The organism is Kitasatospora sp. NPDC023120, from assembly GCF_055560835.1.
In genome coordinates, this window is record NZ_JBVHHY010000001.1 from 1 (window position 1) to 56,023 (window position 56,023).

At 73.3% G+C, this 56,023-nt stretch carries 54 protein-coding genes, 1 tRNA gene and 3 pseudogenes (1 of these 58 cut by a window edge); 29 read left to right on the forward strand and 29 right to left on the reverse strand.

Features of this window, described 5'->3' with window-relative positions; all coding sequences use genetic code 11:
* Positions 1-88 precede the first annotated feature (88 nt).
* Entirely contained in the window at positions 89-1,096 is a 1,008-nt protein-coding gene (locus tag ACZ3TI_RS00005) for an ATP-binding protein (protein ID WP_465721602.1), read from the reverse strand.
* Between the two features lie 222 nt (positions 1,097-1,318).
* Here ACZ3TI_RS00005 and ACZ3TI_RS00010 point away from each other — a divergent pair, with 222 nt between their 5' ends.
* Positions 1,319-2,209, forward strand: coding sequence for a Fic family protein (locus tag ACZ3TI_RS00010; protein ID WP_465721605.1), 891 nt, complete (start codon positions 1,319-1,321; stop codon positions 2,207-2,209).
* Between the two features lie 401 nt (positions 2,210-2,610).
* Here the strand turns inward: ACZ3TI_RS00010 and ACZ3TI_RS00015 are convergent, their stop codons facing one another.
* Entirely contained in the window at positions 2,611-3,408 is a 798-nt protein-coding gene (locus tag ACZ3TI_RS00015) for an HAD family hydrolase (RefSeq protein ID WP_465722486.1), read from the reverse strand.
* An 826-nt stretch (positions 3,409-4,234) separates the two neighbouring features.
* Between ACZ3TI_RS00015 and ssd the strand changes: the two genes are divergently transcribed.
* The 8 genes from ssd (at position 4,235) to ACZ3TI_RS00055 (ending at position 10,014) form a co-directional block, all read left to right on the forward strand.
* Positions 4,235-5,359, forward strand: coding sequence for a septum site-determining protein Ssd (gene ssd, locus ACZ3TI_RS00020; protein ID WP_465721610.1), 1,125 nt, complete (start codon positions 4,235-4,237; stop codon positions 5,357-5,359).
* 83 nt (positions 5,360-5,442) lie between these two features.
* Entirely contained in the window at positions 5,443-6,723 is a 1,281-nt protein-coding gene (locus ACZ3TI_RS00025) for a TadA family conjugal transfer-associated ATPase (protein ID WP_465721615.1), read from the forward strand.
* Entirely contained in the window at positions 6,720-6,878 is a 159-nt protein-coding gene (locus tag ACZ3TI_RS00030) for a hypothetical protein (RefSeq protein WP_465721616.1), read from the forward strand. The genes ACZ3TI_RS00025 and ACZ3TI_RS00030 overlap by 4 nt, the downstream gene beginning before the upstream one ends.
* Before the next feature lie 6 nt (positions 6,879-6,884).
* Positions 6,885-7,970: a type II secretion system F family protein gene (locus ACZ3TI_RS00035; protein WP_465721618.1), complete on the forward strand. Its 1,086-nt coding sequence runs from the start codon at positions 6,885-6,887 to the stop codon at positions 7,968-7,970.
* Positions 7,970-8,749, forward strand: coding sequence for a type II secretion system F family protein (locus ACZ3TI_RS00040; RefSeq protein WP_465721620.1), 780 nt, complete (start codon positions 7,970-7,972; stop codon positions 8,747-8,749). The genes ACZ3TI_RS00035 and ACZ3TI_RS00040 overlap by 1 nt, the downstream gene beginning before the upstream one ends.
* A 50-nt stretch (positions 8,750-8,799) precedes the next feature.
* Positions 8,800-9,072 (forward strand): DUF4244 domain-containing protein, encoded by a 273-nt coding sequence (locus tag ACZ3TI_RS00045; RefSeq protein ID WP_465721622.1) that lies wholly within the window; start codon positions 8,800-8,802, stop codon positions 9,070-9,072.
* Positions 9,062-9,478, forward strand: a complete 417-nt coding sequence (locus ACZ3TI_RS00050) for a TadE family type IV pilus minor pilin (RefSeq protein ID WP_465721624.1) — start codon at positions 9,062-9,064, stop codon at positions 9,476-9,478. Before ACZ3TI_RS00045 ends, ACZ3TI_RS00050 begins: the two co-directional genes overlap by 11 nt.
* Positions 9,466-10,014 (forward strand): Rv3654c family TadE-like protein, encoded by a 549-nt coding sequence (locus tag ACZ3TI_RS00055; protein ID WP_465721626.1) that lies wholly within the window; start codon positions 9,466-9,468, stop codon positions 10,012-10,014. The genes ACZ3TI_RS00050 and ACZ3TI_RS00055 overlap by 13 nt, the downstream gene beginning before the upstream one ends.
* Here ACZ3TI_RS00055 and ACZ3TI_RS00060 read toward each other — a convergent pair.
* Positions 10,009-12,450 (reverse strand): DEAD/DEAH box helicase, encoded by a 2,442-nt coding sequence (locus ACZ3TI_RS00060; RefSeq protein WP_465721628.1) that lies wholly within the window; start codon positions 12,448-12,450, stop codon positions 10,009-10,011. The two genes, ACZ3TI_RS00055 and ACZ3TI_RS00060, sit on opposite strands and share 6 nt — an antisense overlap.
* 223 nt (positions 12,451-12,673) lie before the next feature.
* Here ACZ3TI_RS00060 and bldG point away from each other — a divergent pair, with 223 nt between their 5' ends.
* From bldG to ACZ3TI_RS00125, 13 genes are all read left to right on the forward strand, one after another.
* Positions 12,674-13,015 carry an anti-sigma factor antagonist BldG gene (bldG, locus tag ACZ3TI_RS00065; RefSeq protein ID WP_049659132.1) on the forward strand — a complete coding sequence of 114 codons (342 nt, stop codon included), beginning with the start codon at positions 12,674-12,676 and terminating at the stop codon, positions 13,013-13,015.
* 160 nt (positions 13,016-13,175) lie between these two features.
* Positions 13,176-13,595, forward strand: a complete 420-nt coding sequence (locus tag ACZ3TI_RS00070; protein ID WP_465721630.1) for an ATP-binding protein — start codon at positions 13,176-13,178, stop codon at positions 13,593-13,595.
* Positions 13,596-13,827: 232 nt separating this feature from the next.
* A complete protein-coding gene (locus ACZ3TI_RS00075) occupies positions 13,828-14,196 on the forward strand; it encodes a cyclophilin-like fold protein (RefSeq protein WP_465721632.1) in 369 nt (122 codons plus the stop codon).
* 146 nt (positions 14,197-14,342) lie between these two features.
* Positions 14,343-15,110 carry a hypothetical protein gene (locus ACZ3TI_RS00080; RefSeq protein WP_465721634.1) on the forward strand — a complete coding sequence of 256 codons (768 nt, stop codon included), beginning with the start codon at positions 14,343-14,345 and terminating at the stop codon, positions 15,108-15,110.
* Positions 15,111-15,400: 290 nt separating this feature from the next.
* On the forward strand, positions 15,401-16,933 hold the full coding sequence (locus ACZ3TI_RS00085; protein WP_465721636.1) for a DUF7059 domain-containing protein: 1,533 nt from the start codon (positions 15,401-15,403) through the stop codon (positions 16,931-16,933).
* Between the two features lie 201 nt (positions 16,934-17,134).
* Entirely contained in the window at positions 17,135-17,593 is a 459-nt protein-coding gene (locus ACZ3TI_RS00090; RefSeq protein WP_465721638.1) for a hypothetical protein, read from the forward strand.
* A gap of 464 nt (positions 17,594-18,057) precedes the next feature.
* Entirely contained in the window at positions 18,058-20,928 is a 2,871-nt protein-coding gene (gene topA / locus ACZ3TI_RS00095; protein ID WP_465721640.1) for a type I DNA topoisomerase, read from the forward strand.
* A 190-nt stretch (positions 20,929-21,118) separates the two neighbouring features.
* Positions 21,119-24,640 carry a dTMP kinase gene (tmk, locus tag ACZ3TI_RS00100; protein WP_465721642.1) on the forward strand — a complete coding sequence of 1,174 codons (3,522 nt, stop codon included), beginning with the start codon at positions 21,119-21,121 and terminating at the stop codon, positions 24,638-24,640.
* A 201-nt stretch (positions 24,641-24,841) separates the two neighbouring features.
* Entirely contained in the window at positions 24,842-26,053 is a 1,212-nt protein-coding gene (locus ACZ3TI_RS00105) for a DNA polymerase III subunit delta' (protein ID WP_465722487.1), read from the forward strand.
* Positions 26,054-26,300: 247 nt separating this feature from the next.
* A complete protein-coding gene (locus tag ACZ3TI_RS00110) occupies positions 26,301-27,461 on the forward strand; it encodes an alpha/beta hydrolase (protein ID WP_465721644.1) in 1,161 nt (386 codons plus the stop codon).
* A gap of 185 nt (positions 27,462-27,646) precedes the next feature.
* The gene (locus ACZ3TI_RS00115; protein WP_465721646.1) at positions 27,647-29,281 is read left to right on the forward strand and encodes an alpha/beta hydrolase; all 1,635 of its coding nucleotides are present in this window, start codon (positions 27,647-27,649) and stop codon (positions 29,279-29,281) included.
* A 105-nt stretch (positions 29,282-29,386) separates the two neighbouring features.
* On the forward strand, positions 29,387-30,037 hold the full coding sequence (gene leuE / locus ACZ3TI_RS00120; RefSeq protein WP_465721648.1) for a leucine efflux protein LeuE: 651 nt from the start codon (positions 29,387-29,389) through the stop codon (positions 30,035-30,037).
* Positions 30,038-30,117: 80 nt separating this feature from the next.
* A tRNA-Thr gene (locus ACZ3TI_RS00125) sits at positions 30,118-30,191 on the forward strand.
* Positions 30,192-30,238: 47 nt separating this feature from the next.
* On the opposite strand, the gene ACZ3TI_RS00130 is transcribed toward ACZ3TI_RS00125, so the two are convergent.
* From ACZ3TI_RS00130 to ACZ3TI_RS00210, 17 genes are all read right to left on the reverse strand, one after another.
* Positions 30,239-31,597, reverse strand: a complete 1,359-nt coding sequence (locus ACZ3TI_RS00130) for a tyrosine-type recombinase/integrase (protein ID WP_465722488.1) — start codon at positions 31,595-31,597, stop codon at positions 30,239-30,241.
* Positions 31,598-31,703: 106 nt separating this feature from the next.
* Positions 31,704-31,904 carry a helix-turn-helix domain-containing protein gene (locus ACZ3TI_RS00135; RefSeq protein WP_465721650.1) on the reverse strand — a complete coding sequence of 67 codons (201 nt, stop codon included), beginning with the start codon at positions 31,902-31,904 and terminating at the stop codon, positions 31,704-31,706.
* Between the two features lie 445 nt (positions 31,905-32,349).
* On the reverse strand, positions 32,350-33,825 hold the full coding sequence (locus ACZ3TI_RS00140; protein ID WP_465721652.1) for an ATP-binding protein: 1,476 nt from the start codon (positions 33,823-33,825) through the stop codon (positions 32,350-32,352).
* A 2-nt stretch (positions 33,826-33,827) separates the two neighbouring features.
* Positions 33,828-34,682, reverse strand: coding sequence for a bifunctional DNA primase/polymerase (locus tag ACZ3TI_RS00145; protein WP_465721654.1), 855 nt, complete (start codon positions 34,680-34,682; stop codon positions 33,828-33,830).
* 89 nt (positions 34,683-34,771) lie between these two features.
* A complete protein-coding gene (locus ACZ3TI_RS00150) occupies positions 34,772-35,521 on the reverse strand; it encodes a DNA methylase (protein WP_465721656.1) in 750 nt (249 codons plus the stop codon).
* Positions 35,522-35,531: 10 nt separating this feature from the next.
* Entirely contained in the window at positions 35,532-35,813 is a 282-nt protein-coding gene (locus tag ACZ3TI_RS00155; RefSeq protein WP_465721658.1) for a hypothetical protein, read from the reverse strand.
* Entirely contained in the window at positions 35,810-36,022 is a 213-nt protein-coding gene (locus tag ACZ3TI_RS00160; RefSeq protein WP_465721660.1) for a hypothetical protein, read from the reverse strand. The genes ACZ3TI_RS00155 and ACZ3TI_RS00160 overlap by 4 nt, the downstream gene beginning before the upstream one ends.
* Positions 36,023-36,035: 13 nt before the next feature.
* Positions 36,036-36,221, reverse strand: coding sequence for a hypothetical protein (locus tag ACZ3TI_RS00165; RefSeq protein ID WP_465721662.1), 186 nt, complete (start codon positions 36,219-36,221; stop codon positions 36,036-36,038).
* Positions 36,222-36,467: 246 nt separating this feature from the next.
* Entirely contained in the window at positions 36,468-38,675 is a 2,208-nt protein-coding gene (locus tag ACZ3TI_RS00170; RefSeq protein ID WP_465721664.1) for a hypothetical protein, read from the reverse strand.
* A 109-nt stretch (positions 38,676-38,784) separates the two neighbouring features.
* A complete protein-coding gene (locus ACZ3TI_RS00175; protein ID WP_465721666.1) occupies positions 38,785-40,509 on the reverse strand; it encodes a DUF5585 domain-containing protein in 1,725 nt (574 codons plus the stop codon).
* A gap of 98 nt (positions 40,510-40,607) precedes the next feature.
* On the reverse strand, positions 40,608-40,871 hold the full coding sequence (locus tag ACZ3TI_RS00180) for a hypothetical protein (protein WP_465721668.1): 264 nt from the start codon (positions 40,869-40,871) through the stop codon (positions 40,608-40,610).
* A gap of 23 nt (positions 40,872-40,894) precedes the next feature.
* The gene (locus ACZ3TI_RS00185; protein ID WP_465721670.1) at positions 40,895-41,323 is read right to left on the reverse strand and encodes a hypothetical protein; all 429 of its coding nucleotides are present in this window, start codon (positions 41,321-41,323) and stop codon (positions 40,895-40,897) included.
* A 53-nt stretch (positions 41,324-41,376) separates the two neighbouring features.
* The gene (locus tag ACZ3TI_RS00190) at positions 41,377-41,682 is read right to left on the reverse strand and encodes an RRQRL motif-containing zinc-binding protein (protein ID WP_465722489.1); all 306 of its coding nucleotides are present in this window, start codon (positions 41,680-41,682) and stop codon (positions 41,377-41,379) included.
* 65 nt (positions 41,683-41,747) lie between these two features.
* The gene (locus ACZ3TI_RS00195) at positions 41,748-42,110 is read right to left on the reverse strand and encodes a hypothetical protein (RefSeq protein WP_465721672.1); all 363 of its coding nucleotides are present in this window, start codon (positions 42,108-42,110) and stop codon (positions 41,748-41,750) included.
* The gene (locus tag ACZ3TI_RS00200) at positions 42,107-43,123 is read right to left on the reverse strand and encodes a DUF2637 domain-containing protein (RefSeq protein WP_465721674.1); all 1,017 of its coding nucleotides are present in this window, start codon (positions 43,121-43,123) and stop codon (positions 42,107-42,109) included. Before ACZ3TI_RS00200 ends, ACZ3TI_RS00195 begins: the two co-directional genes overlap by 4 nt.
* Positions 43,124-43,196: 73 nt before the next feature.
* The gene (locus ACZ3TI_RS00205) at positions 43,197-43,577 is read right to left on the reverse strand and encodes a WhiB family transcriptional regulator (protein ID WP_465721676.1); all 381 of its coding nucleotides are present in this window, start codon (positions 43,575-43,577) and stop codon (positions 43,197-43,199) included.
* Positions 43,577-43,825 carry a hypothetical protein gene (locus tag ACZ3TI_RS00210; RefSeq protein WP_465721678.1) on the reverse strand — a complete coding sequence of 83 codons (249 nt, stop codon included), beginning with the start codon at positions 43,823-43,825 and terminating at the stop codon, positions 43,577-43,579. The genes ACZ3TI_RS00205 and ACZ3TI_RS00210 overlap by 1 nt, the downstream gene beginning before the upstream one ends.
* A gap of 710 nt (positions 43,826-44,535) precedes the next feature.
* On the opposite strand from ACZ3TI_RS00210, the gene ACZ3TI_RS00215 reads away from it, so the two are divergent.
* Positions 44,536-45,306: a helix-turn-helix domain-containing protein gene (locus ACZ3TI_RS00215; RefSeq protein WP_465721680.1), complete on the forward strand. Its 771-nt coding sequence runs from the start codon at positions 44,536-44,538 to the stop codon at positions 45,304-45,306.
* Positions 45,303-45,776 (forward strand): NUDIX hydrolase, encoded by a 474-nt coding sequence (locus ACZ3TI_RS00220; protein WP_465721682.1) that lies wholly within the window; start codon positions 45,303-45,305, stop codon positions 45,774-45,776. The genes ACZ3TI_RS00215 and ACZ3TI_RS00220 overlap by 4 nt, the downstream gene beginning before the upstream one ends.
* Here the strand turns inward: ACZ3TI_RS00220 and ACZ3TI_RS00225 are convergent.
* Positions 45,773-46,324, reverse strand: a complete 552-nt coding sequence (locus tag ACZ3TI_RS00225; protein ID WP_465721684.1) for an HD domain-containing protein — start codon at positions 46,322-46,324, stop codon at positions 45,773-45,775. The two genes, ACZ3TI_RS00220 and ACZ3TI_RS00225, sit on opposite strands and share 4 nt — an antisense overlap.
* 6 nt (positions 46,325-46,330) lie before the next feature.
* Positions 46,331-46,765 carry a GntR family transcriptional regulator gene (locus tag ACZ3TI_RS00230; RefSeq protein WP_350744690.1) on the reverse strand — a complete coding sequence of 145 codons (435 nt, stop codon included), beginning with the start codon at positions 46,763-46,765 and terminating at the stop codon, positions 46,331-46,333.
* Between the two features lie 574 nt (positions 46,766-47,339).
* Here ACZ3TI_RS00230 and ACZ3TI_RS00235 point away from each other — a divergent pair.
* The 5 genes and pseudogenes from ACZ3TI_RS00235 to ACZ3TI_RS00255 form a co-directional block, all read left to right on the forward strand.
* Positions 47,340-47,615: pseudogene (locus ACZ3TI_RS00235) on the forward strand (alkaline phosphatase family protein); the annotation flags it as partial.
* A 93-nt stretch (positions 47,616-47,708) separates the two neighbouring features.
* Positions 47,709-48,035 (forward strand): annotated as a pseudogene (locus ACZ3TI_RS00240) (transposase); the annotation flags it as partial.
* A 135-nt stretch (positions 48,036-48,170) separates the two neighbouring features.
* Entirely contained in the window at positions 48,171-48,869 is a 699-nt protein-coding gene (locus ACZ3TI_RS00245) for a dual OB domain-containing protein (protein ID WP_465721686.1), read from the forward strand.
* The gene (locus tag ACZ3TI_RS00250) at positions 48,866-49,480 is read left to right on the forward strand and encodes a DUF488 domain-containing protein (RefSeq protein WP_465721688.1); all 615 of its coding nucleotides are present in this window, start codon (positions 48,866-48,868) and stop codon (positions 49,478-49,480) included. The genes ACZ3TI_RS00245 and ACZ3TI_RS00250 overlap by 4 nt, the downstream gene beginning before the upstream one ends.
* Complete coding sequence (locus tag ACZ3TI_RS00255) at positions 49,477-49,914, forward strand: DUF488 domain-containing protein (protein WP_465721690.1); 438 nt, start codon at positions 49,477-49,479, stop codon at positions 49,912-49,914. Before ACZ3TI_RS00250 ends, ACZ3TI_RS00255 begins: the two co-directional genes overlap by 4 nt.
* A 261-nt stretch (positions 49,915-50,175) precedes the next feature.
* On the opposite strand, the gene ACZ3TI_RS00260 is transcribed toward ACZ3TI_RS00255, so the two are convergent.
* The 7 genes and pseudogenes from ACZ3TI_RS00260 to ACZ3TI_RS00290 all read right to left on the reverse strand — a co-directional run.
* A complete protein-coding gene (locus ACZ3TI_RS00260; protein WP_465721693.1) occupies positions 50,176-52,017 on the reverse strand; it encodes a TIGR02680 family protein in 1,842 nt (613 codons plus the stop codon).
* A pseudogene (locus tag ACZ3TI_RS00265) lies at positions 52,014-52,565 on the reverse strand (TIGR02678 family protein); the annotation flags it as partial. The gene ACZ3TI_RS00260 and the pseudogene ACZ3TI_RS00265, both read right to left, overlap by 4 nt.
* Positions 52,540-52,731 (reverse strand): DUF2398 family protein, encoded by a 192-nt coding sequence (locus tag ACZ3TI_RS00270; protein ID WP_465722490.1) that lies wholly within the window; start codon positions 52,729-52,731, stop codon positions 52,540-52,542. The gene ACZ3TI_RS00270 and the pseudogene ACZ3TI_RS00265, both read right to left, overlap by 26 nt.
* A gap of 43 nt (positions 52,732-52,774) precedes the next feature.
* Complete coding sequence (locus ACZ3TI_RS00275) at positions 52,775-54,418, reverse strand: ABC transporter permease (protein ID WP_465721695.1); 1,644 nt, start codon at positions 54,416-54,418, stop codon at positions 52,775-52,777.
* Positions 54,412-55,308 (reverse strand): ABC transporter ATP-binding protein, encoded by an 897-nt coding sequence (locus tag ACZ3TI_RS00280; protein WP_465721698.1) that lies wholly within the window; start codon positions 55,306-55,308, stop codon positions 54,412-54,414. Before ACZ3TI_RS00280 ends, ACZ3TI_RS00275 begins: the two co-directional genes overlap by 7 nt.
* 126 nt (positions 55,309-55,434) lie before the next feature.
* Positions 55,435-56,022, reverse strand: a complete 588-nt coding sequence (locus tag ACZ3TI_RS00285) for a TrmH family RNA methyltransferase (protein WP_465721700.1) — start codon at positions 56,020-56,022, stop codon at positions 55,435-55,437.
* Positions 56,019-56,023, reverse strand: partial view of a class I SAM-dependent methyltransferase gene (locus tag ACZ3TI_RS00290; protein ID WP_465721703.1) — the final stretch only. The gene runs 640 nt beyond the window's last position; 5 of the gene's 645 nt are visible here — the last part of the coding sequence; the start codon falls outside the window, past its right edge — the gene reads right to left on this strand; the stop codon is at positions 56,019-56,021. Before ACZ3TI_RS00290 ends, ACZ3TI_RS00285 begins: the two co-directional genes overlap by 4 nt.

A 56,023-nucleotide genomic window follows, 5' to 3' on the forward strand; every position in this document is an offset into this window, starting at 1 on the left:
CACCAGAGCTCATACGGCTCGGGCGATAGCAGTGCTCACCTGCTGGCGGCTACGGACCGTAGTCTCCCTCACGGCCCGACGAGTCCCATTAGGCGTGGGCGCCCGCCGGGGTCGGCCGCTCGCCGCCGTCCGCGAACGCGCCCAGGATGAAGCCCTCGTCCACCTGGGTCGCCAGGTCGATGCCGACCTTGGCGTTCGCCCAACTCTCCGCGTTGCGGCGGTGGAAGAGCACGGCCTGCTCGGTGTACCGGCGTGCGTCCCGTCGTCCGTACGCTGCGTCCGCCTCGGCCCGCAGCTGCTCCAGTACGCCCCGGTTGGCGGGCTCCAGGGACTTCAGCGGCGGCTCGGCGCCCTGCTCCAGGCGGCGCACCCAGTCCGACTGCCCGAAGGTGGTGAGCAGGTCGTCGCCGACCTCGCGGCGCAGGAACGCCAGGTCGTCCGGGCTCTGCACCTTGTTGCCGACCACCCTCAGCTGCACGCCGAAGTCGCGGGCGTAGTCCCGGTACTGGCGGTAGACGGAGACGCCCTTGCGGGTCGGCTCGGCCACCAGGAAGGTCAGGTCGAAGCGGGTGAACAGGCCGGAGGCGAAGGAGTCCGAGCCCGCCGTCATGTCGGTGACCAAGTACTCGTCGGGGCCGTCCAGCAGGTGGTTGAGCAGCAGCTCCACCGCGCCGACCTTGGAGTGGTAGCAGGCCACCCCGAGGTCCTCCTCGGTGAACGCACCGGTCGCCAGCAGTCGGACCGAGCCCTCGTCCAGTGCGATCGGACGCGCGCAGGCGGCGTAGACCGGGTTCTCCTCGACGATCCGCAGCAGCCGCGAACCGCGGCCCGGCGGCGTGGTCTTGATCATCTCCTCGGCCGAGCGGATCAGCGGGTTGCCGCCGCGCAGGTACTCCTTGATCTCCGGCAGGTGCCCGCCCAGCGAGGGCAGCTCGGCGGCCTGGGCGTCCGTCAACCCCAGGGCGGGGCCCAGGTGCTGGTTGATGTCGGCGTCCACGGCGATGACCGGCCGGCCGGCGGCGGCCAGGTGGCGGATGAACAGTGCGGACAGCGTGGTCTTCCCGCTGCCGCCCTTGCCGACGAAGGCGATCTTCATCTGGGGACTCCGGCTCTCGCTCAGGGCCCTCGCTCCGGGCCCGCCTGCCCAGGGGTCGCGTGCGACGGGGGCGCCCCTAGTTGGAAATCGTTATCGTCTCCGATAGCGGCCATGCTAGCGGGGGTTTCGGCCGCGCCGGTGGAGGGAAGTGAGGATTGCCTCTAACGGGTGATGCGGGGTTGCTGTTCCGGGAGGGGCGGCCGGTTCATTACTCTCGGGTAGGTGAGCACTGGAACAGATCCCCTCGCCCCGCTGGCCCAGCTCCCCGGGGTGCCCGACGCGGTGGCCGAGGTGCGCAAGGCCGTCGACCGGCTCTACGGCCACCGGGTGATGCGCCGCCGCGCGGCCGAGGTCACCTCCGAGTCCGCCCTGCGCGGCGCCCGCGCCTCGGCTGCCCTGGCCGGAGCCGACTGGCCGCTGGAGGAGGTCCGCCGCCGCACCGACTTCGGCGCGGACGACCAGGCCCGCACGGTCGGCGCGGCCCTGCGGATCGCCGCCGAGGCCGGCCAGCTGCTCAGCATCTGGCGGCACTCGCCGCTGCAGGTGCTGGCCCGGCTGCACCTGCTCGCGGTCGGCGACGGCGACCCGGCCGCCGGGCGCCCGCGCCGGACGGGGGAGGACGCCGAGGCGCTCTTCCCGCTGGAGCTGGAGCCCGTGGAGAGCGTCGAGGTCGACGCCGTGGACGGGCCGCTGCCCGAGCTGCCTCCCGCCCCGGGCGCGGAGGAGGTCGCGGCCCGGCTCGACCAGCTCTCCCGGCTGTTGGTGGCGCGCGCGGAGGGCCAGGGCGTGGGCACGCCGGCCCTCGTGGTGGCCTCGGTGGTGCACGGGGAGCTGCTCGCGCTGCGGCCGTTCGGCTCGTACAACGGCGTGATCGCCCGGGCCGCCCAGCGGATCGTGCTGATCGCCGAGGGCCTCGACCCGAAGGCGATCTGCCCGGCCGAGGTGGGGCTGGCGGAGCTCGGCACCGCCACCTACCGCCGGGCCCTCGCGGGCTACCTGGCGGGCACGCCCGAGGGGATGGCGGCCTGGATCGCGCACTGCGGCGCGGCGTTGCGGCTCGGCGTGCGCGAGAGCACGGCGGTCTGCGAGGCGATGCAGCGCGGAATGGCCTGAGCGGCGGGCCCGGACGCGCGGAAGGGCCCCGCGAAGGGGCCCGAAAACACGGAGATGCGGCGGCACCTGATCCTGCTGGGTGCCGCCGCTGGTACGGATACCGGGTGACCATGCATGCACCGGAAGTGCCGATCAGACGGGGATCCTGCCCGTTCGTCTGGTCCGGCGGCCCGACAGCGGGTCGGCTGCATGTGGGTGCTCGGATATCTGTACACGCGGTCCGTGGGGCCTGAACTGCGTTGTCGGTTTGACCTCTTCGGTCCTGACCGGGTCTCGCGGGCCGTGCTTCATTTGTATCGCGTTTCGGGCGAAAGGGGAACCCGAAACGAGAAGTCTGTGCCGATTGCCCCTTTTGTCCAGAAGCAGGCCCGACGCGGGGTTCCGGACCCGGACCCGGACCCTCAGGCGAGGGGGCGCCGTCGCCGGGCCAGGTACCAGATCACCCCGGCGGTGACGACGGCCGTCCCGACCGCCACCGCGGTCAGCACCGAACCGCTCGGAGCGGAGAACTCCGGCAGCCGCCGCCGCAGTTCCACCGGCTTGTCGAAGACCAGGACCGGCCACTCCCGGGCCTGCGCCTCCTTGCGCAGCGCGCGGTCGGGGTTGACGGCCGAGGGATGGCCGACCGCCTCCAGCAGCGGCAGGTCGGTCGAGGAGTCGCTGTAGGCGTAGGACGCGGCCAGGTCGTAGCCCTCGGTCGCGGCCAACTCCCGGATGGCGGCGGCCTTGTTCTCGGCGTAGGCGTAGTACTCGATCTCGCCGGTGTAGCAGCCGTCCTCGACGTGGAGCCGGGTGGCGATCACGTGGTCGGCGCCGAGCAGCGCGCCGATCGGCTCGACCACCTCGGAGCCGGAGCTGCTCACGATCACCACGTCCCGGCCGGCCGCGTGGTGCTGTTCGATCAGCGAGGCGGCCTCGTCGTAGATGATCGGGTCGATCAGGTTGTGCAGGGTCTCGGCGACGATCTCGCGGACCTGCTGGACGTTCCAGCCCCGGGTGAGCGCGGAGAGGTACTGGCGCATCTTCTCCATCTGGTCGTGGTCCGCGCCGCCGACCAGGAAGACGAACTGGGCGTACGCACTGCGCAGTACGGCCCGACGGTTGATCAGGCCGCCCTGGTAGAAGGGGCGACTGAAGGCCAGCGCGCTCGATTTGGCGATGATGGTCTTGTCGAGGTCGAAGAAGGCAGCCGTGCGCAGTGCGCCCGACCGGGGGAGGGCGGGTGCGTGGAGCTCTTCGGGCCCGGTGGTGTCGCCCTGGGACTCGTCGGCGTGGTCGTCGGCGTTCTCGGTGGTGTCCACGGGAACCGAGGATAGAGGGAGCCACAAAACACCCCGCCATTCGGTGTACTCGTGGGCGTGCGGGTTTGTGTTTCTGGCCGCTCGGGTACACCATGGAAGTCACGGATCGTTCGCGACCGTGCTAACCCGGTCCGGCTCCTCCCCCCCGAGTCGGGCTGTGGATAGACGACCCCCGCTCTCCCCCCCGGCGGGGGTCGTCGCACGTCCGGGGCCATTTTCAGGCCTTGAAGGCCCTCCGTGGCGCATGGCCCGCCCGCCGCGCCGGCGGTGTGCAGGGGGTGTCGGCAGCTTGGGCCCTCGATCATCTTTGGTCACTCTGCGTTGCTGTTTGCTCCTGGCTGTCGAGAAACGAACGGCTGGTTCCGATCGTCGGCGCGGGGCCGCTCGGAAGGGGTGCCGGAAGGCGGTCGGGAAGCCTTCGAGAGATCGGCCGATCACGCTGCGATGGACCACCGGTTCATCTCCGTGACCCCCTTTCGTCAATTCTTCGCCGATTAGCCCCCCGCCCGGGTGAACGTTTTCATCCACAGCCCACGAGTTATCCACAGGCAATCGGAACGTGGATGACGGAATCCAGATCTCCCCCCACCGTGATGGTCGGCGGCGGTCGCCGGGCAGGGCTCGTCCCCCTTCCTCTTCCCGAGGTCTGTCGGGCGGCCGTCCGTCGGAACCGTCCGACGTGCGCCCCGGCCGCCCTGGCCGACGGCGCGGAGGGGAGACCACCATGTCGACGCCGATCGCCGACCACGTCACCGCCGAGGGCCCCGGCGCCGCCGGGCCGCTCGTCGTCACCGAGGACGAGGGCCTGGCCGAGCACCTGCTGCGGCTCTGCGCGGCGGCGGGCACCGAACCGAGGCTGGTCCGGGGCGCGCCGCCGACGCGGGAGCTCTGGGACGGGGCCTCGCTGGTCCTGGTCGGGGACGACCAGGCCGTCCGCTGCTCCGAGTTGGGCCGGCGCGGCGGGGTGCTGCTGCTCGGCCTGGACCTCGACGACCCCGGAGTGTGGGTCAGAGCCGTCCGGCTCGGTGCCGAGCACGTGCTGTTCCTGCCCGACGCCGAAGCCTGGCTGCTCGACCGGATCGCCGACGCGGCCGAGGGCGGCGGACCCCCGGCGGTCACCGTCGCGGTGCTCGGCGGCCGGGGCGGGGCCGGGGCCTCGACCCTGGCCTGCGCCCTGGCGGTCACGTCCGCGCGGACGGGTCGGCGGACCATGCTCATCGACGGCGATCCGCTGGGCGGGGGCCTCGACGTCCTGCTCGGCGGCGAACTGGCCCGCGGGCTGCGCTGGCCCGACCTGGCCGGCTCGCGCGGGCGGGTCAGCGGGGCCGAGCTGGCCCGGGCGCTGCCGGCGCTCAAACGGCTCTCCGCCCTGGCCTGCCTGTCCTGGGACCGCGGCGACACCCTGACGGTGCCGCCAGAGGCCATGCGCAGCGTGCTGGCCGCCTCCCGGCGGCGCGGCGGGCTGGTGGTGGTCGACGTGCCCCGCCACCTCGACGCGGCAGCCGGGCAGGCGCTGGAACAGTCCGACCTGGCACTGCTGGTGGTGCCGGCCGAGCTGCGCGCGGTGGCCGCCGCCGACCGGGTCGCGGCGGCGGCCCGGATGCGGCTCGGCGACGTGCGGGCCGTGGTGCGGCCGGTACGGGCCGGCGGGCTCCCGGCCCACCGGATCGCCCGCGGGCTGCGGCTGCCACTGGCAGGGGAGTTGGAGCCGGAGCCGGGCCTGGCCCAGGACGTCGACAAGGGCATCCCGCCCGGGATCCGGGAGAGCGGCCCGCTCGCGCGCTTCAGCGCGACCTTCCTGAACGAGGTACTGCCGCCGGTGTCGGCGGTCGGAGGAGGTGTGTACTGATGGTCCGTCTGCGCAGAACGGGGCTTCGGGGCGCGGAGCCCGGCCCGGGCACCGGTACGCGGGAGCACCGGAAGCTCCGGAGCGTGCCGCCGCCCGGCGGACCGCCGCAGGCCGAGCACGAGCCCTGCCCGTACGGCCGGACGGCCCGCGAACAGCGGGCGGCGGCCCTGGTGGACGCCGTACGGCTGCGGCTGGCCGAGTCGGGGGCGGCCCCGACGGCGGGCTCGGTCGCGGCCGCGCTGCGGGCCACCCGCCCACCGCTCGGCGGGGACGAGGTCCTGGACACCGTGCGCTCGCTGCGCGCCGAACTGGTGGGTGCGGGCCCGCTGGACCGGCTGCTGGCGGCGCCCAACGTCACGGACGTCCTGGTGAACGGTCCGGACGAGGTGTGGGTCGACCGTGGCGGCGGTCTGCACCGGGCCACCGGAGTCCGGTTCGCCGACGCCGAGGCGGTGCGGCGGCTGGCCCACCGGCTGGCCACCGCGGCCGGGCGGCGGCTGGACGACGCCCGTCCCTGGGTGGACGCCCGACTGCCGGACGGCACCCGGCTGCACGCCGTGCTGCCCCCGATCGCGGCCGGCTGCACGCACATCTCGCTGCGGGTCTGCCGGCCCCGGCCGTTCACGCTCGACGAGCTGGTCGCGGGCGGGGCGCTGCCGCCGGAGGGCGCCGACCTGCTGGCCGGCATCGTCCGGGCACGGCTGTCGCTGCTCGTCTCCGGTGGGACGGGCTCGGGCAAGACCACGCTGCTCGCGGCGTTGCTCGGGCTGGTCGGGCCGCAGGAGCGGATCGTGGTCGCCGAGGACTCCGCCGAACTGCGGCCCGCCCATCCTCACGTGGTCCGGCTGCAGAGCCGCCCGCCCAACCAGGAAGGGCTGGGCGAGTTCACCCTCCGGGACCTCGTCCGCCAGGCGCTGCGGATGCGCCCGGACCGGTTGGTGATCGGCGAGGTGCGCGGGGCCGAGGTGTCGGACCTGCTGGCCGCGCTGAACACCGGGCACGAGGGCGGCTGCGGCACCGTCCACGCCAACACGGCGGCGGACGTGCCGGTCCGGCTGGAGGCCCTGGGCTCGCTCGCCGGGCTCGACCGTCCGGCGCTGCACAGCCAACTGCGGGCCGCGCTCGAGGTGGTGGTGCACCTGGTCCGGGATCCGGGCTCGGGTCGGCGCCGGGTGGCGGAGATCCACACGCTGTCCGGGGACCGCGACGGGCTGGCCGTGACCACCCCCGCGGTGGCCTTCCCGGAGACGGGCGGCCTGGTCCACGGAGCGGGCTGGGAGCGGCTGGTCGGGCTGCTGGCGGCGCGCGGGGTGGTGCTCGGCGCGGGGCCCGGGTCCGGGTCCGGACCTGCGGGGCCGTCGTGACGGCGGCGGTGCCGGGGGTCGCGTCGGCGGCCGCGCTGGCGGGCGGGCCGACGGGCGTGTGGCTGCGGGCGGTGGAGCTCGCCTTCGCGCTGCTCCTCGGCGGGTGTGCCACGGGCGCCCTGGCGCTGCTCGGGGTCTGGAAGAGGAAGGAGTGATGGCGGATGGCAGCGGAGGTCGACAACGTGACGCAGAGTCAGTTCGCGCTCTGCTGGGTGGCGGTGCTCTGCCTGGTGGCCGTCGCCGGGTGGCGGGCGCTGCAGGAGCAGCTGCCGGGTGGGCGGCGCTCCAGGCTGCTGCTCGCGGGTAGCGGGCCTCCCGTGCGGTGGCCGGTCCGGGAGCGGGCGCTGCGGGATCGGGCGGAGCAGGGTCGGGCGGTGTGGGATCGGGGGCAGCGGGGCCGGATCCGGCTGCCGGAGGTGCTGACGCCCGAACTGCTGGTCCTGCCGGTGGGGTTGGCCGCCGGGCAGGTCACCGCCTCGCCGGTTCCGGTGCTCGCGGCGGCCCTGGCCGTCCTGCCGCTGCGCCGGTGGCGGTTGCGGCGGTGCCTGGCAGCGGAGGCCCGGCAGCGGGCCGCCGCCGTGGTGGAGCTCTGTGCCGGGCTGGCCGGGGAGTTGCGTGGCGGGGCGACGCCGGAGCAGGCACTGCACCTGGTCACGATCCGGCTCGCCGCGGACCCGGACGGGCGGCGCAGGCTCGGTGAGGAGCCGGTGGCGCGGCTCGCGGCGGGCCGCTACGGCGGGGACGTACCCGCCGCCTTCCACCTGCTCGCCGAACTGCCGGGCGGGAGCGGGGCGGCGGCGATCGCGGCCTGTTGGCGGGTCGCCGCCGACAGCGGGGCGGGGCTGGCCGCCGCGCTGGACCGGGTGGCGGAGGCGCTGCGCGGCGAGCGGGCGCTGGCCGAGGAGATCGCCGGGGAGCTGGCCGGACCGCGGACGACGATCGCCGTCCTGGCCGCGCTGCCGGGCGCCGGGCTGCTCCTCGGTGGGGCGCTCGGGGCCCGTCCACTGGCCGTCCTGCTCCACACGCCCGCCGGGCTGGGCTGCCTGGCGGCAGGGGCGGCTCTGGAGGGGCTGGGTGTGCTCTGGACGGCGCGCATCGTCCGTTCGGCGGCCAGGGGCGCGCTGGAACCCGCTGGAGGCCGTCCTCGAACCCCCGTCCGCGGGGAGCCGCCCGCTCTCCGGGCGGTCGGTCGGGGCTGCGGGCTGTCGCGGCGGAGGACGCTCGGCGTGCGGGCGGAGGTCGGGTGATGCGGGGCGTCGAGTGGGCGGCGGTCGGACTGCCGGTCGTGGCGGCCGCCGCGGTGCGGGCACGGGCGTTGGTACGTGGCCGGGCGAGGCGCCGGCGGGCCTTCGCCGAGGTCCGTGGGCGAGCGGAGACCCGGAAGCGGGCGGGGCCGACGGGCCCGGGCATCGGGAGACGACGGCAGGCGGCCACGGCGGTCGGCGCCGGGCTCGCGGTGGCACTGTTGCTCGGTGGCGGCACCGGGCTGGTCGCCGGGGTGCTGGCGGCGGTGGGCGTCCGCCGGTGGTCGGCCAGGGCGCGATCGCCGGCGGAACGCCGGGCAGCCCTGGAGGAGGAGCTACTGACCAGGCAACTCCCGCTGAGCGCCGAACTGTTGGCAGCCTGCCTCGGTGCGGCGGCGCTGCCCTCCGAGGCGGTCTCCGCGGTGGGCCGGAGCGTGGGCGCGCCGATGGGGCCACGGCTGACGGCGATCGGAGCCGAACTGGCCCTCGGCGCACCGCCCGAGCTGTGCTGGAGCCGACTGGGGGAGCGGCACCCGTCGCTGGCGCCGCTGGCGGACTGCCTGGTGCGGACGAGCCTCGGCGGAACGCCGGTCGCGGGCCCGCTGGTCGGGCTGGCCCAGGGGCAGCGGACGGCGGCCGCCCGCGCGGCCCACATCAGGGTCCGCCGAGCCGCGGTGCTCGCCACGGCGCCGCTGGGGCTCTGCTTCCTCCCGGCCTTCGTCCTGATCGGCGTGGTGCCGGTGGTCATCGGCCTCACCAGCGGTTTCGCGCAGGCGATGTGACCGGCAGTCGGAACTGTCGAAGTGCGGACATCGAGAGACAGGAGAGATCCATGAACGCAGTGATCGCGATCAGGCCCGCCGACGGGCGCCCGCTCCGGCGGCTGCTCGGGGCGTGGCGGCGGAGGAGCCGCTGGGCGGCCTGCCGGGCACGAGGGGCGGCCCGTCGCCGGGGTCGGTCGGACGCCGGGATGACCACGGCCGAGTACGCGGTCGGGACCTTGGGCGCGTGCGCCCTCGCGGCCGGGCTGTACAAGGTGGTGACCAGCGAGGCCATCACCGGCGCGCTGACCGACATGCTCCAACGGGCGCTCCATGCGGCGTAGGGCCCGGTCGCCACGGCTGGGCAGGCGCGGTGACGGCGGTTTCGTCACGGCGGAGACGGCGGTGGTCCTGCCGGCGCTCGTCCTGCTCGCGGCGATGCTGATCTGGGGTGTGCTCGCGGCGGCCGCGCAGATCCGCTGCGTGGACGCCGCCCGGGTCGGTGCGAGGGCGGCCGCGCGCGGGGAGGCGGACGCCGTCGACCTCGCCCGCGCCGCGGCCCCGCCGGGCGCGCGGGTCCGGGTGGACCTGGCGGCCGACACGGTGCGGGTGGACGTGGACGCACCGTGTGCGGCACCGGGCAGGCTCGGTGGTCTGCTCGCGGTACGGGTCGGCGCGGCGGCCGTGGCGGCACGGGAGGACGTGCTCGTGGGAGTCGCGGAAGGAGGCGACAGCGCATGGCCGAGCTGACCGGCCGGACCGGCACGGTCGTCCGCACCGGGCTGCGGACGGCGGCGGAGCGGGTGCTCCGGGCCCGGACGGGACCAGGGTCTGCCCGGCGACAGACCCTGGCGGCCGCGGCCGGCGGGCGAGGGTCGGACGCCGGCTCGGCGACGGTCTGGCTGCTCGCCCTGGCGATGCTGGGCACGGCGGTGTTCGCCGCGACGATCGCGGTCGGCGCGGTGGTGGCCGCCCGTCACCGGGCCGAGTCGGCAGCCGACCTCGCGGCCCTCGCGGCGGCGGACCGGCTGCTGCTGGACCCGGACGGCGGCTGCGGCCGGGCTGCGGGGATCGTCGCCGCACAGGGCGCCGGACTGGTCTCCTGCGCGGTGGACCGGTCGGCGGACGCCGTCGAGGTGGTGGCCGAGGTGAGGGTCGGCGGGCTCCCGCTGCGCCTGCCGGTCGGTCCGGCGCGGGCGAGGGCCCGGGCCGGCCCCGCCCGTGCCCCGGTCACCGCCGCCGAGGACGGCCTCGGCAGCGCCCCGAGCGGTGCGGCGGCGTCATGAACCGGCGGCTTCTCCATCCGTCGCATCGCCGTCGGCTGCCGCCCCGGCGCCCGGCGCTCCGGAGTCTGCCGCCCCGGCGCCCGGCGCTCCGGAGTCTGCCGCCCCGGCGCCCGGCGCTCCGGCGCCCGGCGCTCCGGCGAGCAGGACGTCCAGGAGCCGGACGGCCGCCGCCTTGTCCAGCGGGTCGTTCCCGTTGCCGCACTTGGGTGACTGGACGCAGGACGGGCAGCCGCGCTCGCACTCGCAGGCGGCGATCGCCGAGCGCGTGGCCGTCAGCCACTCGACCGCCCGCTGGAAGCCGCGTTCGGCGAAGCCGGCCCCGCCCGGGTGGCCGTCGTAGACGAACACGGTCGGCAGCCCGGTGTCCGGGTGCAGCGGGACGGAGACGCCGCCGATGTCCCACCGGTCGCAGGTGGCGAACAGCGGCAGCAGGCCGATCGAGGCGTGCTCGGCGGCGTGGGCGGCGCCGGGCAGCTGGTCGGGCGGGATGTCCGCGTCGAGCAGCTGGTCCTCGGTGACGGTCCACCAGACCGCTCGGGTGCGCAGTGTGCGGGGCGGCAGGTCCAGCTTGGTCTCGCCCATGATCTCCCCGGTGGAGATCCGCTTCCGGAGGTAGCCGACCACCTGGTTGACCACCTCCACCGAGCCGAAGGTGAGCCGGCCCTCGCCCCAGTCCACGGTGGTGGCGGTGTCGAGTACGGAGACGGAGGTGATGTCGCGGGCGGCCGTGGTGTAGGGCGGATCGGCCGGTTCGACCAGGGCGACCGAGCTCTCCAGGTCGAGCTCCCGGACCAGGTAGGTGCGGCCCTGGTGGAGGTGGACGGCCCCGGTGTGGACGCTGCTGTGCGAGGCGGCGGCGTCCACCGTGCCGAGCAGGCGGCCGGTGTCGGCCTCGACGATCTGGACCGGGCTGCCGCCGCTGCCGCGCAGGTCCACGGCGTCCGCCGCCCTTTCTCGGCGGGTCCAGTACCAGCCGTCGCCGCGCCGCCGCAGCAGGCCGCGCCGTTCCAGGACGGGCAGCAGCGGTGCGGTGGAGGGCCCGAACAGCTCCAGGTCGGCGTCGGTGAGCGGGAGTTCGGCGGCGGCGGCGCACAGGTGCGGGGCGAGCACGTGCGGGTTGTCGGGGTCGAGCACGGTGGCCTCGACGGGCGCCGCGAACAGCGCCTCGGGGTGGTGCACCAGGTAGGTGTCCAGCGGGTCGTCCCGGGCGATCAGGACGGCCAGCGCGCCCTGGGCCTCGCGGCCCGCCCGGCCCGCCTGCTGCCAGAGCGAGGCCCGGGTGCCCGGGTAGCCGGCCATCAGGACGGCGTCGAGGCCGGAGATGTCGACGCCGAGTTCGAGGGCGGAGGTGGAGGCGAGGCCGAGCAGTCGGCCGGTGTGCAGGGCGCGTTCCAGGGCCCGGCGTTCGTCGGCCAGGTAGCCGCCGCGGTAGGCGGCGACCCGGTCGGCGAGCGGTCGGGGGAGCTGGTCCTGGGTCTGGAGGGCGACGAGCTCGGCCGCGCGGCGGGAGCGGACGAAGACGACGGTGCGGGTCTCCCGCTCGACCAGGTCGGTGAGCAGGTGCGCCGCCTCGGCGGTGGCGGTGCGGCGGACGGGTGCGCCGTGCTCGCCGACGTTCTCGGTCAGCGGCGGTTCCCAGAGGCCGAAGACCATCGGCCCGCGCGGCGAGGCGTCCTCGGTGACGGCCACCGAGGGCAGGCCGGTGAGGCGTTCGGCGGTCGTGGCCGGGTCGGCGGTGGTGGCGGAGGCCAGCAGAAAGGTGGGTGAGGAACCGTAGCGGGCGCAGACGCGGCGCAGGCGGCGCAGCACCTGGGCGACGTGCGAGCCGAACACGCCCCGGTAGCTGTGGCACTCGTCGACGACCACGTAGCGCAGGGCCTTGAGGAAGGAGGACCAGCGGGCGTGTCCGGGCAGGATGCCCCGGTGCAGCATGTCCGGGTTGGTGAGCACGTAGGAGGCGTACTGGCGGACCCACTCGCGCTCCTCGGGCGGGGTGTCGCCGTCGTACAGGGCGGCGCGGACCCTCGGCGGGGCGAGTTCGGCGGCCCGGCGGCGCTGGTCGGCGGCGAGGGCCTTGGTCGGTGCCAGGTAGAGCGCGGTGGCGCCACGGCCGTTGCGGGCCTCGGTGCCGTCCAGCAGGTCGCTGAGCACCGGGGCCAGGTAGCCCAGCGACTTGCCCGAGGCGGTGCCTGTGGCGATCACCACAGTCTGACCGGTTTTCGCCAGGTTCATCGCTTCTGCCTGGTGCGCCCAGGGCAGTTCCACCCCGACCGCGAGCGCCGCGGCCACGATCTCCGGACGGATCGACCCGGGCCACGGTGAATAACGTGCAGGCCGGGCGGGAAGGTGCTCCGTATGGGTGAGCCGGTCGGACCGTCCCCGGACCGTGGTCAGGGTCGTGAGCAGTGCCTCGGGCGGGCTGTGTCGGGGCGGCATGAGGACCCAGTGTGTCACCGGCGTGACGGAGAATCGTCGTAAGCCATCGTGCGGGCATGGTCGCAGGTGGTTGAATGTGGCCGTGACGGCCGTACGGCCGTGGGTCGCAGCGCTGAGGCTTGCCACGCGTTGGCTGGGCGCGCCCGGGCTCGCGACCATGCGGTGGCGGCCGTCCCGGCCGAGGATCGCACATGACGTAGCAAGGCAAGGTGCTGGAGGTTCCGTGGACCTGTCCCTGTCGACCCGTTCAGTCGGCGACCGCACGGTCGTCGAGGTTGGCGGCGAGATCGATGTGTACACCGCCCCGAAGCTGCGGGAGCAGCTGGTCGAGCTCGTCAACGACGGCAAGTACCACCTCGTCGTCGACATGGAAGGCGTCGACTTCCTCGACTCGACCGGCCTGGGTGTGCTGGTGGGCGGTCTGAAGCGGGTGCGCGCCCACGAGGGCTCGCTGCGCCTCGTCTGCAACCAGGAGCGCATCCTGAAGATCTTCCGCATCACCGGCCTGACCAAGGTCTTCCCGATCCACACCTCGGTGGACGACGCGGTCAACGCGACCGACTGACGCGGCCGGGCCGGTCCTCGTGGCCGGCCCGCCCCGTTTCCTCGCGTCCGGAGTGCCTGGGCCCGTGCGGCCCGGCACGTCCCGGCCGCCTCTGGGCCGGTCCCGCCGGCCCGCAGGGGCCGTACTTCCGGCCCCGGTCGGAGCACCCCGAGGGGGAGAGATGGCAACCGTCGAACTTCGATTCAGCGCGCTTCCCGAGCACGTGCGGACGGCCCGGTTGGTCGCCGCGGCCGTCGCCAGACGGGCCGGGGTCGACGAGTCGGTGCTCGACGAGGTACGGCTCGCGGTCGGTGAGGCGTGCTCCCGCGCGGTGGGCCTGCACCAGCGGGGCGGCATCGGCGGCACGGTCAGGGTCGCGCTGACCGATCAGGAGAAGCGTTTCCTCATCGAGGTCGAGGACGAGGCCGGCCCCACCGCCGTCCCGGCCTCCGGCGCCGCCGAGGGCGGCGAGCCGGACGACGACACCCTGGGCCTCGCCGTGATCACCGGCCTGGTCGAGGACCTGGAGGTCACCAACGGCTCGGACGGTGGCCTGATCCGGATGAGCTGGCCGGTCTCGGTCGCCTCCGTCGCGGTCTGAGCGGACCGAACGACCCGGACGACCCGGACGGACCGAACGACCCGAGCGGATGCGCGAGCCGGGTCTGAGCGACCCGAGTCACCACGTCCGCGCGCGAACCGGGCGGCCCGGGCAGCCCGGAGCGGTCCGATCCGCGGGCATGCGTTGACAAACTGTTGAGCGTGGCGGTTCGCTGCTTCCGGCACGACCGGGTCCGATCACTGATCGGACCTCGTCGCGAAAGAGGAAGTCCATGCGGATCCGCATTCTGTGGCCGGCCGGGCAGGCGACCGCCACGCTGACGGCCACCCCCACCGCCGAGAAGCTCTGGGCCGAGCTGCCGATCAGCTCGTCGGCGAGCACCTGGGGCGAGGAGGTCTACTTCGGCACGCCCGTCAGCGTGCCGCGCGAGGACGGTGCCCGACAGGTCGTGGAGCCGGGCACGGTCGCCTACTGGACCGACGGCGACAGCCTCGCGCTGCCGTACGGGCCCACGCCGATCTCGCGCGACGGCGAGTGCCGGCTGGCCAGTCCCTGCAACATCCTGGGCGCGCTGGACGGGGACGCCGCGGTGCTGCGCACCGTCCGGCCGGGCGATCCCATCCGGGTCGAGCGGGCCTGAACCGCACCCGGGGGCGGGAAGTCCCGGGGAAGCGCCGGGGGAAGTCCAGCCGTGGGAAGTCCCGGGCGGGAACCGGGAACCGGAGGGCGGACACCGGCCGTGTAGGTTCGACGACCGATGACGACCGAACCGAAAGGCTCCTCCCGGTGAACAAGCGACTGCTGGCCGTACCCGCCCTCGGCGTGCTGCTGGCGTTCGGCGCCGTCGGCTGCGGCGGCGACGACAACAGCAAGCAGCTGGAGTCCTGGGCGTCGAACGTCTGCGGCGCCGCCAAGGACCCGATCGCCCAGGCCCAGGCCGCGCTCGCCGACACCGGCCAGGTGAAGACCGGCGAGGCCCCGGCCGACCTGCAGAAGCGGCTCTCCACCGACATCGGGCGGCTGGCCAAGACCAACCAGGACATCGCGGCCGCCATCGATGCGGCCGGTGCGCCCAAGGTGCAGGACGGCGCGGCCCTGCAGAAGGACACCGTCGACGAGCTGAAGAAGGCGGCCGACGGCTACCAGGACGTCCAGAAGAAGCTGGACGCGCTGCCCAACACCGACCAGGCGAAGTTCGCCGACGGGCTGCGCAGCGTCGCCGACCAGGTGCAGCAGCTGGCCTCGCTCTCCACCCAGGCGCAGGCGAAGCTGCAGCGCGGCGAACTCGGCGCCGCGATGGCCAAGCAGGGAGGTTGCAAGCCGTCGCCGACCACCGCCCCGACCGGGGGTGCGAGCACGGGCGCGACCCCGGGTGTGAGCGGCACCCCGGCGCCCGCCGGTGCGGGGGCGACCCCGGCCCCCGGCATGACCGGCACCCCGGGCGCCCCCGCCACCACCCCCGCGCCCGGCGCGACCGACACCGCGAGCCCCGCCGCCGGCGCCACCACGCCGTCCGCACCGGCCGCCACCACCCCGGCTCCGGCCGCGAGCTGATCGGGGCCGGACGCGGGGTCGGACGCGGGGCGGGCCTGCAGGCGAAGGGCGTCAGGCGTCAAGAGGGGGAGACGGAGCAGGAGCGCAGCCGGGGTCGTTCGCAAGAACGGCACCGGCTGCGGTGTGCCGTGGACCGGCGGTGGGGGGCGTACGACCAGCGTGCAGAGGCCTGACGGGGCGCGCGGATGGGCTCGGGCTCCCGATGGGGTGTGCCCGGCGACCGGTCCGGACGCCGGGCCCGACAACGGGCGGTGGGGGGCCGACGGGGATCGACGAGGGACAATGGCGGGGTGATCAGTAGCCCCGTTCTCGACCCGACCCGCCTCGCCAAGCTGCGCGAGGCGCTGCTCGCCGCCTCGTTCACCGCCGACGGGTGCCTGGACCTGCTCGGGCCCACCGGCTATTCGGCGCTGGCCCGCAGCGAGGCGGTTCCGGCGCTGCGCGCGACGCGCGGCGGCAGTCCGCTGGAGACGCTGGTGCGGCTGTTCCTGCTGCAGCAGCCGGTGCCGTACCAGGCGGCCGCCGCCGCGCTGCCGGTGGAGGACTGTCTGGCGGACGGCTGGCTGCGCCCCGACGGGGACCTGGTGCGCGCCACCGTGGACGTCCGCCCGTACGCCAACGAGGTGGCCGGGATGCCCAGTTCGGACGCCTGGGTGGTCTCCGACCTGGGCTGTGCGGTGGGCGGCGCGGGCGGCATCGGCTCCGGCGAGACCGCGCACGGGGTGGCCCGCAAGGACCTGGTGCTGGGCGTCGGCGGCGCCTCCACCACGCTGGCCAACATCACCGTGCGCCGCCCGGTCCGGGCCGCGCTGGACCTCGGCGCGGGCTCCGGGGTGCAGGCGCTGCACGCGGCCCGACACGCCGGCACCGTCACCGCCACCGACCTGAACCCCCGCGCGCTGCGCTTCACCGAGCTGACCCTGGCGCTGTCCGGTTTCGACCGCATCGAGGTGCTCCCCGGCAGTCTCTTCGAGCCGGTCGGGGAGCGGAAGTTCGACCTGATCGTCTCCAACCCGCCGTTCGTCATCTCGCCGGCCGGCCGGTTCACCTACCGCGACGGCGGCATGGCCGGGGACGACCTGTGCCGCAGCCTGGTCCGCTCGGCCGCCGACCACCTGGAGCCCGGCGGCTACTGCCAGCTGCTCGCCAACTGGCAGCACGTCAAGGGCGAGGACTGGCACGAGCGGCTGGCCGGCTGGGTCGCGGGCACGGGTCTGGACGCCTGGGTCGTCCAGCGCGAGGTCCAGGACGTGGCCCAGTACGCCGAGTTGTGGCTGCGCGACGGCGGCGACCACCGCGGTCCCGGCGGCGACTACCAGGCCCGCTACGGCGAGTGGCTGGACGCCTTCGAGGCGGGACGGGTCGAGGGCATCGGCATGGGGTGGATCACCCTGCGGGCGAGCGGCGCCGAGCGCCCGACCGTCCGGGTCGAGGAGTGGCCGCACCCGGTGGAGCAGCCGCTCGGCCCGCACATCGAGGCCTGGTTCGACCGGCAGGACTTCCTGCGCTCGCACGACGACGCGGGCCTGCTCGCGGCCCGCTACGTGCTGGCGGACGAGGTGGTCCAGGAGCAGGTCGGCTCGCCCGGCGCGGAGGACCCCGAGCACGTGATCCTGCGTCACAACCGCGGCATGCGGCGGGCCACCAAGGTGGACACGGTGGGCGCCGGCTTCGTCGGCGTCTGCGACGGGACGCTGTCGGCGGGCGAGATCGTGGACGCGATCGCGCAGCTGCTCGGCGAGGACCGGGTGGTCCTGCGGGACCGGGTGCCGGAGTCGCTGCGGCTGCTGACCGAGCAGGGGTTCATCGACCCGGTCCGCTGACGGCCTGGCCCGCCGTGCCCGGTCCTGAAGGCCCGGTCCGTTGCTCCTGGTCGGGCCCGGTCCGCTGAGCCCGTCCGGTTCACCCTCCCGTACCCCCTGGTTCGTCCGGTGGTCTCCGAACGGCTGCCCCCCGTTGGCCCTCCGCTGTGAGGCTCTGTCCACAGGCTGTGGACAGAGCCGGGGAGTCGGGGCGGGGGCAGGGTGGAGACGACGACGGCGACGGTGGGCGGGCTGGTGCTCGCCATCTTCGGTGGCGTGCTGCTGCTCTGGAGCGCCGCCGAAGTGCGCCTTCGCCACCGGGTGCGCCGACGGGGGGTGTCGGCGGTGGCCACGGTGGTCGCCGAGGACGACGCGCACGGCCGGCTGGACAGCGCGCCGCTGCTCTCCTTCTCGGTGCCGCCCTCGGTCGGCGGCTCCGGCGCGTGCGGGATAGCGGGGCTCGTGCTCGCCCGTCCGCGCGGGCACACCCCGCTGCGCCGTCCGGACCGTTTCGCGCCCGGGGTGTCGGTGCGGATCTGCTACGACCCGCAGCGTCCGGGCCGGGTGGTGCTGGCGGCCGGGGAGATCAGCCGGGCGGCCGTCGCGGACCTGCTGTGGAGCGCCCTCGGGGCGGCCTGCCTGGCTGCGGGCGCCGGACTCCTGGCCACGGTCGTCGGCTGAGCGGCCCGCCCGGGCCCACGCACACGCCCGGGCCCACGCACACGCCCGGGCCCACGCACACGCCCGGGCCCACCCCCAGGCCCACGCACACGCCCGGGCCCACCCCCAGGCCCACGCGCACCCGCGGGCACGACCCCGAGCGCACCCCCTGCGGGCCCCGCCGGTCCGTCGATTTTCCGTTGACAGATCTTGAAATCCGTCATTCCATCCTCCGGAACCTGCCGAAGGCCCCCCTCCACGGGGCGCGAACCTCCGTCATCGGGTTACCGTTCGAGTGGCGTCGGTGAGCCCGGCAAGTGAAAACGCGGGATCCGTCCGTTTGACAAGGGTGGCCGGGGTACGGTCACACTCCGCTGGTGGGGTGTCGTGAAGCGGCGACCCCGGGACGGTGGAGGGGTCGGGCGGAGCGCAGCCCGTGCTGCCGCGCCGACCAGCCACATAAGGACCGGGAGAGAAGAGCGAAGGTGTCCCCGAGCAGCGAGACCGCGCACGGACAGCGACTCGTCATTGTCGAGTCGCCGGCCAAGGCGAAGACGATCAAGGGCTACCTGGGCCCCGGCTACATCGTCGAGGCGAGCGTCGGGCACATCCGCGACCTCCCCAGCACCGCCGCCGAGGTGCCGGACAAGTACACCGGCGAGGTGCGCCGCCTCGGGGTGGACGTCGACCACGACTTCGCGCCCATCTACGTGGTCAACGCGGACAAGAAGTCCCAGGTCAGCAAGTTGAAGTCGCTGCTCGCGGAGTCCGACGAGCTCTTCCTCGCCACCGATGAGGACCGCGAGGGCGAGGCCATCGCGTGGCACCTGCAGCAGGTGCTCAAGCCCAAGGTGCCGGTGCACCGGATGGTGTTCCACGAGATCACCAAGTCGGCGATCCAGGAGGCCGTGGCCAACCCGCGCGAGCTCAACCAGCGCCTGGTCGACGCCCAGGAGACCCGCCGCATCCTCGACCGCCTCTACGGCTTCGAGGTCTCGCCGGTGCTGTGGAAGAAGGTCATGCCGAAGCTGTCAGCGGGCCGCGTGCAGTCCGTCGCCACCCGGCTGGTGGTCGAGCGCGAACGCGAGCGGATGGCGTTCCGCACCGCCTCGTACTGGGACCTGGTCGGCACCTTCGGCACCGGCCGCACCCCGGCCGACGCCGCCAACCCGGAGACCTTCGGTGCCCGGCTCGCCTCGGTCGACGGCAAGCGGATCGCCAGCGGCCGCGACTTCGGCTCGGACGGGCGGCTGAAGGCCGGCAGCGCCAACACCCTGCACCTGGACGAGCAGGCCGCCCGGCAGCTGGCCGCCGCCCTGGAGCAGACCGCTTTCAGCGTCCGCAGCGTCGAGTCCAAGCCCTACCGCCGCTCGCCGTACGCGCCGTTCCGCACCACCACGCTCCAGCAGGAGGCCAGCCGCAAGCTGGGCTTCGGCGCCAAGCGGACCATGCAGGTGGCCCAGAAGCTGTACGAGAACGGCTTCATCACCTATATGCGCACCGACTCCACCACGCTGTCGGACACCGCGATCGCCGCCGCCCGCGCCCAGGTCACCCAGCTGTACGGCGCCGACTACCTGCCGGATGCCCCGCGCACCTACGCCAGCAAGGTCAAGAACGCGCAGGAGGCGCACGAGGCCGTCCGCCCCTCCGGCGACCGCTTCCGCACCCCCGCCGAGACCGGCCTGACCGGCGACGACTTCAAGCTGTACGAACTGATCTGGATGCGCACCGTCGCCTCCCAGATGAAGGACGCGGTCGGCCAGTCCGTGACCGTCCGGGTCGGCGGCGCCTCCGCCGACGGCCGGGACGTCGAGTTCTCCGCCTCCGGCAAGATCATCACCTTCCACGGCTTCCTCAAGGCCTACGTCGAGGGCGCCGACGACCCGAACGCCGAGCTCGACGACCGCGAGCGCCGGCTGCCGCAGGTCGCCCAGGGCGACCCGCTGGGCGCCGAGCGGATCACCCCGGAGGGCCACGCCACCAAGCCGCCGGCCCGCTACACCGAGGCCTCGCTGGTCAAGGAGCTGGAGGACCGGGAGATCGGCCGCCCCTCCACCTACGCGTCGATCATCGACACGATCATCCAGCGCCGGTACGTGTTCAAGAAGGGGACGGCACTCGTCCCGTCCTTCCTCTCCTTCGCTGTGGTCAACCTGCTGGAGAAGCACTTCGGCCGACTGGTCGACTACGACTTCACCGCCAAGATGGAGGACGACCTCGACCGGATCGCCGCCGGTGAGGCGCAGTCCGTGCCGTGGCTGAAGCGCTTCTACTTCGGTGAGGGCGAGGGCCACGCCACGGGCGGCGCCGCCGAGGCCGGCAACGGCGACGGCGACCACCTGGGCGGCCTGAAGGAGCTCGTCACCGACCTCGGCGCGATCGACGCCCGGGAGATCAGCTCGTTCCGGATCAGTGACGACCTCACCCTGCGGGTCGGCCGCTACGGTCCGTACGTCGAGCGCGCCTCCGCCGTCGAGGGCGAGCCCGGCCAGCGCGCCGACATCCCGGACGACCTGCCGCCGGACGAGCTCACCGTCGAGCTGGCCGAGGAGCTGCTGGCCAAGCCCAGCGGCGACTTCGAGCTCGGCCCGGACCCGGTCAGCGGCAACATGCTGGTGGCCAAGGACGGCCGCTACGGCCCGTACGTGACCGAGATCCTGCCGGAGGGCACGCCCAAGACCGGCAAGAACGCGGTCAAGCCGCGCACCGCCTCCCTCTTCAAGACGATGTCGCTGGACACCGTCACCCTGGAGGACGCGCTGCGGCTGCTCTCGCTGCCGCGCGTGGTCGGCACCGACGCCGAGGGCGCGGAGATCACCGCGCAGAATGGCCGCTACGGCCCGTACCTCAAGCGCGGCACCGACTCCCGCTCGCTCACCAGCGAGGACCAGCTCTTCACGATCACCCTCGACGAGGCGCTGGCGATCTACGCCCAGCCCAAGCAGCGCGGCCGGGCCGCCGCCGCCCCGCCGCTCAAGGAGCTGGGCACCGACCCGGTCAGCGAGCGCCCCGTGGTGGTCAAGGACGGCCGCTTCGGCCCGTACGTGACAGACGGCGAGACCAACGCCACGCTCCGCAAGGACGACGACGTCGAGACCATCACGCCGGAGCGCGGCTACGAGCTGCTCGCCGAGAAGCGGGCGCGCGGGCCGGTGAAGAAGGCGGCGAAGAAGGCCCCCGCCAAGAAGACGGCGGCCAAGAAGACGACGACGGCCAAGACCGCGGCCACCAAGACCGCGGCCGCGAAGAAGACCGCCGCCAAGAAGACCACCACCACCAAGACGGCGGCGGCGAAGAAGACGGCGGCCAAGAAGACCGCCGCGAGCAAGACCACGGCCACCGACGAGGGCTGATCCTCCGGCAGTGGCAGCGGGTCCGCACTCCCCGTCCGGGGGTGCGGGCCCGCCGTCCGTCCGGGGGCGGGCGGTCGTCGGTGCGGCCGGCGGTCGGGGATGTGCGGGGTACGTCACAACCCGGTGATGAGCGGGATCCGGAAGCCCGTTCGCCACAATCCGGCCAAGCCCAGCCCGCTACGCTGACCGTATGACGAGCGAGGAGCAGCCCACCCCCAGTGCCGCGCCGGCCGCCAGAGCCGCCATGCCGGACCTGCCCGAGGTCGCGCCCGCCGGAACCCCGGCAGACCGGGCCCGGGCGCTGCTGCGGACCCGTGCCTACCGGCGCCTGTGGACCACCCGGCTGATCGGCGGCACCGCCGACCGGCTCGGCCTGCTGGTGCTGCTCGCGCTCACCGTGATCGCCGCCGCCCAGGGCGGGCAGTTCGGCGACCTGCCGCGCAGCCTCGCCTTCGCCCTCGCCGCGGTCCTCGCCGTCCGGGTGGTGTCCACCGGCCTGGTCGGCGTGGCGCTGCTCGGCCCGGTGCACCAGCTGGTCGCGGGCAGGCTGGACCGGCGCTGGACGATGTTCGGCGCCGACGCGCTGCGCGCCCTGCTGATCGGCCTCGCCCCCTGGTGGAGCGTCTGGCTGGGCTCCGGCCCGAAGCCCTCCGGGGCCGCCACCTACGTCCTGCTCGCCACCGTGTTCGTCACCGGTGCCGCGGAGCGGGTCTGGGGCATCGCCGAGGCCGCCGCCGTCCCCGGCCTGCTGCCGCCGGCCAACCCCTACGCGCCGCTCGCCGAGCAGCGGCCCGCCGCCGCCCACCTGGAGACCGTCCGGGCGGTCGACCGCTTCACCGGCTGGGTCACCGTGCCGCTGGCGGCCGTCGGCCTGGTCGGCTTCACCCTGCTCAACAACATCGGCGCGGCGCTCGGCTCGGACTGGCTCCGCGCCCACCAGCTCACCTTCGCGGCGCTCGGCACGGCCGGGCTGTTCGCCGCCTCCGCGATCCGCGGCTACCTCCGGCAGCTGCCCGGCGGCCCGGTGGCCGTCGCCCCGACCTCCCCGCTGCAGGGCCTGCGCGCCCCGACCGACGCGGCCCCCGGTCCCGCGCTGGGCAAGGGCCGCACCGGCAGCGCCCCGTACTTCACCTTCGCCGTCGCGGCCGCCTTCGCCTCGATGGCCGGCGTCGCCGCGCTCGCGCTGCTCACCGCCGCCGAGCACCGGGCCGGGCCGATCGGCTACGGCCTGCTCGTGCTCGCCGCCACCGCGGCGCCCGCCCTCGGCGCCCGGCTCACCCGGGCCACGCTGCCCTCGCTCTCCCGCCGCCGACTGCTCGCGCTGGCGCTGCTCACCCAGGGCGTCGCGCTGATCCTGGCCGGGCTGGTGCTGGACTTCGTGCTCGTCCTGCTGCTCACCGTGCTGGCCGCGCTGGCCGCCGGGATCGTCGTCTCGGCAGGGCGCACCCTGCTCGCCCAGGAGGTCGAGGAGGCCCGGCTGCCGAAGGTCACCGAGCACCTGTTCGCGGTGCTGCGGACGGTGGTCGCCGCCGCGCTGGTCGTCGTCCCGCTGATCGCCGCCGCCTACGGGGACGTCGAGTACGGCACCGTCCGGCCCGGCTCCTTCACCTTCATCCACGGCGGCGCGGCCCTGGCCGTCGCCACCGCGGGGCTGCTCACGCTGGTGCTCGCCGCCGTCGTGCTGCTGCGCACCGACGACCGGCGCGGCACCGTGCCGTTCGGCCGGGACCTGGTGGACGCGGTGCGCGGCGCCACCGGCCCGGTACCGCACCGCGGCACGGGCACCGGCTTCTTCATCGCCCTCGAGGGCGGCGACGGCGCCGGCAAGTCCACCCAGGCCCAGGCGCTCGCCGAGTGGATCCGCGGCAAGGGGCACGAGGTCGTGCTCACCCGCGAGCCCGGCGGCAGCCCGGTCGGCCAGCGGCTGCGCGGCCTCGTCCTGGACGTCGGCAACACCGGCCTGTCGCACCGCGCCGAGGCGCTGATCTACGCCGCCGACCGTGCGGAGCACGTCGAGAACGTCATCCGCCCGGCCCTCGCCCGCGGCGCCGTGGTGATCACCGACCGGTACATGGACTCCTCCATCGCCTACCAGGGCGCCGGGCGCGACCTGGCCGCGACCGAGGTCGCCCGGATCTCCCGCTGGGCCACCGGCGGGCTGCTGCCCGACCTGACCGTCGTCCTGGACGTCGACCCCACCCGGGCCCGGGAGCGCTTCACCGAGGCGCTGGACCGGCTGGAGTCCGAGCCCACCGAGTTCCACCAGCGGGTCCGGGCCGGCTTCCTCGCCCTCGCGGCCGCCGACCCGGCGCGCTACCTGGTCGTGGACGGCAGCCAGGCCCCCGGCTTCGTCACCACCGCCATCCGACACCGGCTCGACCGCGAGCTGCCGCTCTCCGAGCAGGAGAAGGCCGCCCGCGCCGAGCAGGAGCGCCTCGCCCGCGAGGAGGCCGAGCGCCGCGCCGCCGAGGAGGCCCGCAAGAAGGCCGAGGAGGAGGCCGCCGAGCGCAAGCGGCAGGAGGTGCTGGCCCAGCTGCGCGCCGAGCAGGCGGAGAAGGAGCGGCTGGCCAAGGAGGAGGCCGAGCGGGCCGCCGCCGAGGCCCGGCGCAAGGCCGAGGAGGAGGCGCGCCGCCGCGCGGAGGAGGAGGCGAAGCGCCGCGCCGAGGAAGAGGCCAAGCTGCGCGCCGCCGAGGAGGCGCGGCTGGCGGCCGAGGCCGCCGAGCGCAAGCGGATCGCCGAGGAGGCGGCCGCCCAGGCGGAGCTGCAGCGGCAGCGCGAGCTCGCCCGCGAGGAGCAGCGGCGTCGGGCGGAGGAGGCGCTGCAGCGGGCCGAGGAGGCCCGGCTGGCGCAGGCCGCCGCGCTGGCGGCCGCGGCTGCGGCCGCCGAGACGGCGGAGGACCGGGCGGCCGGGCGGCCGGGGTCGGCGGACGGGGACGCCGTGACCACGCAGCTGCGGGCGGTCCGGGAGGCTCCGAAGGACGCTCCGGGACAGGACGCTCCGGGTGGGGATGTCCCGCGTCGGGACGCTCGGCCTGGTTCGGCGGACGGGCTCGGGGACGAGGCGACCCGCGAGCTGTCGCTGCGGGACCGGCAGGCCGCCGTCCGGGCGGCTGATTCCGCCGAGGCGCGCACGGCGGCCGGAGCCGCCGGGGCGGTCGACGCCACCGCCAAGCTGCCGGTGGTTCCGGCTGCCGCGGTGGACGAGACGGCCGTGCTGCCGAGGATCCCGGCGGAGGCCGACCGGACCGAGGTGCTGCCGCGGGTCGAGCCTGCCCGTCCGGTGGACGGAACGCGCGAGCTGCCGGTGGTCGGCGGGGCGCCCGCCGCGCAGCCGAAGCGGCAGCCGGCCGTGCCGCCGGTTCAGCCCCCGGTTCGGCCCCAGTCCCAGCCCCAGCCCCAGTCCCAGGCCCAGCCCCCGCAGGAGCAGCCGACCGTCGAGCGGTCGCGGCCGGAGTGGGCCGAGGAGACGCCGCTGGACGACCTGCCGAGCCTCACCGACACCCTGCTCGGCTCGCACGACGAGTGGGCGCGCTGGGAGCACGGTGGCAACCAGGGGCAGGGCGGCCCGCAGCGCGGTGCCGACCCGCGCGGTGGTGACGACCGGGTCACCGACGGCAAGGACGACGGCAAGGGCGACGGCAAGGGCGGCGGCAAGGACGACGGCAAGGGCGACGGCAAGGGCAAGGGCCGCCGCTGGGGCCGCCGCAGCTGACCGGACACGGCACGGGCGGCGCCGTCGGGGTTGGTCCCCGGCGGCGCCGCTTTGCTGTCGGGCGCCGCTGTCGGGCGTTCGCGGCCCTTCCGCTCCCTCCGCCGTGACCCGGACGGAGCAGTGGGTGTCGGGGCGGAGACGTATGCTCGACGGCGGGGAAGAGGCGCCGTGGGCGCTGCCGTACGGAGCTTGGGAGCAGCAGTGGCCGTCTGGGACGACCTGGTGGGCCAGGACCGGGTGGTCGAGCAGCTGACCGCCGCCGCCCGGGCGGCCGGGGCGACGGTCGAGGCGGGCCGCGGGGCCGCGCCGGCCGAGGGCGCGAACGCCTCCCTGATGACGCACGCCTGGCTGTTCACCGGCCCGCCCGGCGCCGGCCAGGTCACCGCCGCGCGCGCCTTCGCCGCCGCCCTCCAGTGCACCAGTCCCGACCTCGCGCTCGGCGGCACACCCGGCTGCGGGTTCTGCGACGGCTGCCACACCGTGCTGGCGGGCAGCCACGCCGACGTGAAGTACGTCCGGACCGACGGCCTGTCCATCGGTGTCGGGGACATGCGCGACCTGGTGCTGCGGGCTTCCAGCTACCCCACCGGCGGCCGCTGGTCGGTGATCCTGGTGGACGCCGCCCACCGGCTCACCGAGGCCGCCGCGAACGCGCTGCTCAAGGGCGTGGAGGAGCCCTCCCCGCGTACCGTCTGGCTGCTCTGCGCCCCCTCCGTCCAGGACGTGCTGCCGACCATCCGCTCGCGCTGCCGCCTGCTGGTGCTGCGTACCCCCGCCGCCGAGGCGGTCGCCGACACGCTGGTCCGCCGTGACGGCGTCGACCCGGAGACCGCCAGGCTCGCCGCGCTCGCCGGGCAGGGCGACATCGAGCGCTCGCGCCGCCTCGCCGTCGACGAGCAGGCCCGCACCCGCCGTACGGAGGTGTTGCGGATCCCGCTGGAGGTCGGCGACATCGGCGGCTGTCTGACCGCCGCCCAGCGCCTGGTCGACACCGCCAAGGCCGACGCCGAGGCGCTCGCCGAGACCCAGGACGCCAAGGAGACCGACGACCTCAAGGCCGCGTACGGCGCCGCCGAGGGCGGCAAGGCACCGCGCGGCATGGCCGGGGCGGTCAAGGAGCTGGAGAAGCGGCAGAAGAGCCGTGCCACCCGTACGCGCCGGGAGACCCTCGGCGTCGCCCTGCTCGACCTGCTCGGCTTCTACCGGGACGTGCTCGCGATCCAGTTGGGCTCCACCGGCGCGCTCGCCAACGAGGACCAGCGCCAGGCGCTGAACCGGGTCGCCCAGGCCGGCCCGGCGGAGGGAACGCTGCGCCGGATCGAGGCGGTGCTGGCCTGCCGGGAGGCGCTGGACCGCAACGTGGACCCGCTGCTCGCGGTCGAGGCGATGACGGTGGCGCTGCGCGCGGGCTGAGCGCGGGTCCGTCGCCGACCCGCTCCCTGCCGACCCGGTTCCTGTTCGGCCGACGGCCGTACGCCTCCCGGAGCCGGTGCGCCGTCCCCCCTTCGAGTGAACGGGCGATACGCGCCGGGCACACCCGCGTGTGACCGTCCGTCGGTTGTGCACGCTTGGGGCCGACTGCGCCCGGTGCCGGGCCGGTCGTCCCCCGTACGCGCCGGTCCGGTCCGGCGCCGGCCCTGCTCCCGAGGCGGTGCGTCGCATGGTTCGTTCGCTCCTCGTCATCCCCCTGCTCGCCGCCGCCCTCGGCGGGATCTGGCTGGCCCGCGGCGCCCTCCAGCGCTGGCGCGACCTGCGCGCCGCAGAGACCTACGAGCTGGCCGGGGACCGGTGGCCGATGCTGCTGAGGGCGGGCGGGGCGATGGTCTGCGGGGTGTGCGTCACCGGGTTGACGCTGCTCACCGCGCTGGGTGCCTTCGGCGGCCTCGGCCGGGGCGACCGGCAGCCGGAGCCCTTCGTGGACTCGGGCTCGGGCTCGGGCTCTGACGCGGGTTCGGCTGCTGAAGCCGGGTCGGCCGGTCGGCAACCGGCGGCGCCGCCCGTGGCCGCCGAGCCGGCCGCCCCCGCTGCCGCCGCTGCCGCCACCACGCCACCCGCCGTGGTCAGCCGTTTCGACAGCGTCGGGCACCCGGGCGGCGGCGAGCTGCTCCAGTCCGCCGTGCTCGGCCCCGACGGGCGCCCGCGCAACGTCCGGGTCTGGCTGCCGCCGCAGTACGCCAAGGAGCCCAACGCGCGCTTCCCGGTCGTGGTGATGCACGCGGCGGCGCCGCGCAAGACCGCCGACGCGGAAGTCCCGGACGTCTTCGAGGGCATCGGCTCGGCGCTGCAGACCGGCAAGGCCCGTCCGTTCATCCTGGTCGCCCCCGAGGCGCCGGACGGCACCGCGCACCCCTGCGAGCTGGTCGCCGCCGCCCCGGCCGCCGTCGCCGACGATGCGACGCTGCGCACCACCATCGCGGCCTCCTTCCGCACCCTGCCGCCCGGCCCGGCCTCCTGGGGCACCCTCGGCGTCGAGGGCGGCGCGCCCTGCGCGGCCGCCGCCGGGCTGTCCCGGCCCGACCTGTACGGCGTGGCCGCGGCGGTCTCCGGCCGGTACGACGCCGCCGCGCTCACCCAAACGGGCGCCGAGGCCCCGACCGGCAGCGCGGCCAAGCTGCTGCTGGCCGCCGCCAAGGCGGATGCCGCCGGGCTGGACGCGGCCCGCAAGCTCCAGGCCGCGCTCAAGGCCGGCCCCGGTCCGGCGGCCAAGGCCGAGGTGCGGATCTCGGACAACGTGCAGGACTTCAGCCCCGAGCGGGAGCGGCTGCGGCTGGTCCGGCAGGCGGCGCAGTTCCTGGCGGAGGCGCTGGCCAAGGCGTCCTGAGCGCCGGTCGAGGCGTGCCGAGCGTCCGTCGAGGCGTGCTGAGCGTCCGTCGAGGCGTGCCGAGCGCCGGTCGAGCGGGCGTTACGCTGCCCGGTACCCCGGGGTGGGTACCGGGCAGCGGCGTTCCCGTCGTGCTCCGCGTCATCGCACGGCGTTCCCACCGTTCCGTCGAGGAGAGCAACCGGATGAGGGCCTTCGGGCGGGTGCGGGTACTGGCCGCGGTGCTGACCGTCGGGGTGCTGGCGGGCGGGTGCGGCGCGGGTCCGGCGGGTCCGTCCGGGGTGCCGCGGGCGGCCTCGTCCGACTCGGCCCGGTCCGGCACGCCAGCGGCTCCGGCCGACGCCGCGCCGACGGCGACCCCGCTGGAGCCGCTGCCCGCCGCCGTACCGGCCGCGCTCACGCCGTACTACGCGCAGCGGTTGGCCTGGCAGCCGTGCGACGGCGGGTTCGAGTGCACGACGTTCCGGGTGCCGATGGACTACGACCACCCGGGGGACGGCGACCTCACCCTGGCGGCCGCCCGCGCGGCGGCCGAGCCCGCCGCGACCGGCGCGGGCGCCGACGCCCACGAACCGGCGCTCGGCTCGCTGCTGCTCAACCCGGGCGGGCCCGGCGGCTCCGCGGTCGAGTACCTGGAGTCCGCCGCCCGGACGTACGACCACGGGGTGCGCGCCCGCTACGACCTGGTCGGACTCGACCCGCGCGGGGTGGGCCGCAGCAGCCCGGTCAGCTGCCTGAGCGGCGACCGGATGGACGCCTTCACCGCCGTCGACCTGACCCCCGGCGACCAGCGCGGGATCGACGCTCTGATCGCCGCCGACAAGGAGTTCGCCGAGGGCTGCCGCAAGCAGGCCGGGGCCGCGCTCGGCCACCTCAGCACCGTCGAGGCCGCCCGCGACATGGACGTGCTCCGCGCCCTGCTGGGCGACGAGCGGCTGAACTTCGTCGGCAAGTCCTACGGCACCTTCCTCGGCGCCACCTACGCCGGGCTCTTCCCGAGCCGGGTCGGCCGCCTGGTGCTGGACGGCGCGATGGACCCGGCACTCGACTCGGTCGCCGGGAACCGCACCCAGGCCGGCGGCTTCGAGACCGCCTGGGCCGCCTTCGCCCAGGACTGTGCCAAGCGCGAGGACTGCCCGCTCGGCCGCACCGAGCAGCAGGTCGGCGAGCGGCTCACCGCCTTGTTCTCGGCCGTCCGGAGCGCCCCCCTGCCCACCGCCGACAACGGGCGCCGGCTCACCGGGGCCCAGGCGACCACCGGCGTCATCGAGGCCATGTACGCCGACTTCCTCTGGCCCAAGCTGCGCACCGCGCTCACCGACGCCAAGGCCGGCGACGGCACCGGGCTGCTGAAGCTCTCCGACGCCTACTACGGGCGCGAGGCGGACGGCTCGTACCCCAACCTGATGTTCGCCAACACCGCGGTGAACTGCCTGGACCTGCCGGCCCCGTTCCGCGGGCCGGAGGACGTCCAACGCGCGGTGCCGGACTTCGAGCAGGTCTCGCCGCACTTCGGGCGCGACATGGCCTGGATGGCGCTGACCTGCGCCTACTGGCCGGTCCGGGCGACCGGGGCGGCGCACACCATCCGGGCGGCCGGCGCCGCCCCGATCGTCGTCGTCGGCACCACCCGGGACCCGGCCACCCCGTACGCCTGGGCCCGGTCCCTGGCCGGACAGCTGGAGTCCGGCCGCCTGCTCACCTACGACGGGGACGGCCACACCGCGTACGGCCGGCACAGCACCTGCGTGGACGGCGCGGTGAACCGCTTCCTGCTGACCGGGGAGGCTCCCGAGCAGGGCAAGCGCTGCGACCGGTAGTGCTCGGAATCCGAACATCCGGTAGGTAGTTTCCGCTTCAATCTATTGCCGGTGCGACGTTACGATGAGCGCCCCCCTGCCCCCCTCCCCGCACCGGAGCGCATCGTGCTCGGAGTCAACGACCTGGCGACCTACGTCCTCGGCGCCCTCGTCATCATCCTGCTGCCCGGCCCCAACTCCCTGTACGTGCTGTCCGTCGCCGCCCGCAAGGGCGTCCGGACCGGCTACCGTGCCGCGGCCGGCGTCTTCGTCGGCGACTTCACCCTGATCAGCCTCACCTCGCTGGGCGCGGCCTCCCTGCTGAAGGCCAACCCGGCCGTCTTCGCGGTGGTCAAGTTCGGCGGCGCCGCCTACCTGCTCTGGATCGGCTACGGCATGCTCCGCGCCGCCCGCCAGCTCTGGCGCGAGCGCCGCGCCGCCGCCGACCCCACCGCCGAGCCGGCCCCCGAGTCCGCCGAGAGCCCCTTCCGCCGCGCCCTGGTGGTCAGCCTCCTCAACCCGAAGGCCATCCTCTTCCTGCTGTCCTTCTTCACCCAGTTCGTCGACCCGTCCTACGGGCAGCCGGTGCTCTCCTTCGCCCTCCTCGGCGGCATCCTGCAGACCTTCAGCCTGCTCTACCTCTCCCTGCTGATCTTCGCGGGCACCACCCTCGCCACCGCCTTCCGCCGCCGCAAGCGCCTCTCCGCCACCCTCACCAGCGGCGTCGCCGTCCTCTTCGCCGGATTCGCCGCCAAGCTCGCCGTCTCCTCCGCCTGACCGGCCCCCGGATATCCCGGTACGGATCACCCGCGAACCTGTGTAGACTGGCCCGCGTTGCCGCCACACACGGCAATGGTGCCGCCTTAGCTCAGTTGGCCAGAGCAACGCACTCGTAATGCGTAGGTCGCGGGTTCGAATCCCGCAGGCGGCTCAGAAGCAAAAAGGCCCGGTCAGTGCTCTGACCGGGCCTTTTGTCGTCTACATCATGCGTCGGCGGCGCCGGGCGCGGGCCGCCCGGGTGTTCGTGGTCTCAGTTGTGGTCTCACTTCCGGCCGGTTGGGGCCAGAGCGCGTTGCCCATCCGCCGGGCCGCTTCGCGGGTCGTCGGGGTGGTCGTCTTGACGTAGCGGCGGGTCATGCTGATCTGCGAGTGGCCGAGGATCTCCATGATCGTGAAAGGGTCCACGCCCAGCTCGTTCAGGATCGTTCCGGCCGAGTGACGGCTCCCGTCGTGCTGGCGCCGGTCCTCGATCCCCGCCTCGGCCAGCAACTCCTTGAACTCCTCCCAGTCGGCGTGGGGATCGATCGGCTGGCCGTCGGGGCGGCAGGTCACGAGGCCGTGGTCCTGCCACCCGTCGCCAGCCGCAGCCTTCCACTTCTCCTGTTGCTCGCGCTGTTCGCGCAACAGCGGGATCAGGGGCGGGAGCAACGGAGTCGTGCGACGGCTGCCCTTGGTCTTCGGGCGGGTGAAGGCAAGCCCCCCGCCATGCCTCTTCGGGCAGGTGCTGGCGTGCCGGTCGCATTTCGGCGGGCAGGGCTTCGGGCACCCGCGCTTGTAGCGACGGTGCTTGGTGCATCCTGGCTCGCACGCGTCCCGGTGCAGCCGCCTGCCGCAGGCGTGCGGGTCGTCGCACCCGTGGCGCCACTTCAGCCGCTGGAGCTGCCAGGACGTGTCCATCTGCCCGGCATCCTCATCGACGTACTTCCAGCGCAGACCCAGTGCCTCACCCTGGCGCAGGCCCTGGCCGACGCCGATCACCCACCGGACGCGGGTCGGGCGCTTCATCGCCGCGACCAGGAAGCGCCGGGCCTCCTCCTGGGTGAACGGGTTCGCGTCCGTCTCCTCCACCGTGGGGGAGTCCACCAGGGTGGCAACGTTGCGGGCCACCTTTCCCCGACGGTGGGCGATCTTCAGTGCGCGGGAGATGATCCGGTGCACCTTGAGGATGTGCGATCCGGCGCGGCCCTCGGCCCGCATCTGCGCGTACAGCTCGTCCAGGTGCTCCGGCAGCAGCCGGTCCAGCCGGTGCTTGCCGATGCCCGGGATGATGTGGTTCCGGGTCTTCGACCAGTAGTCGTCCAGGCTGCGCGGCTTCAGCCTCTGGTTCGCGATCGTGGTCAGGTAGGTGGTCATCCACTGCTCGACCGTCGGCGCCCGGCCGGCCGCCGCCACCTGACCCGCATCGCGTTCGGCCTCCAATTTCTTGACCTTGCGCCGCACTTCGGGCTCAGTCTTGGCGCTGCGGTGGCGCCGGTCGGGGCTGCCGTCCGCCTTGACACCCATGGTCACGCGGCCGTGCCAACGGCCGTCCGCACCCTGGTAGATGGTCGATTCCATGTTGGGCAGGCGGGTCTTGCGTTCGCTCACGTGGTGCTCCTGAAGTGGCGAGGGCGCCGGGCATGGTGCTGCCCGGCGCCCTCGAACGACTGGTCTGTGGTGATGGTTAGGCGGCGTTGGCGGCCTGGCGCTCGATGTAGGCCTCGACATCGGCCGGCCGGATCCGGCGGGAGCGTCCGATCTTGATGGACGTCAACTCCTTCTCAGCCAAAAGCTGATAGAGCGTCGACCGTCCGATGCGGAGCATCTTCGCGGCTTCCTCGGCGGTCAGCAGAACCGGGCGAATCGTGGCGGCGGGCACGGTCACGGTGATTCCTTCCTGGGGCTCAGGTCGAGGGGCTTTCTCGCGGTGCGTGCGTTGTCCTAGGTGGGGATTTCTGCGTCACGGCGTCATCAGCGTCATTCGGGTCGCTGACCTGCGGTTTTGGGTGACGCGATGGTCGGGGCCTGCGTCATCGCTGCGTCGCAGCCTGCGTCATCGCGTGACGCAGGTGACGCAGGATGACGCAGCGGCCGTCGTCTGCGTCACCGCCTTCGGCGCAGGTCAGGGGCCATTTTTCGAGCCGCGTGACGCAGGTGACGCAGCGTCTTTCCTCTTAGGACAAAAGAGGGGCTGTTGCTTGTAGTTGGGTGCGCCTCAGAGCGTGAAGAAGGAGCCGCTTCGCGGCGCGACCTTCGAGCGGCTTCGCCGAACAGCAAGAAGAGCACCCGGCCGCCGGTGCTCTTCTTGCTTGTGTGCGGTGAGGTGCGGGTCAGACCAGCCGGGGCTGTTCGTGCGGGGGCGGGACGGCCGGGCGAGCCATTTCGAGGTAGCGGCCCTCTCGCGTGCGGCCCGTGTCGATGAGGACACCCCGGGCCGCCAGCGTCGGTTGGAGACGCTTGAGCCGGTCGGAGAGGACTTTGCCGGTGGTCGGCCACCCCTTGGGCAGGGAGCGCAGGTCATCGCCGCTGTAGAGGCGGCTGAGGTGGCTCAGCCACTCGGTGGAGGTCATGCGCTGCGCGCCGCCCGGGTCGATGGTCTCGGCGTGCTTGAGAACGGTCTGCGCCAACAGGTCGCCCTCGATGACGTCGTCGTTCAGGTCGTCCAGGCTGGCCCGGTAGGCGGCCAGTGCCCCGAAGCCGGTTGCCGCGTCGAGTTGCGCGCACAGGTGGGCGAAGTCCGCCATGCGCAGATCGGTCGGTGTCTCCGCCTCGGCCGCGCGGACCTTGACCGTGAGGTCGAGCAGCGACCCGAGCACGACGGGCAGGACCTCGGCGTACTCGGCCCACAGTTCCGCCTCGGTGCGGCGGACGCGGGGGCGCTCCAGCCGCAGGGGCAGGAGGCGTTCGGCGAGGTCGGGGCGGATGACGCCCACGTCGATGCCGGTCAGGAGCAGGGGGCGGCGGTAGCTGGCGCGGTGCACGTCGCCGTCGGTGAACAGGGCGCGCTTGACGCTCTCGGCGCCGGTCACGATGCAGCACATGGCGTCGGACAGGTCCGGGGTCATGTGGGAGAGGTTGTCCAGGGCGGTGACCCATCCGGCCGCGACGGCGGCGATCAGGTTCTCCTCGTCTTTCGGCGCCCTGCGCAGGTCACCGCTCATCCCCTCGATGATCCTCACCAGCATCCGCCCGCCGGTGGACTTACCCGCGCCCTGCGGGCCGGTGAGGAACGGGGCGGGCACGGGCACGCCCGGCGAGAGGCAGCCGATGAGCCAGGCGAGGGCCAGGCATTCGGTCTGGGCGTTGGCGAAGTTCGTCAGCCGCAAGAGCAGGTCGATGCCCTTGCCGTCGGTGTCCTTGGCCGGCAGCGGGAGTTCACCGGTGAGCTGGGTGCGCCGCCAGCAGACCTCACGCGGGTCCGGGGTGAGGATGTCCCAGCCGGTGGGGTGGATGCGCACGGACAGGCCGTCGGCGCGGCCCAGGTCGAGCCAGGTGGCCCCGTCGAACCCGGGGGCCACCCGGATGTGGACGGCCTGCACGTCCTCGGACAGGGCGAGCGCTTCGATCAGGTCCAACGCCTCCTTGAGAGCGCTGCCGTTGAAGACGCCGACCCCGTCCCGGTAGAGGCCGACCATGAGTTCCTGGCGGTGGCTGCCGGTCGTGCCCTGCGAGCGGATCGGCCGGGCCACCGGGTGGCCCACCTTCTGGGCGTAGACGGTGCCGTCGGCGGTGCGGAAGTACTGGAAGTGCGCCTGCGCGTAGTCGGCGATGACCTCGCGCGCGGGGGTCTTCTCGTCCTCGGCCACGGCTACATCCCCAGCCGGGTCAGGGCGTTGGCCCACGCGTCGGCGCAGTGCCGGGGCGATTCGCCCTTGGCCTGCGCGGCGGCGAACAGCCGCGCGGTGTGCGCCTCGCTCAGGCACCCGCACCGGCCGTGCGTCGCCAGCACCGCGAGGAACGTCGCGAAGACCGTGTTGTGCACGGCGCTGGACGCCTCGGTGATGCGCTGCTCGGCCATGGCGATTCCGCGGTTCAAGTACGTCGGTGTGCGGTGGGGACACGTGCCGCCCCCGGCCGGTGCCGGCACCGTGACGGTGGCCGGCCGGACCGGGGCGGGCGCCTTGACGACCAGGGCGCGCACGGCGTCCGGCAGGGCCGCGAGGGGGCCGGTCCCGGGGCCGAGCCACCGGGCGTAGGCCATGGTGGACTTGATGTCGACGCCGGGCCGCACCTTGTTGGCGGAGGTCATAGCGCCCTCGTAGAGCCAGTGCTCGCCCCGCGTGGTGCACACGCTGCGGGTGGCGGGCAGGTTCGCGCGCGCCCAAGCGATGGCGTCGGCGTTGTCGAGGTCGACGACGGTCAGTCCGGCGCCGCCGGGGTGGTAGGCCACCGCCGCCGCCTGGCGCCACGCCGACGCCCAGGCGGGCGAGGCGATGACGTCGGGGTCGGTGGTGGCGGCGGCCCAGCCGTGACAGGGGGCCGGGCAGTCGCAGGGGCCGGGGGCCTTCATGTTCGGCCGGCCGCCGCACGCGTTGTCCGCGCAGTTGCGGCAGTTGCCGAACGGCACCTTCCCGGCCCGCAACGGCAGCACGGGCACGCCGCAGGCCGCCACGGAAAGAGCGGTGGACAGGTGCTCTCCCCGAATGAGGATCGGTTGGGTCATGCTGGATGTCTCCAGTTCTCTAGACGGTGCTGGATTGGCGGCGGCCCCGCTTCTTGGCGGGAGGGGGCCGCCGTCATCGTTCGCTGCGCTCACGCGGCATTCCTGGCGGGGGCTGCGTGGAGTTGGTGGGCGGCTTGTCGTCCGATCAGCCGCGTGTAGTCCGGGGGGATGGCCTCGGCGATCTCGCGTCGGACGGTGGTCCAGGCGATGCCCATGGCGTCCTGCCATTCGGGGACGGTGCCCTTGCCGCCGCCGCTGCCGTAGACCTGGAAGTACCGGCCTTCCTCGGGGCTGACGTACCGGCCGTGCCGGTAGCCGATGGTCAGCCCTCGGTGCGGGACGTGCGGGGGCTGGTCGAGCACAAGGCCGCCGCCGGCTTCGAAGTTGCGGTGCCTGAGCACCCGCAGGCCGAACATCTCCCCGCACAGCGTGAGGTCGATCCTCATCCGGCGGGAGGCGCGGCCGGGGGGCTGCTCGATCACGTACGGGCGGCCGGTGGACTCCAGCGCTTCGCGGGTGGGGTCGAGCAGGTCCGCGTACCGGTCGCGGCGTGCCTGGTTGGTTCCGGCGGTGAGCGTGCAGTCGTACTGGCAGGGCGGCCCGGCGGAGATCAGGTCGAACCGCCGGCCGTGGGCGGCGATCGTCTCGACCGCGTCGCCCCGAAGGAACGGGAACGGGTAGCGGGGCTGGTCGATGATGTCGACGCCGACGACGTCGAACCCGGCCAGCCAGAACCCCATGCCGGCGCCGCCGATGTTGCAGTAGGCGTCCAACACGGTCAGGCCGTTCCACGGGCGGGCGGGCAGCCAGTGAGCGGCCCGGCGGGTGAAGGTGCCCACGGGCGGCTCCTCACGCGGCCCGGCGCACACGGGCGCCGGGGAACTGGTGGACCGTGGCGAGGCGGAGCGGGGACTCGCTGGCGGGGGTGGGGGCGCCTTCGCCGCCGTCGGGCGGGGCGGTGTCAGTGCCGGTGGTGCGGGTGGCCCGCTCGGCGGCGGAGGTGGCGAGAACGGTGTGAACGGAGTTGCTGTCGGCGTGGGAGCCGCGCTGGGAGAGGACGACGGGGACGCTGAGGATCACGCCGGGGCCGAACAGGACGGCGGCGGTGATGAGGTCGCTGGTGGTGCTCACGGGTTACCTCCGGTGCGGGTGGCGTGGGCGAGCAGGTCGACCAGATCCGTGCCGAGCAGCGCGGCGCGCTGCTCGATCGCGGTCCAGGACTGGGGGTCGATGTGCATGAGGGCGGCGAGGGCGGCGGCGGGGCGCTGGTCGGCGGCGGCGGTGATGGCCTCGCGCAGGTGGACGGCGGCGAGCGGGCGGATCGGGGCGGGGGCGGTCATCGCGGGCGCCCGGTCAGTGGTGGAAGAGGTGGGCGACGGCGGCGAGGAAGGTGTTGACCGGGTCGGCGAGGCCGGTGCTGGCGGTGGTGAAGCCGGACAGCCAGACGAGGGCGGCGGTGCCGAGCGTGGTGCGGCGGGCCCGGATGAGGAGGATGGCGATGATGGCGAGCAGGACGGTGACGCTGATCGTGACGGCCATGGCGACCGGTCCTTTCCGTGCGTCGTGATGACTGGCGGTGGGAGTGGGAGGGGGTGACGGCTGGCTTTTGGGGGCATGGCGCGGGCCCCAGCCGGTTGCTGTGCGTGGCTGTACTGGGGTGGTCACTGGGTAGTGGGTAGTGGGGAATCCGCAGGAGAGAACCCGTTTCGGCGTCCCTGGGGGCGGTTTACCGGGTACTGGGGTGGCCCCAGTACCCACTACCCGGTAGCTCTGTGTGACGGTGTGTCAGGCGTGGTCGGGGTGGACGAACACGGACTGGGGGCCGTTCTCGCGGTAGATGAGCTGGCCCCGGTCGGCGGCGGCCTGGAGTGCGGTGCGCACGGTCTTGCGGTCGCGGCCGACCATGTCGGCGACGGTGGCGACCTTGAGTCCCATGTGGCCGGCGGACTCGATCGCTTCGATCGCCTCGCCGAGCCAGGACGGTCCGGCTGGGGCCTGCTCCGGCTGCGGCCCCGGGGCGGGCTCGGGGTCGGCGGCGGGGGTGTCTTTACGCAGGGAGGTGATGTTGAGGCCCTGCGGGCGGACGCCCGGGAAGGCGATGACCACCGCCGTCCTGTCCCCGGCCCCGCCGTTCTCAGCCGGGCTGTTGCCGGTCTGGTCGCGCAGGGCGGAGAGGTTCAGCCCGCTTCCGGATGGTGCGGGCGCCGGGGCGGTCTGGGCGGCCGGGGCCGGGGCGGTGGTGGTGCCAGTGGTGCCCGCCCAGAGCCATCCGGCGCGCTCCGGGTCCCAGCGGCGGGCGTAGTCGTCGCCGGCGGCCTGAGCGGAGACAGGGTCGAGGCGAGGGCGCCGGGCGTTGGTGGCCAGGACCGCGTCCCGGGCCATACTGGGGCTGGTCTTCCAGCCCTTGAAGCCGGTGGGGGCGAATCCGTCGGCGCCAGCGTCGCCGATGACGCCGCAGCCCTTGGCGCGGAGCTGGCGGGTGTCGACCTTCGCGCCGGGGAACAGCTTGTTCACGTTGTTCCCGGCGGACTCTCCGGAGGTCAGGGCGACGCCGACCGGGGAGAACTTGCGGATCGCGGTGTCGCCGATCGCGCTCACGTTGCCGTCCACGGCGGTGAGGACGAAGCGGATTCCCATGGCGCGGGTGGTCCGCATCGCCTTCTTGACCGCCTCCTGCAGGGCCTTCATCGTGCGGTCGGTGAAGGAGGCGGCGGACAGCAGTTCGGCGCCCTCGTCCACTACGACCTCGATTTGCGGCAGGTTGGCCGAGACGGGCAGCAGCGTCGTGTCCTGCGCGTCCATCAGGTCCTGGTAGCCCTGCTGGCGGGCCGCATTGATCCGCAGCACCGCGTTCATCATCCTCAGGGCCTCCTCCGGGGTGGAGGCCAGCCAGTCCACGCCCGGCCGCGTGTCCGCCGGGGGCTTCTCCGCTCCGGCCTTCGGGGCCTTGAGGCCCTGGGCCTCCAGCCAGGGACGAACCCACGGAATCCCGGCGGCACCAGCCTTCAGGTCGATGACGAAGGTCAGCACGTCCACGCAGCGGGCGAACCCGGCCAGGACCACGTCCACGAAGGTGGACTTGCCGCTCCCGGGCGGGCCGAGGATCAGCGCGCACGCTTCGCGCAGCAGCACCTGGGCCTGGTCGGAGTTGGGCAGCAGGCCCCAGGGGATGCCGGTGAGGATCGACAGGGCCGAGTAGTCGTCGGGGTAGGGGTAGTCCTGGGCCATGACGTTGACGGTGGCGATGTCGAGGACGACGCGGCCTTGCCGGTCGCCCTCCTCGACCCACACGGTGCAGCCGAGCGGCAGCCGGGCGTCGGTGGCCAGGCCCCGGGCGGCAGCGGCGATCCGGTCCCACGTGGCGGGCCCTGCGGGCAGTTCGGCGGCGAGGGAGAACCCGGCGCCGGTCTTCCAGAACTCGACCGCGAACACCGCGACCTGGACGCCGGTCACGCGGTGGATCCGCTCGGCCCACTCTCGGGCGAGGGCCTCGCGCTCCCCGTTCATCTTCCGTGCGGCGGCGCGGGCCTCGTCGCTCATGCGCTCCAGCTCCACGGCTTCCTCGCGGATCGCGGAGTTGGAGGCCATGGCGCCGATGCCGACGCCGAGCCCGGCCAGGGTGCCGGCCGCCGCCCAGGTGAGCGGGCCGGTGGTGATGGCCCAGGTGGTCCAGCCCCCCGCGAGCAGCCACGACGCGGCCCGGCCGGTCATGGTGCGGCCGGTCAGACGGCGCCGGATGCTCGCTCCGATGCCGTGGCCGAGGGCTCCGGCCGCGCCGACGACGAGCGGGATGCCGGGCGGCATGTGGGTGGCGGCACCCAGCAGGGCCATCGCGCCTGCGCCGGTCGCGGCCGAGATCGCGCCGGAGACAGGGCCGTGGGTGGCGGCCCAGTCCAGCGGCGGAACCCAGGTGGTCTTCGGGTTGGGGGACTTGCGGGTCTTCGGCTTGGGGACGTTGGTCAGGTTCAGGGTGTGCTCGGGCGGCTGGTTCACGGCAACTCCAGGCAGCAGCAGGGTGGTCGGCGGGTGCGCGGGGATGGGGAGGGCCGCCCTGCGCGCGGTGGCGGGGCGGCCCGGTGGTGGTGCTTCTCTGACGCTGGGGCTACTGGTTGTTGACGATGTCCCACTTCTCCTCGCCGTTGCGGGGGTTCTCGTGGCGGGAGATGTCCTCCTGGTGGGCGCCGCGGAAGGCCTTGCCGACCTCCTCGGAGGCGCTGACGGCGGTCATCAGCAGGGTGTAGACCTCGTTCAGGGCCTCCCCGACGACCTTGTCCAGGGGGAACTCCTCGTCGGAGCGCTCCGCGAGGACGCGGAAGGTGTTGGCGATGGACTCCAGGCCCTCCGGCATGGCCTCGAAGGCGGCCAGGACGTGCATCATGCCTTCGGGGTTGTAGTTCATCGCCGAGCCGTACATCTCCGAGGCGACCTCGGAGAAGTCGAAGCCGGGACCGGTCTTTGCCATGTCGCCTCCCAGGGCGGTAGGGCTGGTGTGTGCGGGCTGGTGGTGCTTGGGGGCGCGCGGCACGGTGTCGGCCACGGCCTGCTCGCCGGTCGGGTCGTCGTTGTCGATGGCCTCGTCCACGGCCTGCTCGGCGTCGGCGAGTTCCTGGCGGATCGCGGCGTCGCGCTCGGCCCGCTGCTCGGCGGCCTTGCCGGCCAGGCGGCGGTAGAGGCGGCGGCCGGGGTACATCAGCCAGGACCAGCCGAGCTTGCGGCCGATCGGCGTGGTCACCATGCCGATCAGGCCGACCGGCAGGGCCAGCAGCGCGGCGAGCAGGCGCCGGCCGTGGAAGCGGGCGGCGGAGCGGCGAAGCCTGTTGCGCGCCTCGCGACGGGCCGGGGCCTTACGGGCCTCCCGGCGGGCGTCCGTCACCTTGCGCTCGGCGCCCTGGTCGGCGGCGGTACGGGCCTTGGCCCGGGCCCTGTCCAGCGAGCGCCGCACGGCGGCTGCGGGCTTGGCCAGCGTCCGCCCGACCGGGCCGCGCTGACCGGCCGTGCGCTCACGCTCGGCGGCCTTGGCGGCACGGCGGTCATCGGCCACCTGCCGCCGGGCCGCGTTCTGCTGGGTGCGGCGCTCGGACCGCGTGGGCATCGCCGCCCGGTCGGCGGCCCGGACCGCCTTCACCTCACCGGCCCGCGCGGCCAGACGGCCCAGCGCGCTCTTGCCCGCGCCCGGCGCCTTCCTCAGCACCGACCCGACGCCCCCGCTCCGACCCGTGTCGGAGCCGCGTGGCCCGGACGGCACCGGGCCGACACCGTTTCGCCCGGCCGTGCTGCCCGGCGACCGCAGCGACGCGGCCCCGGGCCGGGCGGGCGAACCCGAGGCGGCGGTGGTCTGACGCGGCACGGCCACCGGACCGGCGCCTGTGCGGCTGGCAGTCCCGGTGGCGGTGCGGGACCGCCCGGGGCTGGTGGCCGGGGTGGAACCGCGCTGTGTGGTGGGCGTTTTGACGAGCGACAGGTGCGGGGCCCGCTGGCCGCCGCTGTTGCTGCGGGTGGTCGCGGCGGCGCGCTGGGCGGCCTTCACGGCGGCCCGCCGTGCCACCCGGGTGGCGATCGCGCTGGTCGCGACCGTACCGGCGGTGGCGGCGAGGGCGACCACCGGGCCGGAGGTCAACGCGGCGGCCGAGGCCAGCCCGACCACGCTGTTCGCCGTGGTCACCGCGAGCGGAACAGCTGGCAGACCGCCCCGGGTGTGCTCCAACCGCGGCTCCGCGCGCCGTTTGCTGGCGCCCGGCTCGGGGGCCGGGGCAACCGGCGCGGCGGGCGGCTGGATCTGGGCGTCGGCAGCCGCACTGGCCTGCGCCGACGCGAGGGTGTCGGACATGATGGGCTTCCTTCCTCACTTCGATGTGGTGTGGAAAGGGCCCGGGACGGCCGTCCTGGCCGGCAAGCTGTGCGGCCGTCCCGGAACCGAGAAGCGGGTCAGACCAGGTCGGCCTGCGGCCACGGGATCGCCCGGCACTCGCCGGCGTGGGCGTTGGCCTCGGTGCGGCTGGCGCCCAGCTCCTTGGCGATGTAGCTGTGCTTGCCGCAGCCCAGGCAGAACCAGCTGGCCTTGGAGCTGCCGTACTGGTCGGCGCCGTCGGTGTAGAGGGTGACCATGGCGGCGCTGAGGTTGAGGAACGCGGCGACGGTGCCGACCGGCAGGCCGGTGGCGCGGTCCTTGTGGATGATCTGCTCGGACATGGCGGGTGCTCCCGGGGTATGAGTCAGGCGGAGGCGATGAGGGCGGAGCAGGTCTCGAAGGCGTGGTGCCACGCCTGATCGAGCAGGTAGCCGCCGTTCATGCCGTGGTCCGCCAGGCGCACGAACCGCTCCTTGCCGGTGGCGTCCGCGAGGCGCCGCAGGGGCTCACGCCGGTCGGCGACGTAGTGGCTGGCCGCGCTGAGCACGAGCGCGCCGGCCACCGGGGCGGGCCGCAGGCGCAGGCCCAGCAGACGGGCACCACCGAGCAGCGCGGCGGCCTGGACGGCGGTGTACGAGGCGACGTGCGCGGCGCAGGCCCGGCGACCGGCCGCCCCGTCCTGGCCCTTGGTGGTGGCCTGGTGGTCGCTCTGGACCCAGTGGTCCGCGACGTCCGCCGCCGACCGCAGCAGGGCGTAGGCGGCGGCGAAGCGGGCCGCGCGACTGGTGCTCATGGTCATGACAGGGATCCCCTTGCTCAGGTGGCGGGAGAACAGATCAGGAGGGGTCAGGCCGCCAGGCTGGCGGCGTCGGCGCAGGTCGGGCAGGTGTCCAGGTGCGCGGGGAGCACGTAGCCGGCGTCCTGCCCGCAGGCGGGGCAGGTGCGGCGCGCCTGGTTGGCCTTGGCGAGGGCGGCGGCCTTCGCGGGGGTCATCGGCCGCACGGGCTTGGCCCGGTCGAGCCGGTACAGGTAGGCGGGGCGGGTGCCGCCGAAGCGGGAGCGCCACATGATCTGCGCGGCTACGTCCTGCCCGCCGGGCCGCAGGCCCTTGGCGCGCAGCTGACGGCGGGTGAAGAAGCCACGCGGCGCCATGCGCCACGGGTACGTGGGCGTGCCGCCGTGGCGGGAGCCGTCGGGGTCCCAGTGGCGGGGGCGGCTCACGGCATCTCCGGCGGCGCGACGTCGAAGCGGGGAGCGTAGAACCCCATGAGCTTCAGCGGCACCCCGCAGTAGGAGCCGGTGAAGGACAGCCAGGCGAGCGTGCCCGACTCGTTGGCGAGGTGGTCGATGGCGGCCGGGTCGACGCCGAGCGCCTGCCGCCACTGCTCGAACTGGTCGAGACCGCTGTGCAGGGCGATGTTCAGCCCCCACTCGAAGTCGTACGTGCCGGGCACCTGCACCTGCTCCAGCTGGACGGCCGGGGCGGGCAGGGCGGCGTGGGCGCTCAGGAGGGACAGCAGCACGCCGGCCGCCTTGATCTGAGCGTCGGCACTCGGCCGGGTGTCGGTGCTGGTAATCACGATGCCTGCTCCTCGGCGGCGCGGGTGGTCTCTTCGGTGGCGGCGGGAACGGCGTGCAGAGCGGGGAGCAGCGGGCCGGCCGCGCTGAACTCCCGGTAGCGGTTGGCGATCCATCCGGCCGACCAGCCGGTCAGCTCGACCGCCCGGCGCTGCGGAATGCTGAGCTTCGCAGCGGTCTCAGCGATCATCCGGGCCTGGTCCTCGGGCAGGCGCTCGGTCGCCGCAGGCGCGGACAGGAGTTCCTGCCGCAGCTGCTCGGCCCCCCGCCGAGCGTGCTGCTCACGCTCGCGCTCACCGCGCTCACGCTCGCTCGCCTCGCGCTCACGGCGCTCACGCTCCCGCCGCTCGGCTTCCTCCTTGCGCTGCCGTTCCTCGCGCTCGGCGGCCTCACGGCGGGCCCGCTCCTCCCGCTCCTGGCGGGCCATCCGCTCCTCGTGCTCACGCTGCTTGTCGGCCATCCGCTCCTCGTGCTCACGGCGCTCACGCTCGCGCTGCTCGACCCGGGCGTACTCGGCCAACCGGTCCTCGCGCTCCTGCCGACGGCGCTCCTCCTGGCGACGCTCGCGCTCAGCCCGCTCATCGCGCTCACGGGCCTCACGGGCAGCCAGCGCGGCGGCGATCGCCCGCCGGTAGGCGAGAGAGGTCTCCGCCGTGACGATCAGCAGCAGCGGCGCCACCGCGTGGACCGCCACCCCGACCGCATCGCGGTCCAGGGCGGACAGACCCACGTTGAGCAGCACCGTCATGACACCGGTCATCCAGCGCAGCACGACCGGCCACCGGCCGCCTTCGCCCCCGAGGCGGGCGAGCGTGCTGTCCATGCGGATCACGATCACCACCGCCGCGTCCACGACCAGCGGCAGGATCGGGGCCGTCCACTGCCACCCATTCGGGGTGTGTCCGGACATCAGCGGAGTCACCGTGAGCACGCTGTAGAGGACCGCGCCAAGCGTGATCGTCCACGTCCCCACGGCCAACGCCCGCTCCGCCGAACGGATCTGGTCTGGGCTCATCGGCGCCTTCACCGCGACCACCACCCGGGGCGCGGTGAGCGCGTCGTGAGCACGGTGAGCATCGGGGTGTTCATCAGTGAGCACCCCCGGCGGCGCGGCGCTTGCGAGCGGTGGCCCGCAGGCGACGCTGGTGCAGCGCGGTGCGCTCGGCGGTGGTCAGCCCGCCGAAGACTCCGTGCTTCTCGAACCGCTCCATCGCGAGTTCCAGGCACATCGTGCGGACCGGGCACCCGGCGCAGATCATCTTGGCGCGGCGCTCGGCCCACGCGGCGGCCTCGGCCCCGATCTCCTCGGGGTCGGGGTAGAACAGCTCGGTGTCGGTGCCGACGCAGGCCGCGCCGCGCAGGTCGCCGTCTCCGTCCGGGTGGTACTCGGCGAGGACGGTGGCCGTCGGGCGGGCCGTGCGGTGCGGCGTGTGGGTCGCGCCGGTGATCAGGGTGTGCAGCTGTGCCATCACGCCGCCGCCTTCCAAGTCAGCACCCGGCGGCGCTCGGCGGTGCGCATCAGCGCGGACGCGAACCGGGCCGCCGGCCCGTCCAGGTCCCGCAGGATCTCCCGCGCGGCGTCGAGCCGGGCCCGCCGGTCCTTGGGGGTCTCGTTCTCGGTGCCGGTGAACAGCTCGGCGTCGATGCCGAAGCCGAGCGCGAGTTCCGCGAACTCGTCCGGCGTTGCGGCATCCTGGCCTGCGACAATCAGTTTCATGGGTCGTGTTCCTTCACTCGGACGGCCCTGAGCGGTCCCGGTGTTCCAGCACCGGGACCGCAGCCGTGTTGGGGCCGAACGCCGACGAGCGTCCGCGCGGACCCGACGTACCTCCGCCGAAGCGGCGAGACGCCGGGCACCGTGATCGCTGGTCGACGCCTCACCGGCAGATGGCCTGGCGAGGCGACCTATGTCTCTTGTGGTCGATCGGGTTCATCGGGGCACCTCCTTCGGTCGAGCGGGCAGGGAAACTCACTGCAAGGGGGGCCACGCCCCCACTCTCCGGCCGTTGCTCGCGGTCGCCGGGCCACCTCGCCAGTCAGGGCCGGACCTTGCCGAACCCCTATCCCCTGGCCTTTGCGGAGATTGCAGCGTCCTCCGCCTCAGCTCACAGACGCCCCTTTGGAGGGGCTGTTGCACCACTCCGACAGGCGCGTTTGCGCAGTTCAGAGCAGCCCAAAGAAGGGCTGTCAGTTCGCCAGCCTCGCGATGCGAGACATGTTGAACATGTCTCTTACGATGCCGAGAAGCCGACGCTTCGTCAAGTCCTTCGCTTGGTTCGGCCGGTGAGTCCCGGCCGCGCATCAATAGATTCGGCTCTCCGGCCCTGTCGGAACACGGCGCATCTGGACGGCTACGGTCCGACTTCGCTACGGTCGAAGTCGTCCCGGATCGTCCAAGCGCCGCACCATCGTCCAGGGGAGGGCGGGATGGCCAATGAGAGGCTGCGAGGGGCAATCCTCGGCAGCGGCTTGAAGATTGAGCAGATCGCGGAGCGTCTCGGCGTGAGCCCGCGGACCGTCGAGCGCTGGGTGGAGGCCAAGGACGAGCGCCGACCGTACCGGCGTTTCCAGTACGCGCTCGCCAACCTGTTGCAGCGAGACCTGTCGGACCTCTGGCCGGACGAGCAGACCAGTAGCGCGGCAGCGGAAGCCGGCCGGGCCGAGTTGGTGAAGCTGTACCCGCACCGCGCGGTCGTGCCGAAAGAGCTGTGGACGTCCCTCTACGCGAGGTCCATGCGGCACTTCGACCTGGTGGTGTACGCCGGATTCTGGCTCTCGGAGGATCCGCTGTTTTTCCGCCTCGTTCGGGAGAAAGCGCAGGCTGGCGTGCCCGTACGGCTCATGCTGGGCGACCCCGACTGCGTGGGCGTGGCCCAGCGGGGCGAGGATGAGGGGATCGGCCCGGCGATGGCGGGCAAGATTCGCAACGCGCTCGCCAACTACGCGCCGCTGTTTGGCGTTCCTGGAGTCGAGTTCCGGCTCCACTCGACGACGCTCTACAACTCGCTTTATCGAGCCGATGACGACCTGCTCGTCAACGGACACGTCTACGGTGTCGGCGCCTATCTGGCGCCGGTGATGCACCTTTCCCAGGTGCCCGGCGGAGAGCTGTTCAGCACGTACGCGGCGAGCATCGAACGGATCTGGGAGAGCTCCCGGGCCATCACCTCGCCACATCTTGAAAGTGAGGCCGCGTGAGCCGCATCGACTACTTCCATGACCCGGCTGCCCCGCCGGCGAACTCCGTTGTGCCCTCCGTTACCGCCGTCGTCACGGACACCGATGGGCGGCTGCTGCTGATCCACAAGACGGACAACAACCTGTGGGCTCTCCCCGGCGGCGGGCACGACATCGGCGAGTCCGTGGCGGACACCGTGGTTCGCGAGGTCCGGGAGGAAACGGGGATCGACGTCGAGGTGGCTGCGGTCGTCGGCCTCTACACGGATCCTGGTCACGTCATGGCCTACGACGACGGGGAGGTCCGGCAGCAGTTCTCCATCTGCTTCCGGGCACGCCCTGTCGGTGGCGTCCTGCGGACGAGTTCGGAGTCGAAAGAGGTCCGCTGGGTGGACCCGGCGGACCTCAACGACCTGGACATTCACCCGTCCATGCGGCTGCGGATTCAGCACGGCTTGGCATCGGACCGCACGGAGCCGTACATCGGCTAGGCCGACGTGCCGATCTGGAGCAGCCGGCCCTCGACCCGCCGCGCTGCCTCATCGATCTCCGGCTCGGCGCGCCGGATGAACCGGCCGACGACGCTGTCGGGGCCGTACCGGCCCACGATCTCGGCGATCCGGTTGGGTGTCGTCGTCGGCGTGCCGTCCGGAGTGGTGGTCATGTCGCAGTAGATCAGCGCGTCGACCAAGTGGGGTTCCTCCAGCGGGAACTCCGCCTCCAACTCCCGGCGAAGGCCCCGTTCCTCGGCTTCAAGCAGGGCACAGGAGTGGTGGGCGACCAAACGCACGACGCGCTCGTCCACGTTCTCCGCGCGGAGGAACCGGGCGCCGTCGAGCGGGTGGAACCCGGTGTCGACGATCCGCGGCGAGTAACCGACGTCGTGCAGGACGGCTGCGGACTCCAGCAGCTCGGCGTCCGGGCCGAGGATCCCAGCCAGGGCGCGCGCCTTGCCGGCCACCCCCTTGGAGTGGGCCCAGCGGCGGGGGAGGTCGGTGGACAGCAGGGACTCGGCAAGGTCGTAGGCCCACACGGGCATCTGCTCCTAGGTGTGATTGGCGGGCAGGGCGCGGATGGTTCGGCCCTTTCCGTGGCGCACTTCGAGGACCCCGGCGCCTTCCAACTGCGCGAGGGCGCGTCGGACGGTACCTCTCGCTGCACCGGTGTGCTCGGTGAGTTCTTTCTCCGAGGGGAAGACGGCCCCAACGTCGAGCTTGCGGGCGAGGGCAGTGAGCTGGTCGAGCACCGGAACCTTGGGCTCGGCGCGTCCGACAACCCATCCGACGCCGGGCTGCGACCGAATCAGGCCCTCTGCCGCGAGGACGTCGAGAGCGCGCTTCACCGTGGTGCGGGCAACGCCGTGTTCCTCCATCAGCTCCGCCTCAGAGGGAAGCGCCGTCACCGTGGAGTCTCCGCTGATCTTGGTCCGTAGCGCATCGGCGATCCGCAGGTAGGTACCGCGCGGGCTCCGCTCGGGCACTGGCCGCTCCCTTCTCTAGGTCGATACCTAGACAGGATGAACGATTCCGGGGGAGGGCTGCCAGCCTCCAGGCCGCCTGCCCATCTTGGCGGCCTTGGGCTGGCGGGGCTGGTCAGGCGCCCGGTCTCAGTTCTGGTCTCAGTCCACTGCGTCCGTGACGATCCGCTTCGGTCCCGCGCGGTCCGCTGACCTGCGGTCCGGACGAGCATGGACGACCACGGACGGTGATTGGGCAAACTCGTAATGCGTAGGTCGCGGGTTCGAATCCCGCAGGCGGCTCAGAGGAAGGCCAGGTCAGACAATGTCTGACCTGGCCTTTTCTGTTATCCGGTGTGCGCAGAGGCACACGGTGGTGGTGCCGCGGGTTTGCTTGCGTGAGCGATGCGTGAGCTGGCCTGCCTCGAGGCTCGCGCCGGCGGAACGTGGGCGTTGCGTTGTCATCCCCTTCGCCACTCATCGTGAACCGCAGGTCATCGGGCACGCCCACAACGACATGCACCCGCCGGCCGAAGTCCTCTTCGAGGCGGCGGCCGAGCAAAAGGGCATCACCGACCCCGGCACTATCTCCATGGACATGCCCTCCTCACTGATCGCCGGCGAGGAACTGCTCGCCCGGATGTACCACGTGATCCGCTCCTCGACGGCGAACGGCTCGAACCACCTCAACACCACGCTTCTGGTGACCTTCGACGAACACTGCGGCACCTACGACCACGTGCCCCGCCACCGGCCGCACCTCCCGACCCGGCGGCCAGCCCGGGACAGTTCGGCTTCGCCTTCGGCCGCTCCGGCGTGCGCATCCCCCACACTCGCGATCTCCGCATGGATCCCCGAGCGGACGGTGGTTACCGACGAGTACCGGGCTTCTACACGGTCCAGGGTGTGTGGAAGCTGTCGCGGCGCAACGGCTGGACCTGCCAGCAGCCGGTCCGTCGAGCCCGCCCTGACCGTCGCGGCCCACAATCAGCTCGACGGCCCGACCGTAATGGTCTGGGACAACCTGAACACCCATCTGACCGCCGGGATGAAGGAGTTCATCGCAGCCCAGGACTGGCTGACCGTCTACCAGCTGCCCGCCTACGCTCCGGACCTCAACCCGGTCGAGGGGATCTGGTCACTCCTGCGGCGAGGCTTCCTCTCGAACGTCGCCTTCGCCGACCCGACCCACCTCGTTCGGACAGTCAGGCGCGGCCTACGGAAGATCCAGTACCGCCCCCACCTCATCGACGGCTGCCTCGCCGAGACCGGCCTGATCATCGCCCCAACCTGACCACCGACATCGCGAGTTCAATCTGAGTGGTCATCAACTACGGCCTGCTCTTCTAGAGTTCTCACCTTTCACGGTACGGTCCGTGCGCTACGCTTCCGTCACGCAGGGGGTCGATGCATCAGACTTGGGGTACACATGGCACTGATAAAGAAGCTCGTGTGTCTGGCAAATTCCCGAAAGCTTTCCGGCCGGCGTGTGGCAGGAATGGTTGACGACGCATCAGGAGAGTGGGTCCGCCCGGTCAGTGCCCGCCCGAATCGCGAAGTCTCCGCTGGCGAACGCTTGTACAAAGATGAAACAGAACCGAATATCCTCGATATTGTCTTAGTCCCGCTTCACCGGCCTCAGCCGCGCGACTTCCAGAGTGAGAACTGGCTCCTTGATTCCGGTTTCTATTGGGAGAAGGTCGGTCGGGTAGGGTGGAGTGAATTGATGAGGCTGGAGCAGCGCCCCAGCACTCTGTGGCTCAACGGGGATAACACATACAACGGCATCAATGACCGCATCCCGACCGAAGAGGCAGTCGCTCTACCTGACTCGCTCAAGCTTATACGCGTCACGGGCCTGACGCTACAAGTGCACACCCCCGGGGCGATGTTCGGAGATCGGCGGCCAGTCCTGCGCGCCCGCTTCTCTCATGCAGGAAATCAATATATGCTACGGGTTACCGACCCAATATATGAAGCGGAATACCTAGCCAAGCCGGAAGGGGTTTACGAGCTGAGTGAAGCCTTCCTTACGGTGAGCCTCGGCGAGCCGTATGAAGGTCATGTTTACAAATTGTTGGCGGCTATTATCGAACGAGCGAAGATCCGAGCGAGTAGTAGACCATGAAGCCTAATACAGTATTCACTGTCGGTCACTCCGTGCACGACATCTCATCCTTCCTGGGCCTACTGCAGAAGCATGCAGTCACTGCGGTTGCAGATGTGCGGTCGATGCCCGTCAGTCGATTCGCGCCCCATTTCAATCGACACGCTTTGGAGCGTAGCCTGTCCGGCGTCGATATCAAGTACGTCTTCCTGGGAAAGGAGCTTGGTGCGCGCACCGAAGACCTCACTTGCTATGTCGACGGACGAGTGCAGTACGACCTTCTTGCCCGGACCCCGAATTTCATCAATGGCATTAAGCGCCTGCAGAAGGGTGCGCAGAGCGAGCGAATCGCCGTCATGTGTACTGAACAGGAACCACTCGACTGCCATCGTTGCGTGCTTGTCGCGCGAGCCCTTGAAAGGTTTGGGATCGCTGTTGAACACATTTATGGCGATGGGCATGTCGAAGACCATGCCTCGGTAATGTGGCGCCTAATGGTCAAATTTGACCTGGATCAGGAAGACCTGTTCCGGACCTCGGCCGAGCGCCTCCAAGAAGCTCTCGACCGTCAGGAACAGCGGATCGCGTATGTCAATGAGGAACTTCGCATCGACAGGATGCCTGGAAGATGAAAATCTACACCATTGGGTTCACGAAGAAGTCGGCCGAGAAGTTCTTCGGTCTGTTGCGCGAAGCTGAAGTGGCAGCGCTGATTGATGTTCGACTTAACAATGTCTCGCAGCTTTCCGGTTTTGCTAAGCGTGATGATCTGAGATACTTCCTGGGTGAGATCTGCGGTGCGCAGTACGCTCATCGTACCGAGCTTGCCCCGACTCAGGACCTGCTCGACGCCTACAAGAAGCGGAGTGTTGGCTGGGCGGCCTACGAAGAGCGCTTCCTCGAGTTGATGAAAGTTCGTCAGATTGAGGATGTCGTCCGACGAGAAGCGCTTGACAATGCAGTCCTGCTCTGCAGTGAAGACAATGCACAGCATTGCCACCGCCGGCTGGTCGCGGAATACCTCGCAGAGCAGTGGGGAGATGTCACGATCGAGCACCTGGTGTGAGCGGTGGTAGTCCAAGCCCAGGGCCCATGGCCTCGACCGCCGTTCCCGCCCGCGCGGCCCCTCCGTGGCCTCGCCGCGCACCCGTGCCAGTGGGCGTTGTGGGCGGCGGCGAGCAGTCACCGCCCGTCCGGCCGGGCCCTCGTCTCGTCCACGGCTGAAGCACGCGGCCGCCGGCTGAGCACGCGCAGCTTGATCGGTACCCCTTACGACCTCGTTCATGGTTAGCCGTGGCCCGTGCTTGGGAGAGCCTGGCCTTCTCGATCACGCGGCTCGGCCTGCCGGGAGCGCCATCAACTTGGGCTTGTGCATAGCTTGTTGGTCCGATAGGAGTCCGGCTACGGCTCGGATGGTGTCGGGCAGGTGGTCACTGCGGCGGTGGTGTCGGGCAAGGGTGCGCCAGTTCTCCAGATGGGCGATGCCGTGCTCGACCGGCATTCGGCGTGAGGAGTGTTCGAAGCGGGCCCGTTCGCGGTGGGCCATGAGCCACCTGGCCTCAGGTCTGGGCGCCCAATCCGGCGTCCGCGAGGATCGCCAGGTGGATCGTGTCGGCGAGCAGGTCGACCAGGCTGGTATTGCGGGGCCTGGGTGATGTCGGCGACCGATCCTTCCCGCACCTCGCCGCAGGTCCGTGCCCCGCTCGGTGACTGCCTGCCCGGCCTCGGCCGCACGTTCCCGGGCGGCCTCCAGATCGGCGGCGCGGCGGGCGGCTTCGGCCTGCGCGGCGAGGGCCCGTCCATGGGCCCGCTCGGCGGCCAAGAGCAGCGTGGTGAGGCCGGCGACGGTCTGGCGGCGACGTTCGACGGCGCGCTCGCCGACCCTGCGGGTCTCCGGGAACGGCGCGCGGTCCCGTTCCAGGGTCTCGGCCACGGCCGCGTGGTCGACGCCGGCTTCCTCGGCGACCCGCCGGGCGGCCGAGTCGGCCTCGGTGAGGGCGGCCTGGTCGATGTCGTGCTGGGTGTGCGCGCCGGCGGCGCGGCGCTGCCAGTCGTCGGTCTGGCGGCGGGCGGTGCGGCAGGCGTCGGCGCGGTCGTCGGCGGCGGCGCGCAACGCTTCGGCGGTCTTTCCAGCCTGTTCCAGCTCGCGGGCGGCGTCCATCTCCGGGCTGCGGTTCGGGGCGTCACGGGTGGCGGCCAGGGTTGCGCGGCTGTCCTCCAGCTCTTCCAGACGGGCTTCCGCCTGCGTCAACTGTTCTTCGGCGGTGGCGTGTTCGGTCTCGGCCTCGCCGAGGTCGCGGCCGAGGTGCTCGTACCGGCTGTGGGTGACGCGCAGCACGCCGGCCTGCCGCTTGGCGGCGATCTGCGCGTAACGGCGGTAGTGGGAGAGGAAGTTGGCGGCGGCGCCGGACGCCTCGGCCAGCGCTTCCAGGGCGTGCCGCTCCTCGTCCAGGCCGCGGAACGCCTCGGCGACCTCGCCGACCAGGGCCGGATCGAGTGGCGGCAGGGCCTCGGTGAGCGCCTTGGAGAGCAGCTTCTCGTCCGGCTTCTTCGACAGCTGCGGCTGGCGCAGTTGGATCAGCAGGTTGACCAGGGCCTCGTAGCGGCCCTGGCCGAGGCCGAAGAGCTGCTCGTCGACGGCGCGGCGGTACTCGGCGGCGGTGTCGTGCACCAGGCCATGGCCCTGGAGTGCGTCGCGCAGCCGCTCCCGGGTGAACGGGACGCGGGTGACGGACAGCAGTGGCAGATCGGGGCCGATGCGCAGGGTGGTGGTGAAGAACCAGTGCTTGGCGATGCCGCGGCCCTTGACCGCCTTCAGACCGCAGCCGATGGTCCGGTACTGCGGTCGTCCGTCCTCGTCGATCCGGCCGAACTCCAGCCAGGTGTAGCCGGTGCGTTCGTCGTTCGGGTGCTTTCCGCCGAGCAGCAGGTTCCACTCCATGCGCTTGGCGCGGTCGCCGTCCGGTTCGACGCGGTGAGCGGCGAGTTCACCGTCGAGCAGGAAGGGCAGGGTGAGGGCGAGCACCTTCGACTTGCCGGTGCCGTTGTTGCCGCGCAGCAGCAGCCGCCCGTCGTGGAAGCGGAACTCCTCGGCGTCGTAGTAGAAGATGTCGACGAGCCCCGCGCGCAGTGGCTGCCAGCGGTTCTTGGTGGGCTGCGGCAGGGTCATGGGCGGGAGCGGGCCTTTCGGATGGTCGGGGCGGCCAGGGCGTATCGGACCAGCGCGGGCTTGGCGGTGACCGAGTCGCCGTCGCGGGTGATGAGATCGAGGGCGGCCAGCCGGTCCAGAGCCTGGGCGAGCAACCCGGCCGCGGCTGCCGGCTCGGCGGCGGTCTTGCGCCAGTACGAGCGGTGCTGCACAGCCAGCTGCCGTACCAGCTCGACGAGTTGCGGCTCGGTGCGGGGGCCGTCGGCGGTGGCGAGGTGTGCGGCGACCAGCAGGGTGGCGTGGCCGTCAGTGCCCTGCTCGGGCATCCGGACGTCGGTGAGCTCGTCGTCCGGATCCGACATGGCGATCCCCTCGGTGCGCAACTCTGCGACCAGGCCGGTGAGTTCGGTGATCCGGCGGGTGATCGCGTGGCGCTGGGAGACCAGGTAGGCGCGCTCGTCCTCGGGCAACTCCGCGTAGTACACCACCGGATCGTCCAGCAGCTGGCGGGTCAGCCGGTGGCGCAGCGCGCGGAGCCGCAGCTCATCGGTGTCCGGCGCGACCTCGGCGGTGAGCGCGGCGAGACGCTGGTCCGGGTCGACGGCCGCGACGGTGGACGGGCCCCCGGGTCGCGGCGAGCAGCGTGGCCAGGACGCGGCGGCGAACGTCGTAGAGCACGTCGTTGGACGCCTCCGACAGGTACGCCTCCTCGTCGCCCGCCACGCGGTGCAGCACCCCCCACTCCAGCAGCAGCCGGACGGATGGCGGAACCCCCCGCTCACCGGGTGGCCTGGCGTATCGCGCCCACCGCGAGCGAGCCCAGCGCCAGGGCGGCGGCGAGGCCGGCGACCGCCACCGGGGCCGGGGCGCGATCCCCGGAGACGCCGAGGAAGTCCAGCCCGCCGACGTGGTTGACCATCCCGTACCAGAGCAGTGGGTAGAGGGTCTGGAACAGCCGGGGCCCGCGGCTGACGGTGCCGCAGAGCATGGCCAGGGCGGGGACCAGCAGCGCTCCGGCCAGGGCGCCGGCGGCGGCCCGGGACTCCCCGGCGCCCAGCAGCCGGACCGCCGACCCGGCCACCACCGCCAGCGCCGGGACGATCCCGGCGAGCAGGGCGGCCAGCTCCCGGCGGAGCGGAGAGGGGCAGGCGCCCAGCAGTTCGCGGATGCTGCCGCCGCCCGAGCGGTGGCCCATCCGGGACCAGAGCAGCACCGGCCAGAGCACCGCGAACGGCAGCACCGCGTGGCTCGGCCCGTCCGGCGCGACGCTCAGCGCCGCCGCCGCGATCACGGCGGCCCCGGCCCACCACCACCGTTGCCCCTGGACCAGGATCCGCAGCTCACCGGCGAGCGAGGCCAGGGACCGCCCCGGCGCCTGTCCGGGCACCGAGTCGCCCCGGTGGGCCGGGGTCAGCCGGGCCGGATCCACGGCGAAGGCGGCCGGTCCGGCCTCCGGCGCCGTTCCGCCACCCGCCTCCCGGGCGGATCCGCCGGCCCGTCCGCCCGGGCGTACCCCCGTCACGCCCGGGCGGAGCTCCGCCGTGCCCCCCGTTCCGGGGCGTGCCTGCGGCCCGTCGAAGCGCCGGAGCCACAGCGCCCCGAGCAGCGCGATCCCGGCCGCCGCCGCGGTCAGCAGCAGCCCCGTCGCGGCCGGTCCGCCCGCCTCGCCCGGGCCCAGGCCGGGCCAGTCGAAGGTGCCGAGCACCCGGTTGTCCGCCGTCAGCCCGACCGCGAACTCCACGCCGTCGACCGGTCGCCCGCCCGCCGCGAGCACCTCGCGGATCGACGCGGTGATCCGCCGCATGCCCAGCAGGTCCAGCCCGCCGCCCGTCTGCGCGCCCAGTACGAGGACCAGCCAGACCGCGAACCAGACCATCGCCCCCAGCCCGCCGCGCAGCCCGGGCAGGGTGTCGAAGAGCACCGCGCACCCGGCCACCACCGCCAGCAGCGGCACCGTGATCAGGACGTACGGCAGCAGCAGCCGCACCACGTCCACCCGGTCCGAGTCGCCCTTGAGCAGCTGCACCCCGAGCGCCGTCCCGGCCAGGGCGAGCAGCATCGAGCCGAACAGCAGCAGGTTGCTGCCGAACTTGCCCGCCAGGTAGGCGGTCCGGCTGATCGGGGTGGCGGCGAGCAGCCGGCCGACGCCGCTCTGCTCGTCCCGGGGGATCGCCCCGCGGGCGACGCCGAAGCCCGCCAGCGAGAGCCAGACCGCGCCGCCGAGCGCCGTCACCGTCCCCACGTAGCCACTGGTGTAGCGGCCGTGCAGGTCCGTCACCTGGAACACCTGCCAGCGGGAGTCGCCGACCGGCGCTGCGAGCAGCCCGAGGGCGAGCGTGCCGAGCAGCACGACCAGGTAGCCGGGCCGCCGTCGGCGCTCCCGGAAGTCGGCCAGGGCGAGCGCCCCGATGCGCGTCACCACGCCGGCACCTCCTCGGCGGCGGCCGGGGCGGCGGTGAGCAGCAGGTACGCGTCCTCCAGCCGGGGTGTGACGGGCTGGGCCTCCGGTGCGGGCCGCTGCCCGGACAGCACCCGCGCCCGGACGCCCTGCGGGGTGCGGGTGGTGCCGCCGAGCAGGAACCGCGAACGCAGCGACGGGAGCTGCTCCGCCCCGACGGTCAGCTCCCAGACCGAGCCCTCGGCCCGGCCCAGCAGCTCCTCCGGGGTGCCGTGGTGCAGCAGCCGACCGTGCCCCATGACGGCGATCCGGTCGGCGGTGGCGGCCACGTCCGGGACGATGTGGGTGGACAGGACGACGATCCGGTCGGCGCCGAGCCCGCTCAGCAGGCTGCCGAAGCGCAACCGCTCCTCCGGGTCCAGCCCGACCGTCGGCTCGTCCACGATCAGCAGCGCCGGGTCGTTGAGCAGCGCCTGGGCGATGCCGACCCGCTGGCGCATCCCGCCGGACATCGCCCCGAGCCGCTGCCCGCCCGCGCCCGACAGGTTGACCAGGGCGAGCAGTTCGTCGATCCGGGCCTTCGCGGTGCGCCGCCGCATCCCCTTGGCGGCGGCCAGGTAGTCGAGGAACTCACGGGCGGTGAGCTGCGGGTAGACGCCGAAATCCTGCGGGAGGTAGCCGACGGCGCGGCGCAGCGGCCCGGGCCGCCGGGCGATGTCGACGCCCTCCCAGAGCACCCGGCCCGAGGTGGGCCGGGTGACGGTGGCCAGGATGCGCATCAGGCTCGACTTGCCGGCGCCGTTGGCGCCGAGCAGGCCGAGCACGCCGGGCCGCAGCGTCAGCGAGAAGGAGTCCACCGCGCGCCTGCCGCCGCGGTACTCCTTGGTCAGGTCGAGGATCCGGAGTTCGGTCACGCACGGAATGCTTCCGGGCGGGGCCCGTCCGCACATCTGCCGTTCGGCAGATATGCGCGGGGTTTCCGGGCGGAAACGGCGGGAGGGGTGGGCCTTTCGGCACACCCCTCCCGCCGTTCACGCGCTTCAGTCCTCGTCGCCCCCGAGGTCGCCCGCCAGGTCACCGGCGAGGTCGCCGTCCGGGGTGCCGCTGATCGCGTACCCCTGGCGGCGCGCCTCGTAGCAGGCCACCGTCGCGGCGGCGGACACGTTCAGCGAGCCGACCCGGCCCAGCTGCGGCACGAACACCACCTGGTCGCAGAGCGCCAGCGCCTCGGGCGTGATCCCGCGGTCCTCGTGCCCGAGCACGAAGGCCACCGCCGGGGTCAGCTCGGCGGCGAACATCGGCACCGCCTCGTCCGCCAGCTCCAGGCCGACCACCTTGAAGCCGTCCGCCTTCGCCGCCGCCACCGCCTCGGCGACGGTCGGGAAGTGCTCCACCTTCAGGTACTTGTCGGTGCCCATCGCGGCCTTCTGCGCGCCGGACGAGCGCACCGACGGGGTGTCCCCGGTCAGGTACAGCTTCTCGGCGCCCATCGCCGCCCCGGTCCGGACCACCGAGCCGACGTTGAACGGCGACTGCAGGTTCTCCAGGATCATCGCGAGCCGGAACTCGTTGCTGCGCCGCCACGAGCGGTGCAGACGCTTCAGTTCGGTCCCGCGCAGCTGCTTCACG

Excerpts from the sequence above, each read along its gene's own strand:
- ACZ3TI_RS00005 (WP_465721602.1), bottom strand. The coding sequence starts at position 1,096 with ATGAAGATCGCCTTCGTCGGCAAGGGCGGCAGCGGGAAGACCACGCTG.
- ssd (WP_465721610.1), top strand. The coding sequence starts at position 4,235 with ATGTCGACGCCGATCGCCGACCACGTCACCGCCGAGGGCCCCGGCGCC.
- ACZ3TI_RS00035 (WP_465721618.1), top strand. The coding sequence starts at position 6,885 with ATGGCAGCGGAGGTCGACAACGTGACGCAGAGTCAGTTCGCGCTCTGC.
- ACZ3TI_RS00040 (WP_465721620.1), top strand. The coding sequence starts at position 7,970 with ATGCGGGGCGTCGAGTGGGCGGCGGTCGGACTGCCGGTCGTGGCGGCC.
- ACZ3TI_RS00045 (WP_465721622.1), top strand. The coding sequence starts at position 8,800 with ATGAACGCAGTGATCGCGATCAGGCCCGCCGACGGGCGCCCGCTCCGG.
- ACZ3TI_RS00050 (WP_465721624.1), top strand. The coding sequence starts at position 9,062 with ATGCGGCGTAGGGCCCGGTCGCCACGGCTGGGCAGGCGCGGTGACGGC.
- ACZ3TI_RS00055 (WP_465721626.1), top strand. The coding sequence starts at position 9,466 with ATGGCCGAGCTGACCGGCCGGACCGGCACGGTCGTCCGCACCGGGCTG.
- ACZ3TI_RS00060 (WP_465721628.1), bottom strand. The coding sequence starts at position 12,450 with ATGCCGCCCCGACACAGCCCGCCCGAGGCACTGCTCACGACCCTGACC.
- ACZ3TI_RS00070 (WP_465721630.1), top strand. The coding sequence starts at position 13,176 with ATGGCAACCGTCGAACTTCGATTCAGCGCGCTTCCCGAGCACGTGCGG.
- ACZ3TI_RS00075 (WP_465721632.1), top strand. The coding sequence starts at position 13,828 with ATGCGGATCCGCATTCTGTGGCCGGCCGGGCAGGCGACCGCCACGCTG.
- tmk (WP_465721642.1), top strand. The coding sequence starts at position 21,119 with ATGACGAGCGAGGAGCAGCCCACCCCCAGTGCCGCGCCGGCCGCCAGA.
- ACZ3TI_RS00110 (WP_465721644.1), top strand. The coding sequence starts at position 26,301 with ATGGTTCGTTCGCTCCTCGTCATCCCCCTGCTCGCCGCCGCCCTCGGC.
- ACZ3TI_RS00115 (WP_465721646.1), top strand. The coding sequence starts at position 27,647 with ATGAGGGCCTTCGGGCGGGTGCGGGTACTGGCCGCGGTGCTGACCGTC.
- ACZ3TI_RS00130 (WP_465722488.1), bottom strand. The coding sequence starts at position 31,597 with ATGGAATCGACCATCTACCAGGGTGCGGACGGCCGTTGGCACGGCCGC.
- ACZ3TI_RS00145 (WP_465721654.1), bottom strand. The coding sequence starts at position 34,682 with ATGACCCAACCGATCCTCATTCGGGGAGAGCACCTGTCCACCGCTCTT.
- ACZ3TI_RS00160 (WP_465721660.1), bottom strand. The coding sequence starts at position 36,022 with ATGACCGCCCCCGCCCCGATCCGCCCGCTCGCCGCCGTCCACCTGCGC.
- ACZ3TI_RS00165 (WP_465721662.1), bottom strand. The coding sequence starts at position 36,221 with ATGGCCGTCACGATCAGCGTCACCGTCCTGCTCGCCATCATCGCCATC.
- ACZ3TI_RS00175 (WP_465721666.1), bottom strand. The coding sequence starts at position 40,509 with ATGTCCGACACCCTCGCGTCGGCGCAGGCCAGTGCGGCTGCCGACGCC.
- ACZ3TI_RS00180 (WP_465721668.1), bottom strand. The coding sequence starts at position 40,871 with ATGTCCGAGCAGATCATCCACAAGGACCGCGCCACCGGCCTGCCGGTC.
- ACZ3TI_RS00185 (WP_465721670.1), bottom strand. The coding sequence starts at position 41,323 with ATGAGCACCAGTCGCGCGGCCCGCTTCGCCGCCGCCTACGCCCTGCTG.
- ACZ3TI_RS00190 (WP_465722489.1), bottom strand. The coding sequence starts at position 41,682 with ATGGCGCCGCGTGGCTTCTTCACCCGCCGTCAGCTGCGCGCCAAGGGC.
- ACZ3TI_RS00200 (WP_465721674.1), bottom strand. The coding sequence starts at position 43,123 with ATGAGCCCAGACCAGATCCGTTCGGCGGAGCGGGCGTTGGCCGTGGGG.
- ACZ3TI_RS00205 (WP_465721676.1), bottom strand. The coding sequence starts at position 43,577 with ATGGCACAGCTGCACACCCTGATCACCGGCGCGACCCACACGCCGCAC.
- ACZ3TI_RS00210 (WP_465721678.1), bottom strand. The coding sequence starts at position 43,825 with ATGAAACTGATTGTCGCAGGCCAGGATGCCGCAACGCCGGACGAGTTC.
- ACZ3TI_RS00215 (WP_465721680.1), top strand. The coding sequence starts at position 44,536 with ATGGCCAATGAGAGGCTGCGAGGGGCAATCCTCGGCAGCGGCTTGAAG.
- ACZ3TI_RS00225 (WP_465721684.1), bottom strand. The coding sequence starts at position 46,324 with ATGCCCGTGTGGGCCTACGACCTTGCCGAGTCCCTGCTGTCCACCGAC.
- ACZ3TI_RS00245 (WP_465721686.1), top strand. The coding sequence starts at position 48,171 with ATGGCACTGATAAAGAAGCTCGTGTGTCTGGCAAATTCCCGAAAGCTT.
- ACZ3TI_RS00250 (WP_465721688.1), top strand. The coding sequence starts at position 48,866 with ATGAAGCCTAATACAGTATTCACTGTCGGTCACTCCGTGCACGACATC.
- ACZ3TI_RS00255 (WP_465721690.1), top strand. The coding sequence starts at position 49,477 with ATGAAAATCTACACCATTGGGTTCACGAAGAAGTCGGCCGAGAAGTTC.
- ACZ3TI_RS00260 (WP_465721693.1), bottom strand. The coding sequence starts at position 52,017 with ATGACCCTGCCGCAGCCCACCAAGAACCGCTGGCAGCCACTGCGCGCG.